General features: G+C 52.8%; 63 protein-coding genes, 1 tRNA gene and 6 pseudogenes (1 of these 70 running past the window's edge). 37 read left to right on the plus strand and 33 right to left on the minus strand.

Going from position 1 to position 53,903, the window contains the following annotated elements:
- Positions 1 to 97 precede the first annotated feature (97 nt).
- From QMX84_RS04160 to QMX84_RS04170, 3 genes are read right to left on the minus strand one after another with little or no spacing between them, the layout of a single operon-like run.
- Entirely contained in the window at positions 98 to 676 is a 579-nt protein-coding gene (locus tag QMX84_RS04160; protein WP_262126513.1) for a cob(I)yrinic acid a,c-diamide adenosyltransferase, read from the minus strand.
- A gap of 2 nt (positions 677 to 678) precedes the next feature.
- Entirely contained in the window at positions 679 to 2,715 is a 2,037-nt protein-coding gene (locus QMX84_RS04165) for an ATP-binding protein (RefSeq protein ID WP_282363246.1), read from the minus strand.
- Between the two features lie 47 nt (positions 2,716 to 2,762).
- On the minus strand, positions 2,763 to 3,644 hold the full coding sequence (locus tag QMX84_RS04170; protein ID WP_262126515.1) for a putative 2-dehydropantoate 2-reductase: 882 nt from the start codon (positions 3,642 to 3,644) through the stop codon (positions 2,763 to 2,765).
- A gap of 176 nt (positions 3,645 to 3,820) precedes the next feature.
- Here QMX84_RS04170 and QMX84_RS04175 point away from each other — a divergent pair, with 176 nt between their 5' ends.
- Together QMX84_RS04175 and QMX84_RS04180 are read left to right on the plus strand one after the other, a co-directional pair.
- The gene (locus QMX84_RS04175; RefSeq protein ID WP_123749920.1) at positions 3,821 to 4,306 is read left to right on the plus strand and encodes a YajQ family cyclic di-GMP-binding protein; all 486 of its coding nucleotides are present in this window, start codon (positions 3,821 to 3,823) and stop codon (positions 4,304 to 4,306) included.
- Between the two features lie 211 nt (positions 4,307 to 4,517).
- Positions 4,518 to 5,360 (plus strand): mechanosensitive ion channel family protein, encoded by an 843-nt coding sequence (locus QMX84_RS04180; protein WP_153338262.1) that lies wholly within the window; start codon positions 4,518 to 4,520, stop codon positions 5,358 to 5,360.
- 263 nt (positions 5,361 to 5,623) lie between these two features.
- Here QMX84_RS04180 and QMX84_RS04185 read toward each other — a convergent pair whose 3' ends face one another.
- Positions 5,624 to 6,904, minus strand: a complete 1,281-nt coding sequence (locus tag QMX84_RS04185; RefSeq protein ID WP_262126516.1) for an OprD family porin — start codon at positions 6,902 to 6,904, stop codon at positions 5,624 to 5,626.
- A 789-nt stretch (positions 6,905 to 7,693) separates the two neighbouring features.
- Between QMX84_RS04185 and QMX84_RS04190 the strand changes: the two genes are divergently transcribed.
- Together QMX84_RS04190 and QMX84_RS04195 are read left to right on the plus strand one after the other, a co-directional pair.
- A complete protein-coding gene (locus QMX84_RS04190) occupies positions 7,694 to 8,125 on the plus strand; it encodes an HIT domain-containing protein (RefSeq protein ID WP_262126517.1) in 432 nt (143 codons plus the stop codon).
- A complete protein-coding gene (locus tag QMX84_RS04195) occupies positions 8,122 to 8,328 on the plus strand; it encodes a SlyX family protein (RefSeq protein ID WP_048370570.1) in 207 nt (68 codons plus the stop codon). Before QMX84_RS04190 ends, QMX84_RS04195 begins: the two co-directional genes overlap by 4 nt.
- A 66-nt stretch (positions 8,329 to 8,394) precedes the next feature.
- Here QMX84_RS04195 and QMX84_RS04200 read toward each other — a convergent pair whose 3' ends face one another.
- Complete coding sequence (locus tag QMX84_RS04200) at positions 8,395 to 8,997, minus strand: cold-shock protein (protein ID WP_282363247.1); 603 nt, start codon at positions 8,995 to 8,997, stop codon at positions 8,395 to 8,397.
- An 822-nt stretch (positions 8,998 to 9,819) separates the two neighbouring features.
- Here QMX84_RS04200 and QMX84_RS04205 point away from each other — a divergent pair.
- From QMX84_RS04205 to QMX84_RS04285, 17 genes are all read left to right on the plus strand, one after another.
- The gene (locus QMX84_RS04205; protein WP_123749924.1) at positions 9,820 to 10,182 is read left to right on the plus strand and encodes a ribbon-helix-helix domain-containing protein; all 363 of its coding nucleotides are present in this window, start codon (positions 9,820 to 9,822) and stop codon (positions 10,180 to 10,182) included.
- A 178-nt stretch (positions 10,183 to 10,360) separates the two neighbouring features.
- The gene (locus QMX84_RS04210; protein ID WP_048370564.1) at positions 10,361 to 10,582 is read left to right on the plus strand and encodes a zinc ribbon domain-containing protein; all 222 of its coding nucleotides are present in this window, start codon (positions 10,361 to 10,363) and stop codon (positions 10,580 to 10,582) included.
- Positions 10,583 to 10,691: 109 nt separating this feature from the next.
- Positions 10,692 to 12,467 (plus strand): aspartate--tRNA ligase, encoded by a 1,776-nt coding sequence (gene aspS / locus QMX84_RS04215; protein ID WP_048370563.1) that lies wholly within the window; start codon positions 10,692 to 10,694, stop codon positions 12,465 to 12,467.
- Positions 12,468 to 12,586: 119 nt separating this feature from the next.
- Positions 12,587 to 13,333 carry a YebC/PmpR family DNA-binding transcriptional regulator gene (locus QMX84_RS04220; RefSeq protein WP_282363248.1) on the plus strand — a complete coding sequence of 249 codons (747 nt, stop codon included), beginning with the start codon at positions 12,587 to 12,589 and terminating at the stop codon, positions 13,331 to 13,333.
- A 128-nt stretch (positions 13,334 to 13,461) separates the two neighbouring features.
- The gene (gene ruvC, locus QMX84_RS04225) at positions 13,462 to 13,986 is read left to right on the plus strand and encodes a crossover junction endodeoxyribonuclease RuvC (protein ID WP_048390750.1); all 525 of its coding nucleotides are present in this window, start codon (positions 13,462 to 13,464) and stop codon (positions 13,984 to 13,986) included.
- A gap of 110 nt (positions 13,987 to 14,096) precedes the next feature.
- On the plus strand, positions 14,097 to 14,705 hold the full coding sequence (gene ruvA, locus QMX84_RS04230; RefSeq protein WP_048370816.1) for a Holliday junction branch migration protein RuvA: 609 nt from the start codon (positions 14,097 to 14,099) through the stop codon (positions 14,703 to 14,705).
- A complete protein-coding gene (ruvB, locus tag QMX84_RS04235) occupies positions 14,706 to 15,764 on the plus strand; it encodes a Holliday junction branch migration DNA helicase RuvB (protein WP_262126519.1) in 1,059 nt (352 codons plus the stop codon). It begins immediately after the preceding gene.
- A 138-nt stretch (positions 15,765 to 15,902) separates the two neighbouring features.
- Positions 15,903 to 16,370 (plus strand): tol-pal system-associated acyl-CoA thioesterase, encoded by a 468-nt coding sequence (gene ybgC / locus QMX84_RS04240; protein ID WP_123749928.1) that lies wholly within the window; start codon positions 15,903 to 15,905, stop codon positions 16,368 to 16,370.
- Entirely contained in the window at positions 16,360 to 17,055 is a 696-nt protein-coding gene (tolQ, locus tag QMX84_RS04245; RefSeq protein ID WP_048370552.1) for a protein TolQ, read from the plus strand. Before ybgC ends, tolQ begins: the two co-directional genes overlap by 11 nt.
- A gap of 23 nt (positions 17,056 to 17,078) precedes the next feature.
- A complete protein-coding gene (tolR, locus tag QMX84_RS04250) occupies positions 17,079 to 17,531 on the plus strand; it encodes a protein TolR (RefSeq protein WP_162207691.1) in 453 nt (150 codons plus the stop codon).
- A complete protein-coding gene (tolA, locus tag QMX84_RS04255; RefSeq protein WP_048390755.1) occupies positions 17,531 to 18,646 on the plus strand; it encodes a cell envelope integrity protein TolA in 1,116 nt (371 codons plus the stop codon). The genes tolR and tolA overlap by 1 nt, the downstream gene beginning before the upstream one ends.
- Before the next feature lie 38 nt (positions 18,647 to 18,684).
- On the plus strand, positions 18,685 to 19,944 hold the full coding sequence (gene tolB, locus QMX84_RS04260) for a Tol-Pal system beta propeller repeat protein TolB (RefSeq protein WP_194286902.1): 1,260 nt from the start codon (positions 18,685 to 18,687) through the stop codon (positions 19,942 to 19,944).
- A gap of 55 nt (positions 19,945 to 19,999) precedes the next feature.
- Positions 20,000 to 20,500 carry a peptidoglycan-associated lipoprotein Pal gene (gene pal / locus QMX84_RS04265; RefSeq protein WP_048370547.1) on the plus strand — a complete coding sequence of 167 codons (501 nt, stop codon included), beginning with the start codon at positions 20,000 to 20,002 and terminating at the stop codon, positions 20,498 to 20,500.
- A gap of 6 nt (positions 20,501 to 20,506) precedes the next feature.
- A complete protein-coding gene (gene ybgF / locus QMX84_RS04270) occupies positions 20,507 to 21,319 on the plus strand; it encodes a tol-pal system protein YbgF (RefSeq protein WP_282363249.1) in 813 nt (270 codons plus the stop codon).
- Positions 21,320 to 21,482: 163 nt separating this feature from the next.
- Entirely contained in the window at positions 21,483 to 22,130 is a 648-nt protein-coding gene (gene queE / locus QMX84_RS04275; protein WP_153334977.1) for a 7-carboxy-7-deazaguanine synthase QueE, read from the plus strand.
- Between the two features lies 1 nt (position 22,131).
- Positions 22,132 to 22,824: a 7-cyano-7-deazaguanine synthase QueC gene (queC, locus tag QMX84_RS04280; protein WP_262126521.1), complete on the plus strand. Its 693-nt coding sequence runs from the start codon at positions 22,132 to 22,134 to the stop codon at positions 22,822 to 22,824.
- A 74-nt stretch (positions 22,825 to 22,898) separates the two neighbouring features.
- Positions 22,899 to 22,974, plus strand: a tRNA-Lys gene (locus tag QMX84_RS04285).
- Between the two features lie 386 nt (positions 22,975 to 23,360).
- On the opposite strand, the pseudogene QMX84_RS04290 reads toward QMX84_RS04285, so the two are convergent.
- The 3 genes and pseudogenes from QMX84_RS04290 to QMX84_RS04300 form a co-directional block, all read right to left on the minus strand.
- Positions 23,361 to 23,609: pseudogene (locus QMX84_RS04290) on the minus strand (integrating conjugative element protein); the annotation flags it as partial.
- 34 nt (positions 23,610 to 23,643) lie between these two features.
- Positions 23,644 to 24,583, minus strand: a pseudogene (locus QMX84_RS04295) (TIGR03756 family integrating conjugative element protein).
- The gene (locus tag QMX84_RS04300; RefSeq protein WP_282363250.1) at positions 24,580 to 25,011 is read right to left on the minus strand and encodes a TIGR03757 family integrating conjugative element protein; all 432 of its coding nucleotides are present in this window, start codon (positions 25,009 to 25,011) and stop codon (positions 24,580 to 24,582) included. Before QMX84_RS04300 ends, QMX84_RS04295 begins: the two are co-directional and overlap by 4 nt.
- Positions 25,012 to 25,319: 308 nt before the next feature.
- Between QMX84_RS04300 and QMX84_RS04305 the strand changes: the two genes are divergently transcribed.
- From QMX84_RS04305 to QMX84_RS04335, 7 genes are all read left to right on the plus strand, one after another.
- Entirely contained in the window at positions 25,320 to 26,060 is a 741-nt protein-coding gene (locus QMX84_RS04305; protein ID WP_282363251.1) for an HNH endonuclease, read from the plus strand.
- Between the two features lie 256 nt (positions 26,061 to 26,316).
- Entirely contained in the window at positions 26,317 to 27,306 is a 990-nt protein-coding gene (locus QMX84_RS04310; protein ID WP_282363252.1) for a hypothetical protein, read from the plus strand.
- A gap of 535 nt (positions 27,307 to 27,841) precedes the next feature.
- On the plus strand, positions 27,842 to 28,558 hold the full coding sequence (locus QMX84_RS04315; protein WP_282363253.1) for an SLATT domain-containing protein: 717 nt from the start codon (positions 27,842 to 27,844) through the stop codon (positions 28,556 to 28,558).
- A 76-nt stretch (positions 28,559 to 28,634) separates the two neighbouring features.
- Positions 28,635 to 29,798, plus strand: coding sequence for a hypothetical protein (locus tag QMX84_RS04320; protein WP_282363254.1), 1,164 nt, complete (start codon positions 28,635 to 28,637; stop codon positions 29,796 to 29,798).
- A gap of 789 nt (positions 29,799 to 30,587) precedes the next feature.
- Positions 30,588 to 30,878, plus strand: a complete 291-nt coding sequence (locus QMX84_RS04325) for a DUF3892 domain-containing protein (protein WP_282363255.1) — start codon at positions 30,588 to 30,590, stop codon at positions 30,876 to 30,878.
- Positions 30,879 to 31,246: 368 nt separating this feature from the next.
- A complete protein-coding gene (locus QMX84_RS04330; RefSeq protein WP_282363256.1) occupies positions 31,247 to 31,930 on the plus strand; it encodes a hypothetical protein in 684 nt (227 codons plus the stop codon).
- Positions 31,905 to 32,882 carry a tyrosine-type recombinase/integrase gene (locus QMX84_RS04335; RefSeq protein WP_282363257.1) on the plus strand — a complete coding sequence of 326 codons (978 nt, stop codon included), beginning with the start codon at positions 31,905 to 31,907 and terminating at the stop codon, positions 32,880 to 32,882. The genes QMX84_RS04330 and QMX84_RS04335 overlap by 26 nt, the downstream gene beginning before the upstream one ends.
- A gap of 19 nt (positions 32,883 to 32,901) precedes the next feature.
- Here the strand turns inward: QMX84_RS04335 and QMX84_RS04340 are convergent, their stop codons facing one another.
- Positions 32,902 to 33,249 carry a hypothetical protein gene (locus QMX84_RS04340; RefSeq protein WP_282363258.1) on the minus strand — a complete coding sequence of 116 codons (348 nt, stop codon included), beginning with the start codon at positions 33,247 to 33,249 and terminating at the stop codon, positions 32,902 to 32,904.
- Positions 33,250 to 33,390: 141 nt separating this feature from the next.
- On the opposite strand from QMX84_RS04340, the gene QMX84_RS04345 reads away from it, so the two are divergent.
- Positions 33,391 to 33,993 (plus strand): hypothetical protein, encoded by a 603-nt coding sequence (locus QMX84_RS04345; protein ID WP_282363259.1) that lies wholly within the window; start codon positions 33,391 to 33,393, stop codon positions 33,991 to 33,993.
- A gap of 556 nt (positions 33,994 to 34,549) precedes the next feature.
- On the opposite strand, the gene QMX84_RS04350 is transcribed toward QMX84_RS04345, so the two are convergent.
- The 3 genes from QMX84_RS04350 to QMX84_RS04360 form a co-directional block, all read right to left on the minus strand.
- Positions 34,550 to 34,819: a hypothetical protein gene (locus QMX84_RS04350; RefSeq protein ID WP_282363260.1), complete on the minus strand. Its 270-nt coding sequence runs from the start codon at positions 34,817 to 34,819 to the stop codon at positions 34,550 to 34,552.
- Between the two features lie 338 nt (positions 34,820 to 35,157).
- Entirely contained in the window at positions 35,158 to 35,877 is a 720-nt protein-coding gene (locus QMX84_RS04355) for an HNH endonuclease signature motif containing protein (protein WP_282363261.1), read from the minus strand.
- Positions 35,878 to 35,893: 16 nt separating this feature from the next.
- Complete coding sequence (locus tag QMX84_RS04360; RefSeq protein ID WP_282363262.1) at positions 35,894 to 36,118, minus strand: hypothetical protein; 225 nt, start codon at positions 36,116 to 36,118, stop codon at positions 35,894 to 35,896.
- A 424-nt stretch (positions 36,119 to 36,542) separates the two neighbouring features.
- Between QMX84_RS04360 and QMX84_RS04365 the strand changes: the two genes are divergently transcribed.
- Entirely contained in the window at positions 36,543 to 36,827 is a 285-nt protein-coding gene (locus QMX84_RS04365) for a hypothetical protein (RefSeq protein ID WP_282363263.1), read from the plus strand.
- A 148-nt stretch (positions 36,828 to 36,975) separates the two neighbouring features.
- Here QMX84_RS04365 and QMX84_RS04370 read toward each other — a convergent pair whose 3' ends face one another.
- The 15 genes from QMX84_RS04370 to QMX84_RS04440 all read right to left on the minus strand — a co-directional run bounded on the left by QMX84_RS04370 (position 36,976) and on the right by QMX84_RS04440 (position 44,135).
- Positions 36,976 to 37,302: a DUF6388 family protein gene (locus QMX84_RS04370; RefSeq protein WP_282363264.1), complete on the minus strand. Its 327-nt coding sequence runs from the start codon at positions 37,300 to 37,302 to the stop codon at positions 36,976 to 36,978.
- A 59-nt stretch (positions 37,303 to 37,361) separates the two neighbouring features.
- Complete coding sequence (locus QMX84_RS04375; RefSeq protein ID WP_282363265.1) at positions 37,362 to 37,832, minus strand: hypothetical protein; 471 nt, start codon at positions 37,830 to 37,832, stop codon at positions 37,362 to 37,364.
- Between the two features lie 10 nt (positions 37,833 to 37,842).
- Positions 37,843 to 38,349, minus strand: a complete 507-nt coding sequence (locus QMX84_RS04380; RefSeq protein WP_282363266.1) for a hypothetical protein — start codon at positions 38,347 to 38,349, stop codon at positions 37,843 to 37,845.
- 102 nt (positions 38,350 to 38,451) lie between these two features.
- The gene (locus tag QMX84_RS04385) at positions 38,452 to 38,673 is read right to left on the minus strand and encodes a hypothetical protein (RefSeq protein ID WP_282363267.1); all 222 of its coding nucleotides are present in this window, start codon (positions 38,671 to 38,673) and stop codon (positions 38,452 to 38,454) included.
- Positions 38,674 to 38,882: 209 nt separating this feature from the next.
- Complete coding sequence (locus QMX84_RS04390; protein ID WP_282363268.1) at positions 38,883 to 39,077, minus strand: hypothetical protein; 195 nt, start codon at positions 39,075 to 39,077, stop codon at positions 38,883 to 38,885.
- 97 nt (positions 39,078 to 39,174) lie between these two features.
- A complete protein-coding gene (locus tag QMX84_RS04395) occupies positions 39,175 to 39,351 on the minus strand; it encodes a hypothetical protein (protein ID WP_282363269.1) in 177 nt (58 codons plus the stop codon).
- A gap of 184 nt (positions 39,352 to 39,535) precedes the next feature.
- Positions 39,536 to 39,844 carry a hypothetical protein gene (locus QMX84_RS04400; protein ID WP_282363270.1) on the minus strand — a complete coding sequence of 103 codons (309 nt, stop codon included), beginning with the start codon at positions 39,842 to 39,844 and terminating at the stop codon, positions 39,536 to 39,538.
- 125 nt (positions 39,845 to 39,969) lie between these two features.
- On the minus strand, positions 39,970 to 40,164 hold the full coding sequence (locus QMX84_RS04405) for a hypothetical protein (protein ID WP_282363272.1): 195 nt from the start codon (positions 40,162 to 40,164) through the stop codon (positions 39,970 to 39,972).
- 10 nt (positions 40,165 to 40,174) lie between these two features.
- On the minus strand, positions 40,175 to 40,363 hold the full coding sequence (locus QMX84_RS04410) for a hypothetical protein (protein ID WP_282363273.1): 189 nt from the start codon (positions 40,361 to 40,363) through the stop codon (positions 40,175 to 40,177).
- Positions 40,364 to 40,399: 36 nt separating this feature from the next.
- Positions 40,400 to 40,798: a hypothetical protein gene (locus QMX84_RS04415; protein WP_282363274.1), complete on the minus strand. Its 399-nt coding sequence runs from the start codon at positions 40,796 to 40,798 to the stop codon at positions 40,400 to 40,402.
- Between the two features lies 1 nt (position 40,799).
- Complete coding sequence (locus tag QMX84_RS04420) at positions 40,800 to 41,192, minus strand: hypothetical protein (RefSeq protein WP_282363275.1); 393 nt, start codon at positions 41,190 to 41,192, stop codon at positions 40,800 to 40,802.
- Positions 41,193 to 41,984: 792 nt separating this feature from the next.
- Complete coding sequence (locus QMX84_RS04425) at positions 41,985 to 42,206, minus strand: hypothetical protein (protein WP_282363276.1); 222 nt, start codon at positions 42,204 to 42,206, stop codon at positions 41,985 to 41,987.
- Between the two features lie 10 nt (positions 42,207 to 42,216).
- The gene (locus QMX84_RS04430; RefSeq protein WP_282363277.1) at positions 42,217 to 42,522 is read right to left on the minus strand and encodes a hypothetical protein; all 306 of its coding nucleotides are present in this window, start codon (positions 42,520 to 42,522) and stop codon (positions 42,217 to 42,219) included.
- 163 nt (positions 42,523 to 42,685) lie between these two features.
- Positions 42,686 to 43,348 (minus strand): hypothetical protein, encoded by a 663-nt coding sequence (locus QMX84_RS04435; RefSeq protein ID WP_282363278.1) that lies wholly within the window; start codon positions 43,346 to 43,348, stop codon positions 42,686 to 42,688.
- A gap of 115 nt (positions 43,349 to 43,463) precedes the next feature.
- Positions 43,464 to 44,135 carry a site-specific integrase gene (locus QMX84_RS04440; RefSeq protein WP_282363279.1) on the minus strand — a complete coding sequence of 224 codons (672 nt, stop codon included), beginning with the start codon at positions 44,133 to 44,135 and terminating at the stop codon, positions 43,464 to 43,466.
- Positions 44,136 to 44,424: 289 nt separating this feature from the next.
- Here QMX84_RS04440 and QMX84_RS04445 point away from each other — a divergent pair, with 289 nt between their 5' ends.
- On the plus strand, positions 44,425 to 44,880 hold the full coding sequence (locus QMX84_RS04445; protein ID WP_282363280.1) for a GNAT family N-acetyltransferase: 456 nt from the start codon (positions 44,425 to 44,427) through the stop codon (positions 44,878 to 44,880).
- On the opposite strand, the pseudogene QMX84_RS04450 reads toward QMX84_RS04445, so the two are convergent.
- Positions 44,832 to 45,821: pseudogene (locus QMX84_RS04450) on the minus strand (IS66 family transposase); the annotation flags it as partial. The gene QMX84_RS04445 and the pseudogene QMX84_RS04450 overlap by 49 nt on opposite strands.
- 15 nt (positions 45,822 to 45,836) lie before the next feature.
- Positions 45,837 to 46,475, minus strand: a pseudogene (locus QMX84_RS04455) (SOS response-associated peptidase family protein); the annotation flags it as partial.
- Between the two features lie 114 nt (positions 46,476 to 46,589).
- On the opposite strand from QMX84_RS04455, the pseudogene QMX84_RS04460 reads away from it, so the two are divergent.
- Positions 46,590 to 46,823, plus strand: a pseudogene (locus QMX84_RS04460) (S24 family peptidase); the annotation flags it as partial.
- Positions 46,816 to 47,546: pseudogene (locus tag QMX84_RS04465) on the plus strand (DUF4113 domain-containing protein). The pseudogenes QMX84_RS04460 and QMX84_RS04465, both read left to right, overlap by 8 nt.
- A 65-nt stretch (positions 47,547 to 47,611) precedes the next feature.
- Here QMX84_RS04465 and QMX84_RS04470 read toward each other — a convergent pair.
- From QMX84_RS04470 to QMX84_RS04480, 3 genes are all read right to left on the minus strand, one after another.
- A complete protein-coding gene (locus QMX84_RS04470) occupies positions 47,612 to 47,884 on the minus strand; it encodes a DUF3077 domain-containing protein (protein WP_282363281.1) in 273 nt (90 codons plus the stop codon).
- A gap of 468 nt (positions 47,885 to 48,352) precedes the next feature.
- Positions 48,353 to 49,009, minus strand: coding sequence for a DUF2931 family protein (locus QMX84_RS04475; RefSeq protein WP_282363282.1), 657 nt, complete (start codon positions 49,007 to 49,009; stop codon positions 48,353 to 48,355).
- 303 nt (positions 49,010 to 49,312) lie between these two features.
- On the minus strand, positions 49,313 to 49,519 hold the full coding sequence (locus tag QMX84_RS04480) for a hypothetical protein (protein ID WP_282363283.1): 207 nt from the start codon (positions 49,517 to 49,519) through the stop codon (positions 49,313 to 49,315).
- Here QMX84_RS04480 and QMX84_RS04485 point away from each other — a divergent pair.
- A complete protein-coding gene (locus tag QMX84_RS04485; RefSeq protein ID WP_282363284.1) occupies positions 49,518 to 50,159 on the plus strand; it encodes a polysaccharide lyase family 7 protein in 642 nt (213 codons plus the stop codon). The genes QMX84_RS04480 and QMX84_RS04485 overlap by 2 nt on opposite strands.
- A gap of 200 nt (positions 50,160 to 50,359) precedes the next feature.
- Here the strand turns inward: QMX84_RS04485 and QMX84_RS04490 are convergent, their stop codons facing one another.
- The gene (locus tag QMX84_RS04490; protein WP_282363285.1) at positions 50,360 to 50,971 is read right to left on the minus strand and encodes a LysE family transporter; all 612 of its coding nucleotides are present in this window, start codon (positions 50,969 to 50,971) and stop codon (positions 50,360 to 50,362) included.
- Positions 50,972 to 51,036: 65 nt separating this feature from the next.
- On the opposite strand from QMX84_RS04490, the gene QMX84_RS04495 reads away from it, so the two are divergent.
- From QMX84_RS04495 to QMX84_RS04505, 3 genes are all read left to right on the plus strand, one after another.
- Positions 51,037 to 51,954 carry a LysR family transcriptional regulator gene (locus QMX84_RS04495; protein WP_282363286.1) on the plus strand — a complete coding sequence of 306 codons (918 nt, stop codon included), beginning with the start codon at positions 51,037 to 51,039 and terminating at the stop codon, positions 51,952 to 51,954.
- 321 nt (positions 51,955 to 52,275) lie between these two features.
- Positions 52,276 to 52,611: a hypothetical protein gene (locus tag QMX84_RS04500; RefSeq protein WP_048370528.1), complete on the plus strand. Its 336-nt coding sequence runs from the start codon at positions 52,276 to 52,278 to the stop codon at positions 52,609 to 52,611.
- A 673-nt stretch (positions 52,612 to 53,284) separates the two neighbouring features.
- Positions 53,285 to 53,903 carry the 5' portion of a LuxR family transcriptional regulator gene (locus QMX84_RS04505; RefSeq protein ID WP_282363287.1) on the plus strand. The gene runs 83 nt beyond the window's last position, so 619 of the gene's 702 nt are visible here — the first part of the coding sequence; the start codon lies at positions 53,285 to 53,287; its stop codon lies beyond the right edge, outside the window.

The following is a 53,903-nucleotide window of genomic DNA, read 5'->3' on the forward strand; positions in this document are numbered from 1 at the left end:
GCCGAGGCACGAAGGCTGCGATCGGTTGCGAAGCAGCCGTAAAAAGCTCGCAGCCTTCGTACCTCGGCAGCGACTACACAATGAGGGCGCACGTGCCTCAGGATGGCTTGGCCGCCGCCTGCCACAAGATCTCGGCTATCCCCTGGCGTTTGGCAATCAAACGCGCGGCCACGAACAGCAGGTCTGACAGCCGGTTGATGTACGCCAGACCCACCCCCGCCAATGGCTCCAGTGCATTGAGTTGCTGGCAGCGGCGTTCGGCGCTGCGGGCCAGGCTGCGGCAGATGTGGGCCTGGGCGATCAAGGTGGAACCGCCGGGCAGAATGAAGTTTTCCAGCGGCCCCAACTCTTCATTCCAGCGGTCAATCGCCGCCTCTAAACGCTCGACTTCAGCGATGTTGAGCGCCTGATACACCGGCATGGCCAGTTCGCCACCCAAGTCGAACAGTCGGTGCTGACAAGGTTCAAGCACTTCTATCACCTCATTTAGCCCCGAACACTCGACGCTGTGGGTGCTGAGCCCGGCCAGCAGCAGGCCCAACTGACTGTTGAGCGTGTCGACTTCGCCGATGGCTTCTACCCGCGGGTGATCCTTGGGCACACGTCGACCGTCGCCAAGGCCTGTTTCGCCTTGGTCGCCGGTGCGGGTGTAGATTTTAGATAAGCGAAAACCCATGTTTACAGCTCCACGGTGGTTGATTCGTGAGAAGGCAGCAGGTTGCCCGCCAGTGGCAGGCGTAGGGTAAAGCAGGTGCCTTGGCCTAATGTGGAGTGCACTTCCATCTGTCCTTTGTGGTTGTTGGTGACAATAAAGTACGAAACGGACAGGCCCAGCCCGGTGCCTTGGCCGACTTCCTTGGTGGTGAAAAACGGCTCGAAGATGCGTTTACGCACCTGTTCGGGCATGCCGACGCCGTTGTCTTCCACCTGGATCTCCGCCCAGGGCGGGTTGAGTTTGGTGCGTAAAATGATGCGTCCGGGTTCGGTGTTGACGGGGCGCTGATGAATGGCCTGGGCTGCGTTTTTCAGCAGGTTGAGCAGCACTTGCTCCAGCTCGTTGGGGATGCCGGGCACGGGGCCCAGCTCAGGGTCGAACTGGCGAACAATGTCGTGGCCCCTGAAGTCGAAACCCAGGGCGAGGTCAAAGTCATTGCTGGCAATGTCCACCGCCTGATCAATCAACGCCGATAAATCGCACGGGCTCATTTGCCGGTTGCTGCGGCGGCTGAAGCTGAGCATGTGGGTGACGATTTTTGCCGCGCGGGCGCCAGCCTGCTGTATGCCGTCGAGCAACTGCGGCACTTCGCGGGCCTGCAAGTAGTGGCTGATTGCATCCAGGGTAATGCCGGTCTGTTCGGCGACTTCCAGGTTTTTCGGCAGGTCACTGGACAGGCGTCGGCGAATGTTTTGCACGTTGTGCAGAATCGCCCCCAAAGGGTTGTTGATTTCGTGGGCCATGCCGGCCGCGAGCCCGCCCACCGAGAGCATTTTTTCCGACTGCACCATCATGTCTTCGAGTGACAAGCGCTGGGTTATGTCGTCGATCCGGATCACCACACCGCGTCCGCTGTTGCCGGTCAGCGGGTAAAAGGTCAGGGCATAGTGGCGGACTTCGTCGTTTTGCTCCCAGGTCACCCGTTCGATCTTGGCTACGCGATGGGTTTCGATGGTGTCTTTAAGCTGCGGCAAAAAGGGTTTGAGCGGTTCGAAGGCAAGGTAGATCGGCTGGTTCATGGCCTCGTCCAGTTTAGTTCCGGACAGGGCGCTGGCTTCCTGGTTCCACTGGGTGACGTAGAGCTGGTCGTCCAGCGCAATCAGGGCTGAGGGCATCGAGTCGATGATGTTGTTGAGGTAGTTCTGGAAACCCGTCAGTTTTTTCTCGATTTTGCTACGAACCTGTACTTCGAGCTCCAGCTTGCGGTTGGTGTGGCGGGTTTCTTCGGCCAGGGTCTGGGCCTGGTCGTAGGCTGCTTGTGCCTCGTCGCGAGCGCGTTTGAGCTCTTGTTCGCGCGCTTCGATACGCGACAGCATGGTGTTGAACGCTTCAGCCAGGCTGCCGATTTCATCGTGATTGCCCGGTGCTGCGCGCAAGGCGTAGTTTTCTTCGCGGGTGACCTGGCGCGAGAGTTCTTCAAGGCGATGGATGGGGTGAGTGATCAGCCGTTTGATCTGCCGTGAAACCACCAGCCACAGCAATATGCTGAAGATCAAAATCCCCAGGCTCGCGGTGAGTGTACCGGTGTAAAACGCGGCGGGTAATTCGCTGCTGGCGATCAGCAACAAGTGCCCTGCGGGTTTGTCCCCGTTGTGCAAGCGCGTGATCAGGTGGCTGCGCAGCTCGGTCAGGCTCCAGGCTTCAAGCTGGCGGTAATGCTCGGGCAGTGACAGGTGCTCGCCATGTTGCAGTTGCGCCAGCAACTGCCCTGAGCTGTCGTAAATGGCCGCCGCGCGCAGGGGCGCGTAGCTGCCTATTTCATCGAGCAGCGCATCAGCCTGTTGCGCTGAGTCCAGAGACTCAAGGATCAGATTGGGGTTGGACGCCAGCCGACCCAGCGTTTGCAAGGCTTGCGGGGCGGTGCTTTCGTGTGAAATCCAGTACGCGGCGGTGATAAAGGTCAAGTTGGCCACCACCAGTACGGTCGCCAGCAGGACGAGGAGGGCGGCCAGCAACTTCTGGCCGACCGGAAGGTTTTCGAGGCGCTGGCGCAAGGGCATCGCAATGACCGCATAAAGAAGAACGAAGTCGCAGGGTAGCGCGGGCCTCAGTTGCAGGGCAATCCGCGCTGCTTCAGGTGGTCGATCAGTCGCTGATGCAGGGCGTGTAAATGCGGCACGGCAACCTGCCGCTGGCGTGCCGCTTCGCAGGCGTAACCCAGCAAGTAGCTGATTTCGGTGCGTCGAGCTTGGGCGACATCCTGGTGCATTGAAGAATAGTTGTTGGCCGTGGCCTGGATCACTCGATGCACCTCGGTATTCAAGTTGTCTGCCGCCTCGGTCTGGTCGCAGCGCTTAAGCAAGGCAGCCAACTCGTCACACAGGGTGTCGACCTCGGCGCGGTGCGCCTGCAGGCCGCCATTTCGGCAGTTGTACAGCACCGTCAGCGGGTTGATCGCACAGTTCAGCGCCAGCTTTCGCCACAAGCGGCTGAGAATCATCGGGCTCCATTCGTGGGCGATGTGGCTGCGTTGCAGATCTTCGAGCCAGTGCGGTGCTTCGCCCTGGCGGGTATCGCCCAGCCAGGTGTGGCCTGCTCCGGCAAACACCACGCGCCAGTCGCTCTCGCGAAATGCGCCTTCCGTGCTGGAGGCGAAAATGCAGCGTACATGAGGCACGCTGGCCGCCACCGCTTGTTGGCTACCCAGGCCATTTTGCAGCAGCACCACATCGGCTCCGGGTTTTAGCCGGTGGGCAATCTGCGCGATGGCGCGTTCGGCGTCATACGCCTTGCAGGTGAGCAGCAAACGCTCAATCGGCTCGTCTGCCTCAGGTAACTGAGCGGTGACGGGCAGCAGGTGGGTTTGCTCGCCTTCAACTAGAGTTAAGCCGTGGGCGGCTTCGTAGGCGTGCAGGCGCGCTGCGTTGCGCAAGATCAACGTAACCGGCAAACCCGCTCTCGCCAGCCGGGCGGCCCACAGTGTGCCCATGCTGCCAGCACCCAGAATGTGCCAGCGAGTAGGGGCTGATCCGCAGTTAAAAGGTGGCATGTGTGCTCGCAAGTGAATGACGTGGAAGAACCGCTATAATGCCCGCGCATTTTAACTGTCAGGTCAGGCGCGCTCCATCTGTGTTGTGCGCGCCCTTTAAAGAGTGGAGAAATTACATGCCGTCGTTCGACGTGGTATCCGAACTGGACAAACACGAAGTCACCAACGCAGTCGAGAACGCCGTCAAGGAGCTGGACCGTCGTTATGACCTCAAAGGTAAAGGCAGCTTTGAGTTCAAAGAAAAAGACCTCGCGGTGAATCTGACCGCTGAGGCGGATTTTCAGCTCGAAGCCATGATTGAGATCCTCAAGCTGGCATTGGTCAAGCGCAAAATCGACGTGCAGTGCCTTGAAGTCAAGGATGCCTACGCCTCGGGCAAGCTGATGAAGCAAGAAGCGGTGCTTAAGGAAGGCATTGATAAAGAGCTGGCGAAAAAGATCGTTGCTCACGTCAAAGAGGCCAAGTTGAAGGTGCAGGCAGCCATTCAGGGCGAGCAGGTTCGTATCACCGGCAAGAAGCGTGATGACCTGCAAGAAGCCATTGCTGCCCTGCGTGCGAAGACGTTTGACATGCCGCTGCAGTTCAATAACTTCCGCGACTGATCACTGCCAGGGAACCTGTGGCGATCATCGACGTCCGATTTTCCTGGGCGCGGCTTAAACGATTGAGCGTGAGCGTTCAATCGTTTGGGTCTGTACGACATGTCTTCAAGTGACGCGCAGGTGCGGCACCGGCCTGTGGCATCACTGAACATGGACACATTGGGTACAGAACCTGAATAACGTCACCGGAAATCGGTATTAGGAGAGATAAATGGATCTGAACGCTGAATTTGATCACTTGATCAAGACCTCGCAGGCCTGGATTCCAATGATCATGGAATACGGCAGCCGTGTGCTGCTGGCGCTGGTCACCCTGGCGATAGGGTGGTGGCTGATTAACCGCTTGACCGCCAAGCTGGGGCAGTTGCTGGCGTTGCGCAAAGCTGACCTGGCGCTGCAAGGCTTTATCAGCAGCCTGGTCAACATCATTCTCAAGGTGCTGCTGGTCGTTAGCGTTGCCTCGATGATTGGTATCCAGACAACCTCATTTGTGGCCGCTATCGGTGCCGCCGGTCTGGCCATTGGCCTGGCGCTGCAAGGCAGTCTCGCCAACTTTGCAGGCGGGGTACTGATTTTGCTGTTCCGCCCGTTCAAGATCGGTGACTGGATCGAAGCGCAAAGCGTGAGCGGGACCGTCGACAGCATTCAAATCTTCCACACAGTGCTGCGCACCAGTGACAACAAAACCGTTATCGTGCCCAACGGCAACCTGTCCAACGGTATCATCACCAACTACAACCGCCAGCCGACACGCAAGGTGGTGTTTGATGTGGGTGTCGATTACGAGGCAGATTTGCAGAAGGTGCGTGAGGTCTTGCTGGCCCTGGCTGATGACCCTCGGGTGCTGAAAGAGCCTGCGCCAGCCGTGGTTGTGACCGCTTTGGGTGACAGTGCAATCACAATGTCGCTGCGTGTATGGGTCGATACGCCCAACTACTGGGATGTCTTGTTCATGTTTAACGAACATGCCCGCGACCGCTTAAAAGCGCAGGGTGTTGATATTCCGTTTCCGCAACGTGTCGTTCGCGTTGTGCAGGAAGTGTCTGCGGGCTAATTGTTAAGTCGATAGCCAGCTATTTAATAGGCACAAAAATAATTAAAGGGACTTCGGTCCCTTTAATTGTTTGTGGAGTGTGTAAGACATATCTGATGGTGGACCCGGAAGTCAGTTTTGAGTGAGTGATAATTGCTTGCATTTATGCTTGTTAGTTAGCTTCCTATATATAAGCTTAATCCGCAGGCAATAAAAAACCCCGCACCTGAACAGGTGCGGGGTTTTACTGAACAATGCGGGTAATGACTGCCCGAAGGCGGTTATTACAAGATGTTCAGTGGGTATTCAACGATGATACGAACGTCGTTGTTGTCAGTGTTGCCGCTGTCTGCGTGGTAGTTACCGTTGTTGCGGTAAACAGCGCTACGCAGGCGGAAGGACAGGTCTTTGGCCGGGCCTTCTTGCATCACGTATTTGCTCTCGAAGTTGAACTCGTGTTCTTTACCTTCGCCAGTGTCGGTGCTGATGTTGTCACCGGTGATGTAACGAGCCATGAAGCTCAGGCCTGGTACGCCATAGGTGGCCATGTTCAGGTCGTAGCGAGCCTGCCACGAGCGCTCGTCTCTGCCGTTAAAGTCGGAGTATTGCACGGAGTTGGCGAGGAAAATGGTGCCGCCGCCGTCTACGCCGTAGTAGTAGCCGCTGTCACCGGTGGAGCGCTGGTGAGCCAGGGTGAACTTGTGAGCGCCGATGCTGTAGGCCGCTGCCAAGCTCCAGATTTTGTTGTCAACGTTGCCTGCCAGTTCCTTGCCTTGGCTCGATGTTCTGTAGCCGTTGAAGTCGAAGTTCAGGGCTTGAGAATCATCGATCGGGAACGTGTAGTTCAGGTTGATGTACTGCTTCTTGAAGTAGTCATCAACGTCCGACGCTGCCAGGCCGCCGACGAAATTGTCGGTGAACTGATAGGTTGCGCCGGCGATGTTGGCCGCTGGCAGGTGCAGGCTGTCATGGTACATGCCGGTCTGCGAGCTGATGGCGGTGAAGCGACCTGCGCTCAGTTCCAGGCCTTTGATTTCGTGGGAAGTAATCAAAGTACCGGTCGCCACTTCAGGCAGCAAACGGCTGTCATCGGTAGAGAAAACCGGGCTTGCAACGAACTGGTTGCCGTACTTCAGGACGGTGTCGGACAGGCGGAATTTGATAGCGCCGCCGGCCTTGGATTGAGTGTCTTCTGGCGAACCGTCGCTCTTGGAAGCGAACAGGCCGTTGCCTTGACGACCAGCACCGCCGTCCAGGCGCAAGGTGCCCATGGCGAATGCATCAACACCGACACCGATGGTGCCTTGGGTGAAGCCCGAGGAGTAGTTGAGCAGTTCGCTCAGGCCCCAATCTTCACGGTAACCGCTTTTGTAACCGCCACCTGGCTTGGCAATGTTGCCAGCGCCGTTTTTGAAGTCACGGTTCATGTACAACATGCGAGTTTTGGAAGTCAGCGTGCTGTCTTCAATAAAACCTTTGGAATCGTCCTGGGACGAAGCCATTGCGAACTGTGTAGTTCCGGCTGAAACAGCCAGGGCGATCATGCTCCACTTCATCACGCGCATCGTGATTTGCTCCTTTGGTTTTAGGAAGAGTACTGCCGTCCCACCTGAATTATTATCTGGGCGGCTCTTTCTTTTTGTGTCGGCGCAAACTTATATCACGCCGACCCTATTGGCTATACTTGCCTTCAAAAGCTTTCAGCTTCTTTACAGCTAAGTCACGAAATACACTCTACATGTCGCTCTTTGGCAGCTATGTGTCGTGCCTCGCAGGTTGCTCAAGCTGTTTTTCTGAACGAGACAGCCAAATAGCCTGCTGACCCTTATTCAAGCTCCCCTTTTTTGACGGCTCAACTTTTTTGTTATTTATCGTCGGGTCGCAGCTCCCCTGCCGCGCCCCAGTCGACCTGTACCGTGTATATGCAACAAGCATGCTCAAGTCAGGTTTTGAGCATGAAAAAAAATTATCTGGCATTTGGCGGGCTGACAGGCCCGGTTTAGCGAGGTTGAGCCGATCGCTGGCTCGCGTTGAAGGGCGCGTTGCATGCAGCCGGAGGCGGCGTTTGAGCCCCAAAGATGTGCAAAATGTTACCGCTTCACCCCGGTGTGGGTAGCAGGTGACGTTTAGGTGCACTAAAACCACTCGGTCTGTGCCGTTTTGGTGCATGAGAGTCTGGAGAATGCTTGGGTCAGGGACAGCGCCCGTCGGCCATCGGCTTGAGTCCCGGGACGAGGGCGGTGTGATGCTGAAGGCAATCAAGGGTATCCTGCACATCTGACGCTCGCAGGGCAGGCGGGTCTGGCCCGGCCTTGAGTGGAGCTTAATTTATTTGTTAAACAGGAGAGCACCCCGTGTTCATTTTGGATACACGCCTTCAAGAGGATACCTGGCTGATTGGGGATTTCCCTTTGTGCCGCTTGTTGCTTTCCAATGACTCAAATTACCCCTGGTTCATTTTGGTGCCGCGCCGCGAGGGTATCAGTGAGCTGTTTCAATTAGATGACGCTGATCAGCCATTGATGTGGGCTGAAACCACAGCGCTGGCTGGCGTGCTTAAAGAGCTTTTCACAGCTGACAAGATGAACGTGGCCACATTGGGCAACGTGGTCAGCCAGTTACACATGCATGTGATTGCCCGGTACGCGTCGGATGCGGCCTGGCCAGGTCCGGTATGGGGCAAGCACCCTGCCAAACCTTACAGTGAGGCTGATGTGCAGGTGATCAAGGGCAAGCTTAAAGCGGTCCTGGGTGCTGATTTCACGTTTGTGGAGGGTAAGCAGTGAGCCTTGAAGAGCGAGTGATGGATCTGGAGAGTCGCCTGGCTTTTCAGGACGACACCATTCAGGCATTGAATGATGTGCTGGTGTCGCAGCAAAACGCGGTTGATCGACTGCAACTGCAGATAGCCGCCTTGCTCAAGCGCCAGGAAGAAATGGGCGGGCAATTCGAGTCGTTTGAGGACGAGGCGCCGCCACCGCACTACTGAGTGCTCAGCAGGCATAAAAAAACCGCGAAGCAGCCAGGCTGCTCGCGGTTTTTTTTCAGGCTGAAATCAGCGGCGCGGTAACGCTGCGATCACATCTTCAGCTTGCAGGCCTTTGTCACGGTTCATCACCGAGAACTCAACACGTTGCCCTTCCACCAACACGCGGTGGCCTTCGCCACGGATGGCGCGGAAGTGGACAAAAATGTCATCGCCGGAATCTCGGGAAATAAAACCGAAACCCTTGGAGGTGTTGAACCACTTTACAGTGCCTGTATCGCGGTTGGTCATGTCGTAGGTTTGTGCATTGGACGAAGGTGACGATTTGTAGAAGCTCACGATCAGGTGCAGGGCTACAGCAATCACGGCAGGTACCAGGCTGATCAGGATCGCTGGTTGGTCGCCGATCGGCAGCAGCAGGCCGAACAGGGTGAGGGTTTGCAGGACAACAGAGAGCACCAATAAGGCGCTGACCAGGTTTTGCAGTTGATGGCGTGGGCCTTTATTCCAGTAAGGAATGACTGGCGCCAGTGCCAGGTTAAGCAGGCCAAGAAAAGCCAGGTAAAGAGCATCAGCGTGTTGGAGGTAAGGGACAGCGTCGGATTGCAGGCTAGGAATGAAGGACAGCAGCAAAGCAGCTGCGCCCGTTAGTAGGTGAACGATTTTCAACATTTCAATTAACTCACGTTAAGACGGATCGCAAGGAAGAGCTGATAGCGCGCGGTTCGCTTCTGAAAAAAATGGAGGCGCTGGACACGCACGTGATATCAGCCTATGCACCGTCGCCAGAGGCTTGGCGAAGGCGACACGCCGCCTATTTAACAGCAAAGCTTGGGCCTTCTCAAATTAAGCGTATTGAGATGTCGAGCGCAGTGTTCGAGCGAGAAGGCCCGAAAAATGCGTACTTATGGCGAAGGCCTTGTTCTAGAGCGCTGTAGTCCACTTCGTTGTGTCGTGTTGGAACGTGTCCAACTTAAAGTTGGAGGCAAATATCCGAGAGCCAATGACCGTTGGTCGTTTTTTTTTGTTGATCGATAAGTATTGAGTATGGCTTATGCCGTGTAGGTTATCTGTAATAAGTGTGTGCGTTGTTAATGGGTTGTTATTAATGAGTGGGTTAAGTTCCTATAAAAGATTACGTAGGGGTGTCTGGTTGCGTTTTTTAACTATCGGTGAGTCGAAGTGATAGTTGGCATGCATCGTCGTTGTGCTGTTCTTTTATGTCGTGAAGTCAAAGTGTCTGAACGTGTGGGTATGCAAGATTGCGAGGGTGCTGTGTGTGTTCGCTTGACTGGGGGGCTGCGGCGTAGAGGCTTGATTTTAGATGCGTTCAGTAAGGGTGGGGGCTGATTCAGGGTGGTTGCCGAGAGTGCTCCTACAGAGATGCGGGTTAAGTCTGCTGGATAAGAAGTTTTGCATAATGTTTTATGAAGGTGTGTTCATGTTGAATCGCTATTAATTATTTCTTAGGCGTTGTGATGGAGACTTTTATATATGGGGCGTTTAATACGGCAAGCAGGTGGTGGTGGGCGCTTATTGCAGAGAGCTAGAATTGATCCGGTGATTCTGGACTTTGGTATGGGCTCGGCTCAGCCACTGTCGAAGTCTGTCAGGTTAAATGGTTTTGCGACCTGCTTGCGACTAGAAGAGATTTACTGGGAAGTGCTGTCAGATATTTCTCAGTGTAACCATTGCTCAATCAATGCATTGCTGTCGTATATCGATAGAGAGATTCATTTGCGTCACGGTGGCGTGAAGAATTTCAGCGGCCTGATTCGAGTGGTTTGTGTGATGCACCTGATGAAGGGTGGTCGCTCTGCCCGGGGAGTGCTGCCAGAACAGATATGGGTAGGGTGATGTGCGGTGTTGGGCGTCATTAAGTGTTCAGTGGCTTGCAATCTTTCTATATTCAGGCTTTCTTTGAGGTGTTAAGGCTGCTCATGCGGCTGCATTGGCTCGATTTACCAGATATAATCTCGCGCTTTGCTGTGTGGCCCCTGACGGGTTGCCGCTAACGGATTGTCGAGACACGCCAATGCCCATGTACGATTACCAATGTGCTTCCTGTGGTCATCAGCTGGAAGCCATCCAAAAGATCAGTGACTCGCCACTGGTTGATTGTCCTGCCTGCCAGGCGCCTGAGCTGAAGAAACTGCTGTCCATGCCTGGCTTTCGCCTAAGCGGAACAGGCTGGTATGAAACAGACTTCAAGACGGGCGCGAAAAAGAATCTGGCAGGCGGCGACAAGTCCGACTGAGGTTGAGCGAAAGCCCTCTGAACACAAGCGGGATCTTGCAGTCACACCAGCACCGACGGTGCGCAAGACCTCCACCGAATGACGAATTACGAGAAGTGAAACCACTACCATGATGCGCAGCCATTATTGCGGCCAATTGAACGAAAGCCTGGAAGGCCAGGAAATTACCCTTTGCGGATGGGTTCATCGTCGCCGTGACCACGGTGGGGTGATTTTCCTCGATATCCGTGATCGTGATGGTCTGGCGCAGGTTGTGTTCGATCCGGATCGTGCTGAGACCTTCGCTGCTGCCGACCGCGTGCGCAGCGAGTACGTTGTCAAGGTGACCGGCAAGGTTCGCCTGCGTCCGGCCGGTGCTGTGAACGCCAACATGGCCTCGGGCATGATCGAAGTGCTGGGTTACGAGCTGGAAGTCCTGAACGAAGCTGAGACTCCGCCGTTCCCATTGAACGAATTCTCTGACGTTGGCGAGGAAACCCGCCTGCGTTATCGCTTTATCGACCTGCGTCGCCCAGAGATGCTCGACAAGCTGCGTCTGCGTTCGCGCATGACCACCAGCATTCGTCGCTACCTGGACGAAAACGGCTTCCTGGACGTTGAAACACCAATCCTGACCCGTGCCACCCCTGAAGGTGCGCGTGACTACCTGGTGCCAAGCCGTACCCACGCCGGTTCTTTCTTCGCCTTGCCGCAGTCGCCGCAACTGTTCAAACAGCTGCTGATGGTGGCCGGTTTCGACCGTTACTATCAGATCGCCAAGTGCTTCCGTGACGAAGACCTGCGTGCCGACCGTCAGCCTGAGTTCACTCAGATCGACATCGAGACCAGCTTCCTCGACGAAAAAGACATCATGGGCCTGACCGAAGGCATGATCCGCAACCTGTTCAAGGAAGTGCTGGATCTGGAGTTCGGTGAATTCCCGCACATGACCTTCGAAGAAGCCATGCGTCGCTACGGTTCCGACAAGCCAGACCTGCGTAACCCGCTGGAACTGGTTGACGTTGCCGACCAGCTCAAAGAAGTGGACTTCAAGGTGTTCAGCGGCCCGGCCAACGACCCTAAATGCCGTATTGCCGCCTTGCGTGTGCCGGGTGCTGCGAGCATGCCGCGCAAGCAGATCGACGACTACACCAAGTTCGTTGGCATCTACGGTGCCAAAGGCCTGGCGTACATCAAGGTCAACGAGCGCGCTAAAGGTGTTGAAGGTCTGCAATCGCCGATCGTTAAAAACATCCCTGAAGCTAACCTCAATGTGATCCTGGATCGCGTTGGCGCAGTCGATGGCGACATTGTGTTCTTCGGTGCCGACAAGGCCAAGATCGTCAGCGAAGCGCTGGGCGCACTGCGGATCAAGGTCGGTAACGACCTGAACCTGCTGACCTGCGAGTGGGCGCCAATGTGGGTTGTCGACTTCCCGATGTTCGAAGAGAACGACGACGGCAGCTTCAGCGCCTTGCACCACCCGTTTACCGCGCCAAAATGCTCGCCAGAAGAGCTGGAAGCCAACCCGGCTACCGCTCTGTCCCGCGCATACGACATGGTGTTGAACGGCACTGAGCTGGGTGGCGGTTCGATCCGTATCCATCGTAAAGAAATGCAGCAAGCGGTGTTCCGCCTGTTGGGCATTGATGAAGCAGAGCAAGAAGAGAAGTTCGGCTTCCTGCTCGACGCTCTGAAGTACGGCGCACCGCCGCACGGTGGCTTGGCATTCGGTCTTGACCGTCTGGTGATGCTGATGACTGGTGCTCAGTCGATTCGTGAAGTGATTGCCTTCCCGAAAACCCAGAGCGCTGCCTGTGTCATGACTCAGGCGCCAGGTCTGGTAGATGCCAAAGCGTTGCGCGAGCTGCACATTCGTTTGCGCGAACAGCCTAAGGCGGAGTAAGTCTGACCTTCAAAGGCGCATCTTCGGATGCGCCTTTGTCATTGGGTCGAGCATTTTTATTGCGGGGCCATGGCATGTGCTGAGGCCGGCAAGGTTTCATCAAGGATTCGGAGTGGGTTATGGCAGGTCATTCTAAGTGGGCGAACATCAAGCACCGCAAAGAGCGTCAGGATGCCAAAAAAGGCAAGATTTTCACCAAGTGGATTCGTGAACTGACCGTTGCTGCCCGTCAGGGCGGTGGCGATCCTGCTACGAACCCGCGTCTGCGACTGGCGCTGGACAAGGCGCTGGGCGCGAACATGAGCCGCGACATCATTGATCGGGCGATTGCGCGGGGGGCTGGCGCAGCTGACACCGACGATATGGTCGAGCTGAGCTACGAAGGCTACGGCCCGGGTGGCGTGGCGGTGATGGTCGAATGCATGACCGACAACCGTAACCGTACCGCGGCAGCGGTGCGTCATGCGTTCAGCAAGTGCGGTGGCAACTTGGGCACGGATGGCTCGGTGGCCTATCTGTTTGAGCGCAAGGGGCAGATTTCCTTTGCGGCGGGCGTTGATGAAGATGCCTTGATGGAAGCTGCGATGGAGGCCGATGCCGATGATGTGGTGACCAACAGCGATGGCTCCATCGATGTCTTCACCTCGTTTTCGGGCTTTTATGCGGTTCGCAACGCCCTTGAGGCGGCGGGTTTTGCCCCGGCTGACGCAGAAATCGTGATGCTGCCTACCACCAGTGCCGAGCTGGATCTGGAAGGCGCTGAAAAAGTGCTTAAGCTGATCGACATGCTCGAAGACCTGGATGACGTGCAAAACGTCTACTCCAACGCTGAAATCCCGGATGCGGTGCTGGAACAGCTCGCCTGACCTGAACCCGTCTAACAGAGGCCGGAGGTGCAACGTCGCGATGATCGCGGCGCTGTGCACCTCCGGCTTCTGCCTTTAAGCTGTCCGGGTATGTGCCGGTGGGCGTCACTTCACAAGCTGCAGGCGTTATGACTCTTATTCTTGGTATTGACCCGGGTTCGCGAATCACCGGCTACGGCGTAGTGCAAGACACTGGGCGTGGCTGTGTGTACGTGGCCTCGGGGTGTATTCGTACGGGCGGCGGCGAACTGCATGAACGTTTGCAGATCGTCTATCGCGGGGTGCGTGAGGTTATTCAGACCTACGGCCCGGTCACCATGGGCATTGAAAAAGTCTTTATGGCCCGCAATGCCGACTCGGCCTTGAAGCTGGGCCAGGCCAGAGGGGCTGCAATTGTCGCGGGCGCCGAAGAAAGCCTGGAGATTGCCGAATATTCTGCAACACAAATCAAGCAGGCCGTAGCGGGGACGGGCGGGGCGAATAAAGAGCAGGTGATGATGATGGTCATGCACTTGCTCAAGCTCACCACCAAGCCACAGATCGATGCTTCTGATGCGCTGGCGATTGCTTTGTGCCATGCGCATACCCGTTCCAGCCTGTTGCCTCATGGTTTGGGGGCGGCGCGCCGCCGTGGCGGGCGTTTGCGTCTCTGAAAAGGGCCTTTTAGCCTGATTAAACTTGCTAACAGGGCTGCACCTGCAATGATGCGGCTCTGTTGTTCTACTTGTCAGCCATTGATCTGGCCAGAGAAAAGGATCTGAACGTGATTGGACGCTTGCGTGGCACTCTGGCTGAAAAACAGCCGCCGCACTTGATTCTCGATGTAAACGGCTTGGGCTATGAGGTCGAAGTACCCATGACCACGCTGTATCGTTTGCCTTCTATTGGTGAGCCGCTGACCCTGCACACGCACTTGGTGGTTCGCGAAGACGCGCAGTTGCTCTATGGTTTCAGTGGTAAGCGTGAGCGTGACTTCTTTCGTGAGCTGATCCGCCTGAATGGCGTCGGTCCCAAGCTCGCGCTGGCCTTGATGTCCAGTTTGGAAGTTGATGAGCTGGTGCGTTGCGTGCAGGCTCAGGACACCTCGGCCTTGACCAAGGTGCCGGGGGTCGGCAAAAAAACAGCCGAACGGTTACTGGTTGAACTCAAGGATCGCTTTAAGGCCTGGGAGCAAGTGCCGAGCATGTTTGCGTTGGTGCCTAACCAGCCGGATGCACCAGTACCGGTGGCCAGTGCCGAGAGTGATGCGGTCAGCGCTTTGATCTCGCTGGGGTATAAACCTCAGGAGGCGAGCAAGGCGGTGTCAGCCATCAAAGACAAAACGTTGAGCAGTGAAGACATGATTCGCCGTGCCCTTAAGGGAATGATTTAAGTGATTGAAGCTGATCGTTTGATAACCGCCTCGAGTGGGCGCGACCGGGAAGACGTGCAGGATCGTGCGATCCGCCCTTTGAGCCTGGGGGATTACATTGGTCAGCCAGCTGTGCGTGAGCAGATGGAGCTGTTTATTCAAGCGGCTCGCGGGCGCGCAGAATCGCTGGACCACACGCTGATCTTTGGCCCGCCCGGTTTGGGCAAAACCACGTTGGCCAACATCATTGCCCAGGAAATGGGCGTGTCGATCAAGAGCACCTCGGGCCCTGTACTTGAACGGCCCGGTGATCTTGCGGCATTGCTGACCAATCTTGAGCCCCACGACGTGCTGTTTATCGATGAAATTCATCGACTGTCGCCGATTGTGGAAGAGGTCTTGTACCCGGCCATGGAAGACTTCCAGCTCGACATCATGATCGGTGAAGGGCCGGCTGCGCGCTCGATCAAACTGGATTTGCCGCCCTTTACCCTGGTGGGCGCGACGACCCGTGCCGGGATGCTGACCAACCCATTGCGCGATCGTTTCGGGATTGTTCAGCGGCTAGAGTTCTATAGTACGGATGACCTGGCAACGATCGTCAGCCGTTCGGCCAGCATTTTTGGTTTGCCGCTTGATCCGGAAGGCGCCTATGAAATCGCTCGTCGGGCGCGGGGTACGCCGCGTATCGCCAATCGTCTGCTGCGCCGGGTGCGTGATTTTGCCGAAGTGCGCGCCAAGGGGCACATCACCAAGGCGGTAGCAGATCTGGCGCTAAACCTGCTGGACGTGGATGAACATGGTTTCGATCATCAGGACCGGCGTTTGCTGCTGACCATGATCGAGAAGTTCGATGGAGGGCCGGTGGGTATCGATAACCTTGCCGCCGCCATCAGCGAGGAGCGTCACACCATTGAGGATGTGCTGGAGCCGTACCTGATTCAGCAGGGCTACATCATGCGTACGCCTCGGGGTCGAGTGGTGACGCGACATGCTTATTTACACTTTGGCTTGAACATTCCGTCACGACTGGGTGAAACCCCCGCTGTGGATGGTTTTTTGAGCGCTGTGGATGATTAATCAAGCGATCTGCAACTGATTTTTTTGCGCTTTTTGCTGTCTCAAGGGCTGGCGCTAAAAAACTTGGGTATTAAAGTCTAAGAAGCGTAAAAAACAGTGGTTTGGCGGATTGGCAACCTGAGGAGTAAGCACTAGAGTATGCGCGCGCAAAACAGGCTTGAGCCGTTCGCACATCGCTGTCGCGTTTATTACGAAGACACCGATGCGGGTGGCGTCGTGTATTACGTAAATTATCTTAAGTTTATGGAGCGGGCTCGAACCGAAAGGCTGCGGGAGCTGGGCTTTGCCCAATCCGAGCTGGCAGGCGAGAACCTGTTATTTGTCGTGCATTCCAGCGAGGCGCGTTACCACGCACCGGCGCGACTGGACGACGAACTGTTGATAAGCGCTCAAGTAACAGAACTCAACCGTGCCAGCCTGCGTTTCAAGCAGCAGGTCTGGCGGGCTGCGGATACAACCTTGCTCTGTGAAGGGCAGTTTTTGGTGGCCTGTGTGCGCGCCGATAGTTTTAAACCCCGGGCCATTCCCGAAGCTTTACGTACGGCCTTTGCCGACGTAAGCGGCGCGGGTAAACATTTAGAGCAGGAGATAAAGCGTGGAAGCTAACGTCGTCGACCATTCCTCCATGTGGAGTTTGGTCAGCAATGCCAGCATTGTGGTGCAGTTGGTAATGTTGACCTTGCTGGCTGCATCGGTTACCTCGTGGATTATGATTTTTCAGCGCAGCACCATGCTGCGTGCCGGTCGACGTGCCCTGGACAGCTTTGAGGAGCGTTTCTGGTCGGGCATCGATTTGTCAAAACTGTATCGTCAGGCGGGCAGCAACCCGGACCCTGATTCTGGCGTTGAACAAATCTTCCGCGCCGGTTTCAAAGAGTTCTCGCGTTTGCGTCAACAGCCGGGCGTTGACCCGGAAGCCGTCATGGAAGGCGTTGCGCGTGCCATGCGTGTAGCGATTTCGCGCGAAGAAGAAAAGCTGGAGCAAAGCCTGCCATTTCTGGCAACCGTTGGTTCGGTCAGCCCGTACATCGGTCTGTTCGGTACCGTGTGGGGCATCATGAACTCCTTCCGCGGTCTGGCGACTGCCCAGCAAGCGACCCTGGCGACCGTTGCACCGGGTATTGCTGAAGCATTGGTTGCAACCGCGATTGGTCTGTTTGCTGCCATCCCGGCTGTTATTGCTTACAACCGCTTTGCTGCACGTAGCGAAACGCTGATCAGCCGCTACTACACCTTCGCCGATGAATTCCAGGCGATCCTGCACCGTAAAGTGCACACCAGCGAAGAATAAGCAGGTAATTCCCAATGGCTTTAATCGCTCGAGCTCGCAAGAAGCGCAAGCCGGTTGCCGAAATGAACGTAGTGCCATACATCGACGTGATGCTGGTGCTGCTGGTGATTTTCATGGTGACCGCACCGATGCTCAACCAGGGTGTGAAAGTTGATTTGCCCAAGGTCTCCAGTGAGGCCTTGCCGCAAGACAACAACACTCAGGTTCTGACAATTTCGATCAAGGCTGACAAGACCTATTACTGGAACCTTGGCAGTGAAGTTGACACCGATAAACAAATGGACAAGGCGATGACCTTGCCTCAGATGACTGACGCGGTGACCAAGATCATTCGCGCGGGCAACGAGGGCGGCAAGCAGACCCAAGTCTTTATTCGCGGTGACAAAACCGTGGATTACGGCGCTGTAATGGGTGCCATGGGTGGCCTGCAAAAAGCTGGGGTCGGTAACGTTGGCTTGATTACCGAGGCTCCCTGATGCGCGACCAGCGGGAGCCGTCCGCCTCTGAAAATTATTTTTGGCCTACCGTCTGGGCTGTAGGGCTGCACGTCCTGATTTTCGGCATGCTGTTCGCCAGCTTTGCCATGACGCCAGAATTGCCGCCCGCAAAACCCATTGTTCAAGCTACTTTGTATCAACTGAAGTCAAAAAGTCAGGCGACGACTCAAACCAATCAGAAGATTGCGGGTGAGGCAAAAAAATCGGCTGCGCGTCAGACTGAAGTCGAGCAGATGGAACAGAAGAAGGTTGAGCAGGAAGCTGTAAAAGCCGCGGAACAAAAGAAACAAGAGGTTGCCGAGAAGGCAGCTGAAGCGAAGAAAGCAGACGAAGCCAAAAAAGCGGATGAGGCCAAGAAGGCGGACGAGGCTAAAAAAGCCGACGAAGCCAAGAAAGCCGATGACGCGAAGAAAGCCGACGATGCCAAAAAGGCAGCGGACGCTAAAAAGGCTGAAGAGAAAAAGCTGGCTGATATCGCTAAAAAGAAAGCAGACGACGAGGCTAAAAAAGCCGCTGAAGAAGAGGCCAAGAAACAGGCCGCTGAAGACGCGAAGAAGAAAGCCGCTGAGGATGCCAAGAAAAAAGCGGCTGAGGACGCCAAGAAAAAGGCTGCCGCAGACGATGCCAAGAAGAAAGCTGCTGAAGATGCCAAGAAGAAAGCCACTGCTGAAGCTGCCAAGAAAAAGGCTGTAGAAGCAGCGCGTAAATCTGCCGAAGAGAAAAAGGCCCAGGCCTTGGCGGATTTGCTTTCTGATACGCCGCAACGCCAGCAAGCGTTGGCAGACGAGCAGGGTGATGAGGTCGCCGGTAACTTTGATGACCTGATTCGCTCTCGCGCTGCAGAAGGTTGGGCGCGTCCACCTTCGGCCCGTAAGAACATGAAGGTTGTGCTGCAAATTGGCATGTTGCCAGATGGCACGGTGACGTCAGTGACGGTTGCCAAGTCCAGTGGTGATGGTCCGTTTGACAGTTCGGCTGTGGCAGCGGTCAAAAACATTGGCCGTTTAACGGAAATGCAAGGCTTGAAGCCTAGCGATTTTAATCCTTACCGATCATTCAAGATGACATTCACACCTGAGGATCTAGCCTTGTGATTAAATTTTTTCGAGGACTGCTCGTCATCGTCTGCTGCATGGCAGGGATGGCTGTAGCTGAAGAAAAGAACATCCTGGTTACCAGCGGTAGCGACCGGGCAACACCTATTGCAGTTGTGCCATTCGGCTGGCAGGGCGGTACCGTCCTGCCTGACGACATCGCTGAAATTGTGGGTAACGACCTGCGTAACTCGGGTTACTACTCACCGATTCCAAAGCAGAACATGATCAGCCAGCCGACCCAGGCCAGCGAAGTCATCTTCCGTGACTGGAAGGCGCTGGGCGCACAGTACGTGATGGTCGGCAATATCGTGCCAGCGGGCGGTCGCCTGCAGGTGCAATATGCCTTGTTCAACGTGTCGACCGAGCAGCCGGTGTTGACCGGCAGCGTGTCGGGCACCACTGAGCAACTGCGCGACATGGCGCACTATATTTCTGACCAGTCGTTTGAAAAACTGACCGGCATCAGAGGTGCATTTTCAACCCGTCTGCTCTACGTGACGGCCGAGCGTGCCAGTGTCAACAACACTCGCTACACCCTGCAGCGCTCCGACTACGATGGCGCGCGTGCGGTGACCCTGCTGCAATCGCGCGAGCCGATCCTGTCGCCACGCTTTGCACCGGATGGCAAGCGCATCGCTTATGTATCTTTCGAGCAGAAACGTCCGCGCATCTTCGTTCAGAACATCGATACCGGCCACCGTGAGCAAGTCACCAACTTTGAAGGCCTGAACGGTGCGCCAGCCTGGTCGCCAGATGGTTCGAAGCTGGCGTTTGTACTGTCTAAAGACGGCAACCCGGACATCTACGTGATGAACATGGCCTCGCGCCAGATCACCCGCGTGACCAACGGTCCTGGCATCAACACCGAGCCGTTCTGGGGCAAAGATGGTTCGACCATCTACTTCACGTCTGACCGTGGCGGCAAGCCACAAGTCTACAAAACCACGATCGGTAGTGGTGCAGCGCAGCGCGTGACCTTTATCGGTAACTACAACGCCAACCCTAAGCTGTCGGCGGATGAAAAGACCTTGGTCATGATTCACCGTCAGGACGGATTTACCAATTTCCGTGTTGCGGCTCAAGATTTGGAAAGAGGAAGTGTAAAAATCCTCACAGATACTAACCTTGATGAGTCAGCTACTGTTGCGCCCAACGGCACCATGGTAATCTACGCCACCCGCCAGCAGGGCCGGGGAGTCTTGATGCTCGTGTCCATCAATGGACGCGTAAGGCTCCCTCTTCCTACCGCTCAAGGCGAAGTCAGAGAACCTTCCTGGTCCCCTTACCTGAACTGACGTGGTGATAGATTCAAGTTGCACATAACACTTGGGGTTCATTAGGAGTTTTACGATGGAAATGCTGAAGTTTGGTAAATTCGCTGCGCTGGCACTGGCCATGGCTGTAGCTGTAGGTTGCTCGTCCAAAGGCGGCGACAATGCCGGTGAAGGCGCTGCTGTTGATCCAAACGCTGGTTACGGCGCAAACACAGGCGCTGTTGATGGCTCCCTGAGCGAAGAAGCTGCTCTGCGTGCCATTACTGTTTTCTACTTCGAATATGATTCTTCGGACCTGAAACCAGAAGCAATGCGCGCTCTGGACGTTCACGCTAAAGACCTGAAAGCTAGCGGCGCTCGCGTCGTTCTGGAAGGTAACACTGACGCCCGTGGTACTCGTGAGTACAACATGGCACTGGGCGAGCGTCGTGCGAAAGCCGTTCAACGCTACCTGGTACTGCAAGGTGTTTCTCCAGCACAACTGGAGCTGGTGTCCTACGGTAAAGAGCGTCCAGTTGCTACTGGCAACGACGAACAGTCGTGGGCTCAGAACCGTCGCGTCGAACTGCGTAAGTAATTCGTCATGCGAACGTGCCGCCGTGCTGTAACTATTCTGACTCTCAGCCTCATGCCGCTAGCGGCATGGGCTGCGGTTCCTGTGGTCGATGACAACTCTGGCAATAGCGGGGGGAGTTATCCATCACCGGGTTATGGTGCGAGCGGCGCCTATGCCGGGGGAGGGGTTTCGACCCCTGTCTCGGCACAGGGCGAGCTGTTCAACCAGTTGCAACAAATGCAGGATCAGATCTCACGCCAACAGGGTGTGATCGAAGTTTTGCAAAATGATATTTCACGCATGAAGCAAGAAAGCCTGGAGCGATACCAGGAACTTGATCGGCGTATTGGTACGGGCGCTCCTGCAGCTGCCGCACCTGATAATTCTGCTGCCGGTGGTGCTGCCGCCGCCGGTAATACCGCAGCGCCTGCACTTCAGGCTGCTGCCAGCTCGGAACCGGGTGATCCAGCGAAAGAAAAGCTCTACTACGATGCTGCTTTCGACTTGATCAAAGCCAAGGATTTCGACAAAGCCAGTCAGGCCTTTGCGGCCTTTCTGCGCAAATACCCAAACAGCCAATACGCGGGCAATGCTCAGTACTGGTTGGGTGAAGTGAGCTTGGCCAAAGGCGACCTGCAAGGTGCTGGTCAGGCCTTCGCCAAAGTGAGCCAGCTATATCCCAAGCACGCCAAAGTGCCGGATTCGCTCTACAAGCTGGCTGACGTAGAGCGCCGTCTGGGCCATACCGACAAAGTAAAAGGCATCTTGCAACAGGTTGTTGCACAGTATCCTGGCACGTCGGCGGCACAGTTGGCCCAGCGCGATTTGCAGCGCATGTAAGCCATACGAAGCTTTCATCGAGAAACCCGCGCTTGTCGCGGGTTTTTTCGTTAGAATCCACGCCCTTTTATGAAATACGCTCTTCTGAGTCCTGCGAGTGCAGATTCTTTAGAGTGCCTGACGGAGGCGGACAGCCTGTTTAGCTGTTACGCCCGTGGCGGATATGCAAGACACATTGAGAATTACCGAAGTTTTTTACTCTTTGCAGGGTGAAACGCGAACGGCTGGCCTGCCCACCGTTTTTGTACGTCTAACGGGCTGCCCATTGCGCTGCCAGTATTGCGACAGTGCCTACGCCTTCAGTGGCGGCACCGTGCGCTCCCTCGACAGCATTCTTGAGCAAGTGGCCGATTTTCGTCCGCGCTACGTGTGCGTGACGGGTGGCGAGCCCTTGGCGCAGCCTAATGCCATTCCATTGCTTAAACAGCTTTGCGACGCGGGTTACGACGTCTCTATCGAGACCAGTGGTGCGCTGGATATTTCGGCTGTCGACCCACGCGTCAGTCGTGTGCTCGATCTGAAAACGCCAGGCTCTAAAGAGTCCCATCGCAACCTCTACGAAAACATCGCGTTGTTGACGCCGCATGACCAGGTCAAGTTCGTGATCTGCTCGCGCGAGGACTACGACTGGGCAGTGTCCAAGCTGATTGAATACGGCTTGGAGCGACGCGCCGGTGAAGTGCTGTTTTCGCCGAGTCATCACGACCTGCCGGCCCGAGATCTGGCCGACTGGATTGTCGCGGACAACTTGCCTGTGCGTTTGCAAATGCAACTGCATAAATATCTTTGGAATGACGAGCCGGGGCGCTGAAATGACTGAACACACTGCTGTCACTGAAAAAAGAGCGGTAATTTTGCTGTCCGGCGGCCTCGACTCGGCCACCGTCGTGGCCATGGCGCGCGCTGAAGGTTACCGCTGCTACACCATGAGCTTTGATTACGGCCAGCGCCATCGTGCCGAGCTCGACGCCGCAGCACGTGTTGCCCGCGACCTGGGCGCGGTTGAGCACAAAGTCATTGGCTTGAACCTGGACGGTATTGGCGGCTCAGCCCTGACCGACAGCTCTATTGATGTACCCGAAGCACCCAGTGAAGGTATCCCGGTAACCTACGTGCCGGCTCGTAACACCGTATTCCTGTCACTGGCCTTGGGCTGGGCAGAAGTGCTGCAGGCGCGGGACATCTTCATTGGCGTCAATGCCGTGGACTATTCCGGCTACCCGGACTGCCGTCCGGAGTTCGTAGAAGCCTTTGAAGTCATGGCCAACCTGGCGACAAAGGCCGGTGTAGAGGGGCAGGGCTTTCGCATCAAAGCGCCACTGCAAAACATGAGCAAGGCGCAGATCGTCCAGGCGGGAATCAAACTGGGCGTGGATTATTCACTCACCGTATCCTGCTACCAGGCCGACGCCCAAGGCCAAGCCTGCGGCAAATGCGACAGCTGCCGCCTGCGTGCAGAAGGCTTTCAAGCGGCCGGTGTTTCGGACCCAACACGTTACTTTTAATTTATTTCACATTTATTTTTAACAAGGTGTTGAATTCTCGTTAAAAATCAGTATTATACGCACCACAACGAAGCGGGTCGTTAGCTCAGTTGGTAGAGCAGTTGGCTTTTAACCAATTGGTCGTAGGTTCGAATCCCACACGACCCACCATATGCAACATCAAAACAGCCGGTACGCACCTCAGGGTCTACCGGCTTTTTTGTGCCTGCGATTTGGCTAGAAGCGCCTTAACATCAGTAAAACCTAATCCTATCTTGGTAGACATGCAGCCGTCTTAAGGCGAAAAGTAGTTTCGCGCCGGGGGGATGTCAATCTGCAGCAGCCCACTGGCGGTGCCATTTGATCAAAATACGAAGTGTCTGTCGGATGTCGTTCCTTTTTAAGTAGGAATGTTCGTATATCAATAGATGCTGCGGTTCGTTGAGCGTGTTTTGAGCCGAGCCCCTACTGGCCATGACTTTGCCTCAACCCCAATCATAATTTTTTATACAGCCGCGCGTGATCATGAGGGCGAAGAGGGGTGAGGCCCCGTTCTACTGGTTTTCGAGGGTGTTGATCATGCTCATGTTTCCGCAGACCAGATTGTTGTTCCAGCCGCCACCCACCTGAATGCTCTGCATGTTGCCAGCACTGCCCATAGCGACCCCGCTGCCGCCTCCGATGCTGTATAGCACCTCATCCCCGAACACGCTGCCAGAGGACGAAGCGTTGATAGGGTTAGCACACCAGGCTGTCGCGCTGCAGAGGCTGTAAAGGGTTCTGATCAGCCAGGGAGTGATTTTCATGACATGCTCCGATCGCTGTTGGTCTGGATGTTCATTAAAAGTCCGTGCTCCCCAGGAAGGTCTGGCCACGACGTTGACAGCAGGCGTATGGACGCCACGGCGCCCAGGCGTAACCACCGTCCTCGGCCTGAACCTGTGGTGTTGAATGCGGGAATACGGCACACGATTGACTGAGCGTCGGCGTCAGTTCCTGCCACTTGCCGGTAGAGACATCGCCCTCGATAAGCTCACCTGCAGGCCAATAGCCGTCGCACGCAGAAGCTTGCATTGGCAGATAGACATGGACTTGCCCGGTACGCGTAGTGATGTCACCGGCGCGCTGTGCGATGACTGCCCCGGTCTTGTAATCATTGGTTTGCTGCAGAAACCCACTGCGGGGGTAAACGTTGCCCTACAGATCCGCGGCGACCATGGTGCCGATTTCACGTCGACCGGGTATCAGCGCTTCTGGATAAACCGCCTCCGGGATCCCGTACCGCCAGGCAATAGGATCAAGCGTGCTCAAGAAATACGGCATCCACGGCGCCGTCGCGTCTTGGCAGGCATACCCCGACGCACTGGCGAACTCACTGAGCACAGCACCGCCCGGGTGCCCGATTACATCTGCCTCTTTGAACTTGAGCGCCGCGTTCTCGGCAACATGATTGGTCGTAGCGTCATTGCCCGCCTGAGACAACGGAGTCGGCGTTCCCAAAGGCGACATCTCAACCCACGGGTTAGCCCCGGTATTGGAATACGCCGACACCACCGCATCCGGCACGTAATGCCGCACTTTGGTCGACGTCTTCACCTTGCAGCCCATCGCCGTGCACAGCAGCCAATAGCAAATGCCAACCACCAACCACCTTGTACTCAAGGCACTGAGGCGACAACGACGAGGTAATGATCGTTGCTGAAGTGATCGATGCAGAGGCGCTGAAGGGCAGGCTACAGATCAGAGCTAGCGATAGCGGGCGGAGCAGGCAGCGGTTCATTGTGGTTGGCCTTTGGCGTTGTTGATGAGGACCAAAGCTTTGGCGACATCCGGCTCGCCGTAGACGACGTAGCGGCGGTCAACAACGACGGCAGGGATCTTGGTGATGCCTAGGCTCCAGGCATCGGTTAGATCTTGCTGGGCTTTGGCGAGATCGGTTTGTAAGCGTTTGCCGGAGGCAGTGTTGAGGCGGCTTTGGATGATCGCGGCGGCTTGGTGTGGGTCTGAGGGGAGGGCGCGGGACAGCTTGGACTCGAGGTGTTGTTGCTGGTCTAAAAGAATGATTCGGGCTGGGCCGGGGGAGGTGATGGGGTGTGATTGGTCGGTGATTACCCAGGTTTGGGCTTGGGTGAATGTGGTTATGGATATAAAGGCGAGTGGCAGCACCACATTAAGCGGTATGCGGATGAGGGCTTGGCGGGTGGGCATGGTGCTTTACCTGAGATGGGCTCAGGTGCATGGGACTAGAAACAGCGGGTATGTGCAGTAGGAAAACGGTTTTTGGTTGGGGATAGTTTTTTGGTCGAGGGGGGAGGGGGGGCGATTTTTATGTGTGTTGCAATTTTTGGTTGGAAACAGCTCTTGCGTGTTAAGGGCTGCTTCCGGCCAATAGCAGTCGATGGACAGACTAGTGGCAAATTGGTAGCTTTAATTCGCGCGTCAAATCTTGTTGCCGACTTCCATATGAACGCCGCGGTTGTGCCACCAAATGTCCCGTTCCATCTTGAGAGCGAATTATGGCTGTTGTGACGTCTATAGCTGAAATCGAAGAAAACTTACAGCTTTTCGAAGACTACCTTTGTGAAGGCAGCGATGAAGAGCAGTTATTCTGTTCAGAATTGATTCGAAAGGGCAGTTGCTTTATCGCATACGAGATTGATAATGAGCATCGATTTTCTCCAAGTCGCTATATCGGCTATAAAAAAAATACAATTCACGCTCACATTCAGCGGAAGAAAGACGGAAAAGAAACGAATCCAGCCATCACTAAAGTACTTGGACAGTTAACTCAGAGCGACAGGCTAGAAAACAAATATCTTAAATATTGCAGTAATTTAGGCGTATCACCATTCAATAAAAAAAGAAAATTTTGGAGCCTATCCCTAGAGGGCGCAGATTTCAAAAACAATAAAATTTCCCAAGAAGGTTTTCCTGAGGGGAAATTAGTTGAAAGGAAACATACAGCTCGCGAACGGAATGCAGCTCTAGTCAAGTTAGCGAAGGAGGCTTATAAGAAATCAAATAAGCGCCTTGCCTGCGAGGCTTGTAACTTTGACTTTGAAAAGGTCTATGGTAAAAGAGGTAGTGATTACATCGAAGCTCACCATATAGTACCTGTCAGCGAGATGCAGGCCTCACAAAAAACCAAAATCACTGATATTGCAATGGTGTGCTCTAATTGCCATAGAATACTCCATCGCTCAAGGCCTTGGCTAACAGTTATCCAACTTAAAGTCCTTATCACCAAAAACGCCTAATAATTCCAATGATGCATCCACAAAATGGCAGGCGCGGCTCGTTGTCAGCCTTCCGTGAAAAGCAGCAATCAGCTAGAGGTTCAATGGACATCGCTACTGGCGAAACGATAGCCTGCTATTATGATTGCTCGGCAATAGTTTTTGTGCATATTTCGATTCCTAGGGCATGTCATGCTTGTTCGTTTAAAGACATGTCTTGGCCTGCTCATTTAAGAACTGACTCAGTTCGGATCAATCACCTACAGGGAGCTCTTTGATGCATTTTTTAGGATATGTAGCGGCGGAAATTAACAAAAAGTCAAAATTATATGGGGTTGGCAAGCTACAGAATATTCGAAAAAAAATAAACAACCTTTCGAGGCTTTCATCTAATCAACTGTTCGATCAAAGGACTGTATTTGAAGAGTGGGGATGGCATTATGGAGGCAGGAAAGAACTTCAATTTAACCTCGGTGTTGAGGGAAACTTCCTCAGATACGGGGTCGCGTTCTCCCTAGAGTGCAGCCAGTCCCTTCCGAGCATAGAGATACTGCCCCCCAAAATAGCGTTATTCAATGAGTATCTTAACGAATATTGCGAGGATTTTTCAGACTTGCGAATGTGGCACTACGAAGGTGATGGCCGAAGCACTGAGTATATGCCTTCGTCTATTCCTCAAGAGCGAGTAAGAGAAGGTGTTTTTATATTTCTTGGAGGGAGATTGGAGAAAAACAAAATTGATTATGACCTGATATTGGAAACCTTTGATCGGCTGCTCCCCATCTATTTGTTCACGGAGGGCGTTAACCCCCGTGCAGCTATCAAAGAGAAGTTGTTCGATTTTAGGTTCAGTGCGGGCTGCACAAAAAAGCTATCAGTAACTTCAGGACTGCTAACTCAAAAAGAGCTGGATATTCGACTAAGGCATAACGATTATCAGATCAATTTGTATCGCGAGCTTTCAAATATATATGGAGAGGAAAACGTCGGCACCGAAATATATGCAAACGGGCTCAGCATAGACCTTGTAGTTAAACAAGGAGAGAACTATTGGTTTTATGAAATAAAGACCGCATCCACTGCAAGGGCTTGTATTCGACAGGCATTGGGTCAAGTATTGGAGTATTCATACTGGCCTGGTCATCAGCGTGCCGCGAAATTAGTTGTAGTAGGCTCAACCGTGGCAAGCGCAGAGGAGATCAAATACATCGAGTATTTGCGCGAGACATTTGGACTGCCTCTCGAATACCAGGCGATCACCCATTAGCCTTCAACTAATGTTAAAACTATATTTTTCATCGAGGATGAATGTTTTGAATCGACTTCAGCACCTCCCGACAGACAGCAATCGCCCCCTAGCTGCCCTTATTGATAGGCAGAAATCGACCAGATGCCGCCCTCTCAATCCATCAATCGACTAAATGTCCTTCGCTGGAGTAGACAGGATGATGGCAAAGAAAAAGCCTCATCAATTCAAAATCAGAACACAAAGAACCGTATGTTCACAATCACTCGTGATGCAGATCCTGTAAATGTAAACCGCCTACCCCGGCTCTATTCCGACCTCGGTTTCCCCTTTTAAAAACCGCTTAGATCTAAGGTTTGCGCGGTTTTTATTCCTTCAAGAAAGCGAAGGCGAAGTTCCGCAACTCGGTAATTCTTGCATTAAAGGCAGCGCTAGTAGCTTTTTGATATTGATCGCAAGTGTGGCTGTGTTATATTTGCTTTAGACGGGAAGGAGCGTTTCACGCATAAGCGTAACTAATAACTCACAATCGATTAATCCAATAAAGAAGATTTTCATGTGTTTAAAAAGCGTTAAAAGTGCGAGTGCTGCTATTCTCTCATGGGTCTTTAGCTTGGGCCCTATTGAAAAAAATATAGATGATCCCGCAGAGAAACTTTTGAACAGCATGCGCGTGACTGCTAGATGCAGATTCAATGCTTCTGTGCGCTTGAAAAGGCAGAGTAATTTTTCGTTCTTCACCACGACCATGCTGTCGTTAGGTTTGATTTTTATACCCTTGGTGCAGAATTCGGAAGTGACTATTGCATTCAGCTCGAAGGTTTTAAACATGCTGCAGATTTTTCTCGCAGTTGCAGTTCTGGTTTATTCGGTCATAAATTCTACTGCTAGATATGAGGTCCGCTCTCAAACGTTAAATGAGTGTGGAGACAAGATAAAAGAATTGATTAGGGAGCTCAGGACAGAAATAAAGCAGTCAAAGTCGAGCGGTATAAGCATTCCGCTCGAAAAATTTCATGATCGATATAATCTCATATCTACTGACTCTGAAAATCATACACGGGTTGATTTTTCGCTAGCCTCACTTGAAATGAAGGATGACTATCATATAACTGGCATCTCTAGAGTGTACCAACGAATTCGCGCGGTTACTATTTATGCTATACCATATGTAGTTCCAGTCTCATTCATTGCATTTCAAATTTTGTTTATTTTGGATATGCTGGCGGTTACATGTGTTTTGACTCCTTATCTTAAACCATTAGCTTCTTGAATACACTATGATGCTTAAGTTGGAGCCGTCGATAGCCCGATGATAAATTTTGCAGATTTTTCAGACTATAAAAAATATGAAAAAATATGAAAAAATTGTGCTTCCCTACTTACTAGGAGCAGTGCGTAGTTTTTTTGGCTGTGTAGTCAGATTCGACTCGCGCCCGATTGTTGGCGTCAAAATGCACCATGGCATAGACATTCTCGATAATGTCAATCGCGGTGTTTATGTTGTAGATGACGGGAAGACTGTAATACTGTTGGGTCGTATTCTCCACGAGAAAGAGGTTAGAGCTGCGTTCTCGTTGATTTTGACCGGCGCATATTTTTCAGGTTTAGAAAAGCTGCTTAATAACTTTGAAGCTGCTCTAGCATTAACCTTGAGCAGTGCAACAATAAAGAAATTAATTGTGAAGCCGCAACAGTTTGGTGATGACTTGATTGAGCTTACTATTGCGAAACATTTTAGCAAGGGTAGTTTTGATCATAGATATATTCAATACCTCATCAGGTTATTTGGTCAATTATCAACAACGCAGTTTGAAGGTAGAGGTTTTACTACGGGGTTAGTGCTCACAAGGTCCTTGCATGCATTTTCGAAGAAGAGTGATCAAGAACGTCAGGGTGACCTTTATCCATTGGCAGGTGGAAGCACTTTATCTCCAATTAATCAACTCGACAAAAGATTTTGGTATCTGGCTGACGGGCAGACCTCTTTTTTTGTTGCCAATCAACAGTTGAAAATTTCAAATTTATTTGTGGTTGATTCTTCTCGTCAATCACTTGGCTCCTTTGTTGATGATTACACTCTTAGTAAAACTATTAAAGGCAGTGATGTTTTGTTCAGGGTTACAAGCCAGTCAGAGTTTTCGATTGTCGGATCCGAAGGCGTGGAGTTTAACTACAAAGAAAATGGGTGGCGTGTCCGCGACTTGAATAAAATTGCAGAAGTAGTTCGAGCCTCCCTGGGAGTGGATGAGCCATTTGTTCAAAGTCTTTTGTACTATATTCTTTATCTTTCTCGGCGACGCCTGAGCTCAATTATTTGGATTCCTATTAATATGGATGCTGTTGGTTTGTTGTTGTTATCTGATAATAGCTTTACGAGAAAGCCGTTGTCTATAATGAATGAAAAACACACTCAGACTTTGTTGCGCATACTTTCCAGTGACGGTGCTACTGTTTTTACAAGGCAGGGCGATCTTGTTTCATATGGTTCCCATATTGATATTTCAAAATAACCCGTAAAAGGCGTCAAAGGTACTGGGGAAACCGTGGCCGCTTTATTAGCAGAAAATGGCTTGGCTATAAAAATTTCTCAAGATGGAAGAATAAAAATGTTTAGTGATAGCATGACAGGCTCGCTAATTATATGATTACGGCTTGTTGTTTCTAATCATTAAGCGAACCGCCAACAAAGCATTTGCGCGTGACGCTTCGCATTCAAGCAGCCTGACGTCAGAGCTAATACTTACTGAATCGCCTTCGTCCTTGAGACGTTTCTGAGCATCCGTTATTGGCCGGTGCTGACCGGCAGATAATGGCCGGGAACTGCCCTTCGCCACAGGCAGATATCGGCCAAATGCAGACCTTCGAATGAGCCCAGGAAACTAGGGGCAATTCAGCCATCGTAATTCATGATTCTTTTCCTACTTACTTCGCCGTGTAGGGAGAGTGCTTCCTACCATGCTCTCGCGCAGCTTTTATCAAATCAGTTGTCGACATCTTCTGGCTTTCGGCACTGTTTTGTTTCGCAAACATTACGATGCGATCCTTCCAGCGCCCTGATGTTGCTTGTGGCGCAATTAAATCAACGAGTTAGAGCGCACGAGACATCTTGAAACCGCTCTAAATCGTGCTGATTGGTATCATCCCCGCCCTTCGAACTGAACCCATCAGCAACGAAAAAAAGCTCCGCAGCCGTTGTAGGCTCAGGGGCTTTATAATTTCTTCCAATGCACCCACTTGCAAAACTCAAGTCAGCTCCCCACTTCATCAAAGGCACTTTGCCATGACAGCGAGGATTGACCATGACTGACTTTTGCATCACTGCAGTTCGATACAACGCCGACAAAAAACATATTGACTACGTCCTGGTAAGCGAAAATCTCCCAAAGGCTTTCGGCACTAAACGCGCCGTGCCAAGGGGGTTTGTTGCCGATCTGATCCGTTTGAAAAAAGCAACGTTCTCTACGTGGGTTAGCAATGGAAAAGGGGAGTCGGAGAAAGGGGCCGATGTGCATGTGGTGGAAGAGATTTACCTTTCCACTGACGCAAACAGCAAGAAGCGGGACAACCTCGAAAACCTGCCAACGTTTTGATCGGGGCTAATTGTGTATGTCAGGGCGAACAGCTCTGACATACGCCGATTGTGCTGCAGTATTTCGATCGTTAAGCCCCAACCCCATGTGTTTATTGAGGCTCAACGCATATCACTACTGCATGCACAAACGCATGATTGGCATTGAATGGCATTGAATGGCATGGATTGGCGTACGGTTTGCCCATTTTTGCCCCACCCTCGCCAGCTCCTCCTCCTGGGCTCACGTTCTCGCCAGTAATCCTAACGATGGGTAAACCAGTCCTCTGACAGGCGGCATTCGGCCAAAAGCGAACCTGAACTTAGCCATGGCTAAAGCACCATCTATTAGCGATAAAATACGTTATCACCACTTTTGGAATTTTCAGGATGAGTATCAAGGAACCGTTTGAAATCCGCGATGGCTACGTCATTGTGGATTCCATGGTGGAAACCTACGCGGAAATCGCCGAGGAGGCCTTTGGCCAATTTTTGTTTGAGAAGGTTAATCCTGTGCCTCGTCCGCAATGGCCTAGCGACGCCACGGCGTACGACGAACAAGAGTCCAGAAAAACGGTGTCCGGTCTAAAGACCATTGTGTTCTCTGCGATGGCCATTGAAGCAGCGGCGTATGAATTTGCGACCATCCAGCTCGGAGAACACCTTGCAAAATCGTATCTCGACAAGCTGGATTTGGTAGGTAAGTGGCTCATTATCCCTAGGCTCGTTTGTGGTCGATCAGTTCGAGAGGACGGCCCAGCCATCAATGGACTTAAAGGCCTTGTCAAAGCACGCAACGCTTTAGTTCACCACAAGTCGACTGAATGGGACCGTGCGGGAAAGGCTGAAGAGGCGATGAAGCGGCGCTGGGCGTCATTCGACCAAGTCCAGGTCCCTAACGCCTTCAAAACGTTGATTCTGCTTTCGCTGGAGGTGAATGCTGTGCTCGAGATCGACGGTCCGCTTCCCCCCTTTGAAAAGGGTTGGGTTTTTGCTAAGCGACGGAATGCGCTCGTAGACGAAGCTGTTATTCGCTGCCGTGAAATTCATGGCGATTACTGGCAGAGGGTTTGAGGTGTTGGGTCTTGTCATTCAAGAGAACCGCCGGCTGACGGCCGCCGAATTCCAGCACCTGGCCGCGATGCCGGCCGCGGCGGAGTGGTTCGCTAATATCGACAACCCGCGCACCCGCCGCGCCTATCAAAACGACCTGGAAGACTTCTGCAGCTTTGTGGGGCTCACTGCGGCGGATGAGTTTCGCGCCGTAACGCGCTCGCATGTCCTGGCGTGGCGTGCCCAACTCGAAACCCGGGGACTTGCCGGGGCGACGATCCGGCGCAAACTGGCGGCGCTGGCCAGCTTGTTTGATCACCTCTTGGAGAACAACGCAGTCGCCGGAGGCAACCCGGTGCACGGTGTGAAGCGGCCCAGGATAGAAACCAACGAAGGCAAGACGCCCGCACTCGGTGATGACCAGGCCAAATTGTTGCTGACGGCGCCGGACAGCTGGACGTTGAAAGGCTTGCGGGACCGCGCCATTTTGGCCGTATTGCTCTACCACGGGCTACGTCGGGAAGAAGCCGCGCAGTTGATGACCGGCGACCTGCAGGAACGCCGTGGCATCAAGCACCTGCAGGTGAAAGGGAAGGGCGGCAAGACCCGTTATTTAAAGCTGCACCCCGTGGCGGCCGAGCGGATCCATACCTACCTGGAGCGAGACACCCAACGCGAGCCCGGGAATGCCCCGCTGTTTCGTTCGATCCGCGGCCGCACCACCGGCGCCGGTGTCAGCGCGAACGGGATTTACACGGTAGTGGCACAGTGGGCCAAAGCGGCGGGTATCCACGTCGATGGTCTGGGCGTGCACGGTCTTCGTGCGACAGCCGCGACCAATGCCCTGGAACATGACGCCGACATCGCCAAGGTCCAGGTTTGGTTGGGGCACGCCAACATTAGCACCACCCGGCTCTATGATAGGCGTGGACAGCGGCCGGAAGACTCTCCGACCTACAAGGTAAAATATTGATAGATAGTTTTCCTAATAGTCAGGGCTGCTCAAAGCTATTGAAAAGCTCCAGAGCTTCATCATCAGATAGCCCACGCGTGAACTGGTCAAAGCTCTTCACTTCATCGGCGGTCGGAACCATGAATTCAGGAATTGCCCGGATTTCATCAGTAATGGCCCTGCGCGAGATATTGCCCTGAATCATCATGCCGCTGTTCATTTGGTATTCCAGCGAACCACATTCACAGTTCATATACGCCACAGTACTACCTACCATCAGGGCATTTGGACGCTTCCTGACTTCGTGTTTGGCAAGAGTGACACTTAGAGTTTCCAAGCGGATAAAAAGGAAATAGACACGCGCCAGATCGTCCTCCAGCATTTTCACAAGCGCGGGATCATCAATCAGAGCTTGAGTCTCTCTTTAAATTCCGTTTTCTGATACGTCCCCAAGTAAGGAGCTGTTTCTGTTGATGCCAATGTGGTGTAGTTACTGGCTGAAATAGTGAATATTTGATTGGAGCTAGTTGTGGGAAAGTTGATCGGCAATAAAATCGGAATTTATACCATATGGGCGCTATGGCTTTTGATAATTTCGAATTTCATGCTTTGGTCTATGGTCGGTGTTTTTGCACACTTTGGTGTGCTTGATAAAGACAGTCCTGGCTGGGTGCAAGCGGTTGGCTCGATTGCTGCCATTTTTGTAGCAGTGTTGATTTCACAATGGCAAGGTGAACAGCAGGCTCTGGAGCGCCGTAAAAAGGATCGTGTTGTTTCCAATTTAATTGTGGGGGTTGCTACGCGGGCAGCTGCAGTTAGCAGCTTATTGTTTCAAAGCTTCAATGATTTGCAGCAGCAGGTTAAGGAGACAAACGAGGAAATCCTTAGCACAGTCGAGGCCCAGGTTCTTACCCTGCGTGGGATCAACCCAATGGACCTTCCTAGTCCTGAGATGGTCGAGCCATTCCTCAGAATTAGAGCAATTATGGAGCAAAGCTATGTAATGGCTGGTTTGTTGGCGAACGGCCGAAAGGAAAACGTTGACCCGCTTCGCTGTGCAACCGTTTTTGCGCACAACTCTCAGGCTGCTCGTATCGCTGCAGATGAGTTACAAAAAGCGGCTCTAATGTGATGTACCAACCAGAATACCTTAATCTGGTTGGTACATGTAGTTTGAAAAGTTATAGGTCTTTGGACTCGGACTGACCTGAAAGGCTTTTCAGATAATCTTGATACTGTGCCTCTAGCTCGTTTTCGCGATCCCGATCTACATCGCATTCACTGGAAGTAATTTCGAACTCATTGTCTTCATCGAATGACCAACTATCGAAACGACGCATCAGATAGAATTTGGCCTATATGAAGGATTTCGAACCGTGATACATCCGATCCGGATCTTGCTCACCGGCGTAAGTAAATGACCCTATAAGGGTTGTGGACGCCGAAGCGGCTTCTTCTACGTCCACGGTCCCGGTTTCTTAGGCCAGGCCGTGGGGAGTAGCTGAGCGTTTTCCTACTTCGTCAGATCATAAAGTAGGTTTGTCTTGGCATGAATTTGAACTGAGTCTCCATCAATTCGATGCGCGCCACGTTCGAGCATGCTGCGATAGAACGCCGGAACCATATCGACTAGCAGAAGGTGGTAATTGTGCTTTGCACAAGCCTCATACATAGCTTTAATCACGCTCTTAAGGGTTTGGCTTGAAGCCCCGAATGACCCACATTAGAAGACGAAGGGCGAGAATTGGCCCTATCAAACAGGCAATCGCAGCTGCTGCGAATGCCGGTGCAAGATCCCCTCCAAAGATGAAAGCCATCGCTGAAAAAGCAATGAACACGGCGGTTGAACCCAGTCGAAATACCTGAATCAATCGCCAAAAACCTTCATGAAGAAACCACTGAGGCCTCATAAGCAGAAAACCAAGTTTTGGTTTCCGGTCAGAACATTGCGCAGTCATAAACTATCCTTCGTTTTCACGGGGGCGAACCCTCGATCGCCGCCCTACAGCACGCATCGTAGGTGAACGTTAGTGTGGTTTTCCCTCAACTCGCGGCTTGGGCCGCTTTGGCCTGATCTTTCAACTGCTTTGCGAGCGTTTCACCTGCATCTGTCAGGTCAAAGTCACCGTGGGAAGATTTCACCAACCCTTGCTTAGCAAGCGCTTCACAGGTGCGTAACCAAAGGCCCGGTGATACCGAAATCATCCCATCCCCAGCCATCCCACAGCTTCATCAGCACGTTCCGCATTGGCTCGCTGATCTTGATGGTCATCGCTACGTTTCCATTAACAGTAAGTTACCCATAGTGGGAGGCCCTGTGACAGTTGGGGCACAACGCAATAGCGTTATCCAAGGTATCAAGGCCACCATCGGCCAGACGAATTTTGTGGTGGACCTCTAGGTAGGGCTTACCGTTTGATCTTCGAGTAAAAGGCGCGGGCTTGACGCATGCTTCGCAAACTCCTGCAGCACGATTGAGTGTTTCGGCAACCACATCAGGGTTACGAATAAACATCGTTGACGTGATGACAACTTTCTCTGGTCGCAGATGAGCCTTAGACGCTAACCGAGCTTTACGCGCATCTGAACTGTCCTTCAAGGCAGCCTCTACTTGCACCTCAAATTCAGCCAAGTGCGACACAACCGATTCGGCTAGCAGACTCTCAAGTCCCGCCACGACTCTTCGCTTGCGGTGCAGCGTGAGTTTTTGAAGTTTTTCGTAATAATCCATGTGTTGACGTGTAGCGTTGAGGGCAAGCGAAAGATCCTCTGCCCCACCGTCCTTGAAGAGCTGCCGCAGGAAGTAATCTGTCGCTTCGACATTAATAGTGCGGTGGTAACAGCGGCCCGTTCGCATGTACCTATAAACGTTAATGAGATCCTGGGCATAGGTCGCCCCGACACCTTCAGTGACGAGTTGAGCAACGCCTTGTTTTACCGAGAGGCCTTCGTCCATAACTTGGCGGGCGATACGGTAAGCACTCTCAATATGGTCGGTGGTAAGTACATTTGCCATTCGTTTCTCGGTTGATTCAGTTGTGTTTGCCAAGGCCGGTGAGATTCATGCCAGGTTGCTGGCTCATCAACTGGAGTGGCTGCTTATCAACGTCGTTGAGTTCTGAACAGTCCAGTGCCTGGAAACCAGCATGCCTAAGCATCTTGACCGCAATGTTGGGATCGCCCAACCGGGCAGCAAGCGCTGCGGCGGTGACAAAACCATGTTCAAAATCACTGAGCGCTTTGAGAGTGGTACTCATCGTCGTTTTACTCCTTGATTGCTCAGGGCACCGATGGGGAGTCCTCTACGGCCTTGGCCCAGCATATGGCTGAGCGTGGGGTCTGGGCGGCGTTTTCCGTGGATTCAGTTGTGTTCTTTATGCCTGATCAAGGCGTCCAAATTTGGCGTGACGTTCTCGTCGAGGTGATTCCGCATTCGCTGGCTCAGATGCTGCTCGTTGAGATTATCCATGCCCACTTGACTCGCCCATGCTCGTAAAACGCCCAGAAATACCATGCTGACGATGTGAGCATCTTCTATGTACTGGAGCAGGAAAGCCTTTAGCCTCTCCCGCCACCTAAGCCGCATATATTGTTAAGCGAGGCATTGAAAAACATCACTTTACCCTCCACAAATACTGGTTAGGCTTTCATTCTGAGACCTAATTACCTGAGGGCTGCAAAATGAGTAACCCGTTTGAAACGCAACAAACCCGTGCGAGAAAAGAGTTCAAAGCTCTTGGTCGCGCCGAAAAGAACGACATTTCTGAAGCTGAGATTGTGCATGAAATGACGAAGGACATGGCAAATCCACACTCTGCACAATCAATCTTGCAGGCAGCAGCTTCGGTCATGTACATGACCGCTGTGAAGGGCGGTGAAACCCCAATCACCGACGCTGTTAATCGTTGCCTCGATAAAAAGCGCGAAGAAAAGGCGAGCACAGGTTTGGTCCCTAATCCAGCGTAAACTTGCTCCTGCTGACCCTTACTGTGACAAAAAAAGTAAGGGTTTTAACCTGTACACGAATCTTTCAGTTGGTTACGGACTCAGCCCGCGAGTGCCTTTACGGGCTTAGCCCCATTCAAGTGGCTGTGGTGGACCTGGGCGACATTTCCTATCCAGCGATACGGTTTAGCTGCTTGTACTCATCCCAATCGATACCAAGCGCTGCTGCGATCTTGCGGTGTTGATCCAAGCGCCATTCATTAGCTTGTTCCGGTGATTCAGCTACCAAGCGAATCACGAACTCATCAATCTCAAGCCCACGGCTTCGGGCAGCTTCAGCGAAAATCACGAGGCGTTGCTGTTCACGGTACTCATCAACGGTCATGCCGCATGCCTCGATAACGGCTGGTTTGACAGACTCAATCTGAGTGAGAGCACGAGGATTTTCAGCGAAGAATTTTTCGCGGGCAGCTGTGTAGCGGTTTTCAATGTTCATTGATTCAATTTTCCTGCTTGATCCTAGGACGCGAATAACTTCTCTCTCCTAACGCATCATCACTGCTTCGTGGCTGATACGGTATAAATGTACTCGGCACCGTTATCCAAATCCTTGTATTCGCGCTTCTCTCCGCTAGCGAGTATGTCCGTAGCGGCATGCTTGAAGCCTCCGGTCCTAGGCTGATCGATGGTGAAGTTCCCGACCTTCACCGTTTCCATTTTCTCCAGCTCAACGTAATCCACATTGAATCTCAGACTGATACGACCATCACTGGTGATGTGCGGTGTGATGGATGCCTTGGTACCCAAAGCCAAGTCCGCCATGTTGGTCTTACCCTTGGTGACTGAATCTCTATACTTGATGAGACTGATATTGCTGTGTGGTTGGGTGTGTCCATCAGTGGTAGAACCGGCAAAATTATCGACAACCACACCGTTACGAGTCAGCTCAGTGCTTACGAAGATTGAATCGGCAGCCGAGGCGCTGGCTGCAAAGGTGGTCACTATTGCGAACAGAATTGCTTTCATGTGTTTTCCTCTAACTCTCTTCTGAGCATCGTTTTCGAATGGACGGAGCTACCAGTTCGCGTGCAGCTTGCCCTTCAAAAACCTTTGTAGCGCCACTCATAAAGGTGATTCTGACAAGCCTAACCTCAACACACTGTATGTCCGGGTTGTACCAAACGTTTTTGAAACCGACCGCACCGCCATTAAATGTAACGGAGAAGTCATCAGTGCTGGTTCCAGGCTCATATGGACCTGTGTATTTAACAACTGCAAGTGATTCACGAGTAATTGTCGAGGTTACAATGTCCCCTACGGCATTAAATGGAACAAGACCGAACTCGGCATATTTGATCGACTGTCCAGAAGTGTTGGTGAAATCCATCAAGACGCTGACACCACCGGCATAATTTGTTGCGCTAGGCATAAGAGTTGTTACTGCCAGAGGCTGACGACGCTCAGTAGCTTCTTTTACAAAACCACCTGTACCAGCACAGCCACTAAGTCCCGCTAGCACTATCAACGCTGCAACTATCTTCATAGAAATCCCTCTCTATCACCCATGCTGAATGCGAACACCGCATCCTTTACTAACCTAGCCCCGCACAGTGGCGAGGCCTGAGGTGCTACGGGTAAAGGCTGGTCAACCCTGATCCCCCACGCCCATCTCAGTCAGCCGTCGAGCACGGCGCGTCTGTGCGTCATCTCGATAGCACTGGACTGCCGGTACCGCAACCAGCTTGGCGTGGTACAGCGCATCGATATAACCAATCGCATACGCCGTGGCAAAGCGCACATCTAAGGGATGTTCGGCGGTGTCGATCAAGCCCAACGCGTGGGCAATTTTGCTGTCCGGGGTACTCATGGTGTTTTCCTTTAGCCCGCGAGTGGCAGGCGGTTGTTCAGCTCGATCAGCTTTTGGTCGTACTGCTCGACAAGTGCGCTGTATTCTTTCGACTGCTAGCTTCCATGCCACCGACAGACATGACGCTCAGGCAGTAGCTTTTCTGACCATGCACAGAGAGGATTTCGTCTGCGATCAGTTGTTGGTAGTGGTTCATCGCGTTTTCCCTCTTACTCGGCTGCTTTGCGTTGAGCTGCTTTCGTGGCCTTGGTCGGCCTGACAATCAGCCAAAAAATCAATGGCGGAGTAACCAGCACAATCGCTAGATTCAACAGGTCACGCGGGGTGCTCCCCCAGAAAGCGACAGAGCCAAACACCAGCAGGACCAGCGCGGTTGCGGCCAGAGCCATGCGAGCTTTCAACATGGTTCGTTCCTTCACTGCGCACCGGCCTATCCGGTGTGCTTCTACTGACTCAGCCCCGGCGTAGGCCGAGGCTTGGGGTACAGCTGAGCGTTTTCCCTCAACTCGCGGCTTGGGCCGCTTTGGCCTGATCTTTCAACTGCTTTGCGAGCGTTTCACAGGTGCGTAATCGAGCTACATAGCTCAAAGGCCCGGTGATACCGAAATCATCCCATCCCCAGCCATCCCCCAGCTTCATCAGCACGTTCCGCATTGGCTCGCTGAGCTTGATGGTCATCGCTACCTTTCCTACCTATTCGGGCTTGATGTCTGTTTCTATTTTCTTGGACTTCCGAGGCCAGAGCGTCACCACAAAAAAAGGAAAGCCAATCCCATCCCCATGAAAAGAAATATTCCCAGCGAAGTTAACTGAGAAAGCTTGTTCCATAACTCAACCCAAACATCCATATAACTCAATTCCCTTAATTGAACGCCTGCCAAAACTCGTCCAATACAACGAGCTTTCGCCCTGGTTTCTTGCCTTTGAAAAAACGGCCACGGGGAAGTCGATCACCACGGTTCAGCTTTTGCCTCCACTCTTCAAAAGCGGCAGTCTTGCGACGATATGCTTCGAAGCGCTCCATATCGGGCAGCGTCTGTGTAATCGTGACAAACCGTGTGCCGTACTTCGGCGTGACGTCTGGCAGGAAGCGTTTGCCTTTGCTGCCGGTACCGGCGTTTTCGGCCAAAACCAATTGGGTTTCATCGCCGGTCGAACTGGTGACTTTCATCGCGATTTCCCCTCAAAAGCAGCCACTACTCTTTCAATCTTGCATCGGTAATCAACAGACGCCGATGCGTTCGCGGTCCCAATCAGTGCAACCAATGCTGCTGTGCACGACTTCATCTGATTTTCCTACTCTTCACCGAGCCATGCCCAGTAAGCCAATCCTAGCTCTATTGTCGCGGCTTCTCCGCCCGGAACACCACGCGCTTTCAGCTTAGATACCTCTTCTTCGATCCAACTCATCAGTGCAGCTCGACCGTGCGGGCAATCGCCGTAACCTTCTTCTAAGGTTGCAGCAATACATTGAAGCTGATCGCTATTCATAACTTTTTTCCTACCGATTGGCTTCGTACTCAGCTTGCTTGATCCAGTCGGCCTTTGCAGCTGACGCCGAGCGGCCTTTGCCAGTGAATGAACGATTCCGAAACGTACCTTGAACCTGAAATGAAGATCCGCTTTTACGAACCCACAAGTCGATGATTTCCCCATCCACCTGGGCTGAATCTGGCTTGTCTGCATTCATCGCGATTTCCGTGTTGCAGGGACGGAAGCTGTAAGCTCACTCGGGAAGAGAAGCCCACTCATCCACGAATTTGTCGATCGACTGTGCAAAAGTCGTCAGAGTGTCCTGAAGATTGCCTGCGAGAATCCCTGTCGACATGAGAGTTTCGTGCTTCATGGCATAGCCATTGGTTAGCGGAATCACTGTGCCCATGAAGTTATACACGTTCCAGTTGTTGGAAAACGTAACGTCGCCCGGATGATGCGTCGTGCGCAGCATATACATCAGCTTAAGGCACTGATTGTGCAGGGTTGCCATAAATAGCGTCCGGCCGATCGTAACGGTCAGTACCGGCACCCCTTTCTCGACACCCTCGATGCTATGGTGCCCCAGTTTCCGGATCGTCTTGTCCAGTGAGCGCAAGTCTGGAACTTGGATGAAATCGGTCAATTCCATGTCAGATCGACCTCAGCGCGTTCGCATCGATCATGCTGACCACCTTTGCCAATGCATCCTCCGAGTAGGTCAATAGCGAAATGAGCGCCTGCGGTTCGATACCATAGCGCGCGGAAATGTGCGCCTTCAAAATGCCTGTGGGTGGTTCGTCGTGCGGCGTGAGGTTAAAGAGTTGTGTCTCTGTGTTGAATCTGACGATCTCTTCCCCGGTTAACATGCGAGTAAGCCCGAATATTTTTACGACATGGAAGTAGCCGCCGCCAAAGCCTACAGCGGACGCGATACCTGATTTATTCGTCACAGCGCGCTCCAGCGAAATTCCAAATATTTCGATGGGCTTCCGGTCCTCGAATGCCCAGCCCGCGGCCAATAGATGGGGCCTAAGCTGATTCATATCCTTCACAAGCTCCGGATTTGGCGTAGGGCTGCTTTTACCAAATAATGATCTAAAAATTTTCCTTCTCCTGTAGTTACCACCGATCCTGATGCCTCACTTGGCCGCGACAATACGTAGATCTGGCGTCCCATTGCACTTTCCTGTTCTATCCTGTGCGCGAAGTCACACTCAGGGACTAGGCTTGTGGTCTACATGGGCGGCAGATCCGCCGCGTTTTCCTATGTGCCTGGACTCTGTAGCTGGGCCCTGGACAACACCTCACGAAGGACATCACTTTCGTCGCCGTAATGATTACTATCTAAGCGAGTTCCGATGCGTCGCGATGACTCACCTAGTGACCGATACCAATCATCTTTGGCACCAACGAATACCGCTGGCCTGCCTTCGAACTGATCGCTAGTGATATCGATCACAACGCCTTCGCACTCTAGCCAAGCATGGCCAGTCCCACAGACGTATTCAGCCCGAACCCCTGAGGCGTTTAAGTAATCACCTAGCAGCTCTGAGGTAACGCCACAGCAACACGAAGGAAAATTTTGCATATGAAACGGTAGCGTGCCATCGCGCTTTTGCGCATCAAGCGCCTCGCGGAAGGAACGGGCGACATTCAATAAATCCATGTACGTTTTCCCTCAACCTTTGAAGTCAGGGTCGATGACCCAAGTTTTCCCTTTGCTGGCCACGGCCACAGGCCGTTCGCGAAGGGCATAAACCGCGTGCTCGGTCGTGAGCTTTCCAGTCAGGTAGTGGCGGGCAACGCTAAGCACGTATCTCATGGTTTTCCAATGGTCAGTCGTTATCGGACAGGAAGGTCATATTGCCCACATCGGCAGCGATGCCTTCAACCCAAGCGACCTGTTGTTGCCACAACTCACGGGCGCTTAGTTCACCCGATTCAAAATCTTCAAGGCCGATTGGCGACTGGCCGGTGAGGTTTTCAAACTTGGCCAGAACGGCGTTCTGGTGCGCTGTCAGCTTCTTGCTGTACACGGTTGGCTTTCGAATGGACATGGCGTTTTCCTCAGACCTGTGTAGGCCGGCTACAGTCTTGATCCTCGATCAGCATGAAACCAAACCCGCTGACCAGTTGGCTGACTACGCGCCCGGCGATCACCTTCCCGTCAGATAACTGAAGGCGGGCCGAGGTCGGCCCTTTGGCGAGGTCCAACCGAAGTTCTGAACCAATGCTGACCTTAACCACTTGACCCAATCCAGGGTGGTTAACCTCTAGCTCGACTCCAGGCCGTTCGGCAATGCGAGTCAGACCTGGCACTTCGCCGTAGCGCAGCATCAGATCAACCGGCCCGTGATACGAATACTCATTCATGCAGTCAGTCCTTTGTGGATTGGGCGCCAGAGCGGCATCCCTCTACTACCGCTGCCCAGCTCGATGGCTGGGTTTGTGCATTAGCTGAACCGTTCCATGGTCATGGCCTGAATCTGTTGGCACCTTGGCACGCGGTAAAACCGTAGTCGGTCAAGTATCACACTTACACCTTGATCGGACCGTACATCCCTGTGTAGATCAAGGCGTTCCATATTTTCTTTATCGCCTGGCCGGCTTCTTGGTTTACAAACAAAGATGACCTTGCTCCATGGGGGCTGCCCAGAAAGTACGGGCGCATTGTTTCCCATGTCTCAGCCACTTCAGCCCGCCGCCACCCTGGGACCTCTTTTTCCAGGATCAAGGCCATTGCCATTGACAGAGGAATTGTGCCATCCAGCAGGAGCGGTTTATCCCAGGTGCACTTTACTAACACCGGCGCGGCTTGGGGGGTATAGAACTGTACATCGAGCCGTTCTGCCGTAACCGTGGCGACGGGGTGATCGGGGAGTGCATTCACCGAATCGATGACGTCCTGGCCATCACCGAAGGGACAGGTAATGAACCCGTTGGCAAAAAAACGAGTGTGATCAATTCCCTTGTACCCACACCCGTTACCGGGAACGATCACTGGGTGCCGGTCATCGTGATGACACACCAAAGGGTGCCACGAAGGGTAGCTATCGATGACCGGCCCGAGGTCGTACGTAATTTCCCGCAAGGCCTCACGGCTGCGGTTGCGCTCTGAATCGTCAATGCTGCGTGATACCAGGTAGGCCTCTACGGACTCATAGCCGGTTCTCGCTGCTTCATCAGCCCTAAATGCCATGCCCACACTCCACTTGGTCAACTCACAGGAAACACAATATATATCATCAGTGCATGAAACTAGCATTTTACGCAAAGAAAAATGATTTCATGCAAAACTGGTGAAGGTTGGCAGCTTACAGCGCGACCTCAAAAGCCCGTCGGATGACGACCTGATCAACGTTCAGATAGGGTTTGCTGTGGTCAAGACAGGCGTGCCCGAGGATCGTCTGTACTGTCTCTACGTCGCCGGTCGCGGCCAAGACTTTTGCAGCAAGCGATCGCCTGCCACTGTGGGACGAACCCTGTTTGATACCGGCCTGCCGGTAGAGCTTGCTGATCGTCTGTTGCAGCGCATCGCAGGCCCGGTACACCTCAGGGCCACTGTCCAACTGGCGATGTTTGAACGCGAGTTCAAAGGCTTGCCCTTTGTGCGTCATGACAAGTTTTGAACCAGGGCGCAGCCCTCGGTACTCATCTGTACCGGAAAGCCCCCAGCGGCGATGGGACCGCACGACCAACCACGCATCGAGCGCTGCAAGGCATCGTGCATGCGTGAGGTATACGTTTCTTGGTCGGCATCCCTTCGTAATTTCTCCGCGCAAATACACCTCGGGCTTGATTGCGCCACTCGGATAAAGCACGTCGGCCACCTCAAGCAAGGCCAGCTCAGTCACGCGGATGCCAGTTGTATGGGTTAGCCAAAGCAACATGACATCACGCTCGGGCAGACGCCCTGTGACGGATGCAACGCGAATCAAGTGTTTGAATTGTCCAAGGCGTAACGAAGTGGAACGGCGAGGAGTCATACAGGCTCTCTGTCAGGATTGAATGGTGATCGTGATCGATCCTGAGAGAGTAGGCAGCGGGCCTCCTGAACAGCTTACAGGCCCGCGTGCCGTGGTGTTCACGGAAAAAAGTTCGTGCGCTACTCGTCGCTATGTTTGTGGTTGGGTCTAGAGGCAGGCTGTGTATGCGTGTGCACATATCCGCTCTGACGTAGTTTTTTCACAAGGTCCTGAATTTGTTCAGTAAGCGTCCGGCGAAGGCCCATTGAGATGGGCTACGCTGTGATCGTTAAAGATTGAGGTTCCCAACATGGAATGTCAGGTTCGCCCCGCAACAGGCGGAGATACAGCAGCAATTAGCCGTGTAGTGATCGCCGCTCTGCGTGAGTCAAATTCACAGGATTACTCACCTGACGTTATCGCTCAGGTGGAGGGGAGCTTTGCTCCTGAAGCCGTCAGCGCCCTGCTCGATAAGCGCAAGGTTCTCGTAGCCTTGCTAGGCGAAATTATTATCGGCACTGCAAGCCTCGACGGTGATGTTGTTAGAAGCGTTTTCGTGGATCCTGCATACCAAGGTGGCGGTATCGGTCGGCAGTTGATGGATGTCATTCATGCTACTGCTGCCAGCGCTGGTGTTGGAGCTTTGCGGGTGCCGTCGTCGATTACGGCGGAGAAGTTTTACGCTACGTTGGGTTATCAGAAAATTCGCGACGAGTTTCATGGCGCTGAGCGCACCATCGTTATGGAAAAACGGCTTGAGGGGTAGTCCCGGCTTTTCACCCACTTATGCGGCAGCAATTCATTGATTTCACTCGCCCGCTGCGTCGGCACGCGCGTGAGAACATCCTTCAGATAGGCGTACGGATCATGCCCATTCAGCCGCGCAGACTGGATCAAGCTCATGATCGCCGCAGCCCGTTTTCCGCTACGTAGCGACCCGGCGAAGAGCCAGTTCTTGCGTCCAAGCGCCCATGGTCGGATCTGGTTCTCGGCCCAGTTGTTGTCAATGGGGACGGCACCGTCATCGAGGTAACGCGACAGCGCTGCCCAGCGTTTCAAGCTGTAATCGAGTGCCCTGCTGATAGCCGAACCTTCGGGCACAAGGTCGCGCTGGGCGATCATCCAGGCATGCAGCCTCTCCATCACCGGCACGGCTTTTTCTTGCCGTATTCGGCACCGTAAATCCGGCTCCAGGTCGTGCACTTCGCTTTCGATTTCGTACAACAACTGGATGTAGCGCAGCGCCTGCTCGGCGATTTGGCTCTTATTAGTTGCGTGCAATTCGAAGAACTTGCGCCGGGCATGGGCCATGCAGCCGATTTCGATCACGCCGAGTTCGAAACTCGCCTTGTAACCGCCAAAATCGTCGCAGACCAGTTTGCCTTTCCAGCCGTGCAGGAAGTTACGAGCATGCTCTCCGGCGCGGCTGGGGCTGAAGTCATAAACAACTGCTGCCACGTCCGAGAACTGACTGGTGGCGTAGGCCCATACATAGGAATGGTGGGTTTTCTTTGTGCCCGGAGCGAGCATTTGTACGGGCGTTTCGTCCGCGTGCACGACCTGTTGTCCTGTCACCACGTCACGCAGGGCATCGACCAGGGGCTGCAACTGCACGCCCGTCATACCAACCCACTGGGCCAACGTCGAACGTGGAATCGCCAAGCCAGCTCGCCCGAAAATCGATTCCTGACGGTAAAGCGGAAGATTCCTAACATTCCCCACCTCTTTCCCAACCCGAAACCACTCAAACTCCTCAGTAGCCTGGCACCCGCCCAAAGCCAATTCCTCAGCTCTCTCAGCATCCAAATCACCCTCAACCCATTCCCGCGCATACTCCGGCGCAAACACCAGCGGGCGTCGATCATGAATATTCATCATCCCTTGGTCACTGGCTGCGGTGATGATCACAAAGCCATCCCCATCATGAGGCTCTAACCCCGGATGCACTTGTGCAAGCGCAGCAAAGAACATCGGCGCCTTGCTTTTCAAGCGTATGAAGTAGGGCTGTTTCTTTTTCGGGTCGTCCGGATCTTTGACCCACTCGTACCATCCATCTGCCATGACCAAAGCACGGCCATTGGGCCACAGTTGTTTGAAGAATTTGCCGGTGGTGACGGTTTATACGCGGGCGTTGATGGGATCCGGCCGTTTGCCTTTTGCCCAGAAGGGCGCCCAGCCCCAGTGCACGGGATCTATCCGTAACCCGTCTTCCACGCCATGAATAATGTTGACGCGGGTGCTGGGGGCGATGTTGTAGCTGCCAATGGGGTGGTTGTCGTAGCTGCTGACGATCTTTCTGTCGCTGGCCAATACGTCCAGGTAATCAGCGATGCCTCGGTACTGCACAAATCGTCCGCACATGGCGAGGGCCTCGTTGGCTGTAGCGACTGCAGGGAGCGTAGACGCATTAAACGGGATGTTCCTCTCGTCTAAATCTCATGCAGACGTATTGCTCAGATCTGTCCTGCGCGCGTCATGAGCTTCACTCTTTTAGGTCCTCTCGTGGAGGGCGGAATTCCTATACCGCTGTGTTTGTTCAAGATTCCGGCCGGGTTTCAGTCACCGGCGGCGGATCATATCGAGCAGGCGATTTCTTTGGATGAAGTGCTCAATGTGCGTGCGCCGCATGTTCATCTGGCGTCTATCGATGGCGACAGCATGCAGGGGATCGGGATTTTTTCAGGGGATTTGGCGGTGATCGATCGCTCCGGTTTTCGCGCTGATCGACTGCAACAGTTTCTATGCCAGTTGCGAGCGGGTGTTCAGGCCGGATTTGGCCAAAGTCCCCATCGTGGTGCTCAGCAATAACGATGGCTGTGTGATCGCCCGCAGTTATGACGCCAAGCCGTTTGTGAAAATGGGCGAGCCGTATTTTCAGATCAAGCAGCGGTTGGAGCAGCACGGCATTATTGCGTTCTCTTCGAACTATGCGCTGTATGGCGACATGAGCGAGCGGGTCATGAGTCTGATTGAGTCGATGGTGCCAGCGGCAGAGGTCTACAGCATTGATGAGTCGTTCGCCGACTTTACGGGCCTTCCGGACGCCACTGCGATGGGGCGGGCGTTGCGCGCCAGGATCCTGAAGTGCACGGGTATTCCTGTCGGGGTGGTGATCGGCCCCTCTTGACCAAGGCGGCGGTCGAAGCGCTCACCCATGTTTTTCAGCCCGGGTTCAAATACAGCAAGGCTGAGGCGTTGCTCATGGATCTACGGCAACCGGACGAGTTCTAGGGTGATCTGTTTGCGGTCAATCAGCCCGCAGAGGCGACCAGGGTGATGGCCGTTCTGGATCAAATTAACGCGCGCTGGGGCTGGGGCACGCTACGGGCTGCCTGTGTGCCCAGCAAACCGGATTGGGGCATGCGCAGGGAGATGATGAGTCAAAGCTATACGACCCGGCTGGATCAGTTGTGGCGACTGTCGTGTCATTAGCAGCAGGACATAACCCCACCCGGTAGCGATGGGGCTGCCCATGGGCTGACGCTAAACCCATACCGTTACGGTACGTCTTGCAGCCCCAAGGTCACGTCGTCAATGATCGCTTTCGCCATTTCGCTGAGGTAGTGCGACGCCCAGCGCATGGTTTCATGGCCATCATCCATGGCGCCCAGGTAAGAGAGCGTGTTGACGCAGTTCAACAGCAAAGAGGCATGTTGCAGAGCTTCTTCACCTGAGACACCGGCAATGACGCAGAACAGGCGCTGGTTCTCTGCGTTGCAGGTGCCAAAGGTGGCGCCGCCAACGGTTTTGATCAACGGTGAGACGTTCATAGGGCACCTCGTTTTGCATCGAGGAGTTGAACGTTGGGCAGGGCGACAGTTCGCGTCGGGCATTTTTTGAACGGATTGAGAGCGTGCATCTGGCATTACTCCTATTGTTGAGGAACTGCCACGAACCGCCGTCAAACGATTTAGGGTGGCAGCTGTGCGCAGGTTGACGGACCGGGACAATAGGAAACCCGGCAGACCCGAAGATCTCCCACGCACAGCCGCCATAACGAAGATGCGGACGCAAAAAAAGCGCCTGCAATCGTAATGGGGGCGCCTGTGCGCCTATTGTTAATCGGGCCGTCAAACCCGTTCGCTGATGTGCAGCGACGTCGGAAGGGTAACGCTGGGGTCCTTAAAGTGCAACCGCGAGCCTGTTTCTCACTCAAGTTAAACCGGCCTCAAACCGAAGCATCGCAGCGCGCGCCCACCAATCCATGTCTGCTCAGCGCTTCAGCGCCTAAAGAGGCATTACCAACTGCCATAGGGGATGCCATAGCGTTCGACATAACGTTTCGAAGGTTCTTCTTGCGGACTGTATTTTCCATCTGATTTACCTTGGAACGGGCCCAACGGCTCAATCTCTGCTTGGGCGCTGGAGACCAAGACCCTGCCCAAGCAGTTGTCCTTCACCCAAGCCTTGATAACGCCTCCTGGTGCCACGCCAATTATTGCCAATGCCGAGTAGTTCGCTGCATCATTTGGCCAGTCAGGGCAACGACGCGCAGTGGAGCCGCGCATGATGCTTCGGGCGTTTTCAGTAATTTCGATCCAGCCTTTATAGGTTTTCTGCTCAACGACGGATTGCCAACGCACGAAGATACGTTTGGGCAAATCAGCACCCGTAATAGGGTAAAAGTTACCTCCTATAGTGCCCCAACCCCGGGCGTATTCTTTGCCCAGCCCTGGGTCGCCAGACCCAAGCGCCCCTCCAGGCCCTCTGAACCATCGACCTTTCATATCCTCGACAGTGATCTGCTCAACCCAGCCAGACATATAGGAAGGGCCAATGTAATCAAGATTCCAAGAGTCGTCCTTGGGGTCGTTTGCACCAGACAGTGGGTCGTTTTTACAGGCTGAGAGCATCAAAATGCACAGCAGCATAAAAGCTGTTTTGAACCGTTTCATAACACAGCCTCTGTCCGCACATGGCGCCAGATTTTATTGGGTACGTCTTCATTCGCCATCTGAGTACTTTCGCTTCTTGAAAAGCGTGAACTGTAGGGTGGCTGAGGCGAACATGGATGTAGGAGGGAGCACGTAGATACCGAAGGAAAAAACCGTTATTTGCGTAGGTGCTGAAGGGTGCGGTCTTGTGAAAAACTGTTGTGTCATCGATGGCTGTTTTTATCCGAGTGGTTTTATAAATTAAGTTTTATTTATATGCCAAGAAAGCGCTTTGATCAGATTGATTTCCCATGTGCGGATCGATTATTTTTGTTTTTTGAAAGCATAAGCTAAGGCGGTGAGGGTGATGGCTTGCAAACTGAGCGGAGTAAAATTTACAACGAAATATATTTTGGTCATAAGTGTGGTGGTGGGGTGTTCTAATGCTTTCGCGCTAGACGCCGGTAAGGCACCGGGTTTCAATTTTCCAGGTTTAACTTCTTCGTATCTTCTCCAGGATTTTAATGGCATGAATCTCCCGGAAGAGGTGGCTTTGACTAAGGACTACCAGAGTTCTTATTTTTACTCAAACTGTTACAGTCCAAATAATTGCTATCGAAGTGTGCCTGAAGGCTCAATGGTGTTTTTTGCTCCTTCCGGCTTCAGGTCTACACCCAATAGTAGCTACCCGCGAGTCGAGTTACGAGCAAAGAGAACATTCAGTGTGGGGCAAGAGATTGATGTTGAACAATCGGGTTCTGTTTATATAGTGCAAAACCCAAAGACGAAATCTATTATCTTTGCTCAGATTCATGGGGATAAATCGGGAGGGTCTGAGCTGTTAAAGCTTCGCTGGAAAGACGGCGCTATTGTTGCAGGGATAAAGAGTCGTTTTGGCGATAGCGAGAGCCAGTCAATATTGTTGGCGGGTGTAAAGCTCAATGAAAAAATTGATTATAAGATTGAAGCTAAGGGTGGGGATGGCGAAATGAGACTGTCCATCAAGGTTTCCGTAAATGGCAAAAATTCTATCAAGGAGTTCTCGTTTCAGAAGACTGGGTGGGAAGGTGTGGGTTTGTATTTTAAGGCCGGGAACTATAATCAAACTTCTGATCCTGACGGGGCAGCCGCTATAGTCGCCTACAGCGCCATAAATATTGAATACAGGTAGGCATAGATGAAAGTTGAAAAAAGCATGGTGGGTATGTCTTCAATAAATTTATTGCAAGGCAGCGATAAGAGTAAGTCTTTGCAGGCTTGAGTGGCGTTAGCAACTGGCCGAATCCACTCACCCGCTACCTCTGTAGGCGAGTGAGCACATTCTTTGATGACATACCGCTGTTCCCGAGCAAAGGCCAATTCAACTTAGCTTTAACGCTGAGCGATTGTCAGTAGTACTCCAAAACTCACGAGCAGGCCGCCAAATATCCGGTCAATCCAATGTCGTGCAGCCACCAATTTCTCGCGCACCCTCCCGGCTGAGAAGCACAGTGCTATTAGGCTGAACCATAGGATGTGCGCCCCCGCGATGAACAACCCATAGGCCATTTGTACTGTTATAGCTGTGTCCGGTCGCACTACCCCCATGAACAGACTTACGATGAAAATCGCTGTTTTAGGATTCAACGCGTTTGTGAGAAACCCCGTACGCAGGGCTGCAAGGTCTGACATGACGGGTGGCGGTGCGTCTAAACGCTCAATAGCCGGTTTGGAACGAAGCATTTTGACGCCCAGGTAGACGAGATATGCCGCCCCTGCGAGCTTAAGAGCACTGAACAACCAAAGCGTTTGTTGAAGCACCAACCCTAGTCCAAGCAGTGTGTAGCACACGTGGACAAGCACGCCCATACCAATTCCCACGGCTGTAAGGACGCCAGCGCGTCGAGACAGTAGCAATCCGTTGCGAGAAACCAAGGCGAAATCAGGCCCTGGACTGATGCATGCAAGTGTTGTAATGGTGATTACTGCTATCCATTCGTTCATGGTTTACCTTGAAATAACTTTTCATAGGCAGCCATGTTTTCAGATTACGAGTCCTGGTAATAACGATGATTTCTAAAAGAAATGGTGATTTTAAATCACTAATTTCTGACGGCCGCATGCCATCTTTGCTCGCATTGCGTTGCTTCGAATCAGCTGGACGGCTCGAAAGCTTTGCCCGCGCGGCTGACGAACTGCATCTGACGCCAGGTGCTATCAGCCGAGCAGTGCGCTTGCTTGAAGATGATTTGGGCATCGACCTGTTCGAGCGGCGAAATCGCAGGGTTTTCTTAACAAATACCGGAAAACGTCTCGCTAAAGCGGTTAGCGAAGGGTTTGGGTTGATGAGCAACGCAGTTCGCGAGATACGCAGCGACTCCCGCCGTGCTCGTCAGCTTGTCCTGTCCTGTGAGCCAACGTTGTTAATGCGCTGGTTGATACCACGCTGGAGCGACTTCCAAGCACTTCATCCAGGGTTAGACATTCACTTGGTGGCTGGCGGCGGCACGTTTTCATTCGACCAGGGCATAGACTTGGCTATCCGGCGGGACGATTTTCCCTGCCCTCCCGATTACCATTCTGAGACGCTATTCCAAGAGAAGGTTGGCCCTGTGTGCCGGCCAGAAAAGGTGGATGTGTGGTTCGGCAAAAGCAGGCGTGTTTTGCGTTCATCTGCTCCGCTGCTTCAGACGATAAGCCGACCTACGGCTTGGCAGGAGTGGGCGACTGCAAAAGGATTACCTGCTCCTGATGTGGAGATGCAAGCATTTGAGCACTTTTATTTCAGCATTCAGGCGGCTGTCGCAGGTCTCGGGGTTGCTATTGGTCCGTGGCATTTAGTGCGCGACGATATCCAGAGCGGCGTGTTGACGGCGCCTTTAGGATTCGTTGAAGACGGCTCACGCTATTGCCTGTTGTCTCCAGTTGCGCCGAAACCAGGCAGCTTGGAAATGGATTTACTTATCTGGTTGCAGGCCTTGGGCTGAGGCTATCCACCTACGCCAAGAGCCGGTCGCGACATTTGCCACGCGTAATCAAACTTCGGCGACGCGCTTTCTTGCCAACGAGGACGAGAACGTCCAGAAGGTTCTCTGACCTTCCTGCTGCTGTTGGGCTTTCTCGGCGATGTCAGCCATGGTTTAACGCCCTCAGGCTTGGTCGCTGGGTTTTGCGTGGATGATGTGCCGAAAGTCTATATAGCTATCAGCGATAAAAATGAGTAGCAAAGCTGTCAAAAGCTTCAGCCCTTAGGGTAGAGTGCCGCCGCCCGATAATTGGATTCGGGTTCTATTGAATGGAGTAACACCGTGAAGATCGTTAGTAAAACCCTCGCTTCTGCTGTATGTGTTTTGGCTCTTGCAGGTTGTACCGGTACGGCTATGAAGACTCATCAGTACGATAGCAACCAGTACACCGTCGTAGGCCACAGTGAAGCGAGCGCTACGGGTGTGATGCTTTTCGGTCTGATTCCTATTGGTCAGAACAGTCGTTTTGTCCGTGCGCAGACATCTGCAATCCAGGCCAAGGGCGGCGATGCGCTGATTAATACACAAGTCCAGGAAAAATGGTTTTGGGCCTGGGTTCTGAACGGCTACACCACCACCGTTTCTGGCGATGTGATTAAGCTGAAAACTGCTGAGTAAGTAGCTTTTGGTTTAAGAAAGCCCGGTTTCCGGGCTTTCTTGTTTTCAGCGTTTGGAGACTCTGTGAGTTGAGTTAATCACGATGATGTTCCTGCATAGCCATTTTGTTATGACATCGGTCAGACCGTTGTCATGGCACAGATACTTTCTCCAGCACCAGGCTGCGTGAGCTGCAGGGCAGGGTCATCGTCCATGACGCCCAGGTTCGAAAGCGTGGTGACACCGTCAGACAGTTAAGAGGCATGACGCCTGCTGGTATTGGGCAGTCTGTGTCCACATCACCTATGAGCGGATTTATCCATGGCCTGAGTATTTCAATGTTTACTGTGGTTGGCCAATTCTAAACTCTGGATATATAGATTAAACACAGTGGCTGCGTTGTTTCGGTCATTGCTATAGCGCCTTTTGATTAAGGCCATCCAAAAAGAGATGTAAGACTGTATTTTTCACCGTCTTGTATATTCAAATGGAGGCTATTTAATAGGCGACCGGGGAATAATTACGGATCGTTTTAAAAATTAAAAGAGTTAATGTGCTTGGTTGTGTTGAGCAGAGGGGTAAACGTATTAAACGCGATATTCTTATTATAAAAACTCCTTGCTGAATATTTCATTTTCATTAAAAATGAATTCGTAATGTGTGGTGCTACCTGATGAGATAAGGAGTTCTGTTGATGGGTGAGTTGAATAACTATTTTAGAAGTGAGGAATATTCACAGGAGACTGCGTATTTATACAGCTATGCCGAGCGTGCTGTTTTGAATATGGGCTTTGATTATTTTATCTTTCGCATGATCATACCTACCTATCTGAGTAGTACTGGCGGTGCAGTGCTGACTAATATCCCGCCAGAAATAATGAAGCCGTATGAAGATAAGAATCAAGTAGAAGACAACCCTATTATTCGTCATTGCCGTACCAGTTTATTGCCCATTATTTGGGGCGCTGAATCTTGTCCAAAACTTAAGGATCTGATTCAAAAAGAAACAGGCAGCTATGCATGGTCTCAAGCACTGCATGATCATACGTGTGTCTCAAGTCTGATAACGGTTATCAGGGCTCATAACACTATCTCGGATCAAGATATTGTTGAAAAAGGCGGCAGCGTGATGTTGCTGTGTTCAAAGCTTCATACGTACTTTATGGATGCTTACCTCTCTGATTCAGATCGTTATAATAGGTTGCTCAAAATCACTGCAAGAGAACGTGAGATATTGAATTATTACGGGCAAGGGAAAACAGCTTCGGAAATCGGAATGGTGTTATCTATTTCGTCCAGGACCGTAAATTTTC

It is taken from the genome of Pseudomonas sp. PS01297, assembly GCF_029959305.1.
GTDB classification, from domain to species: domain Bacteria; phylum Pseudomonadota; class Gammaproteobacteria; order Pseudomonadales; family Pseudomonadaceae; genus Aquipseudomonas; species Aquipseudomonas helleri.

Excerpts from the sequence above, each read along its gene's own strand:
- QMX84_RS04415 (WP_282363274.1), bottom strand. The coding sequence starts at position 40,798 with ATGGAATTGACCGATTTCATCCAAGTTCCAGACTTGCGCTCACTGGAC.
- QMX84_RS04425 (WP_282363276.1), bottom strand. The coding sequence starts at position 42,206 with ATGTCCATTCGAAAGCCAACCGTGTACAGCAAGAAGCTGACAGCGCAC.
- QMX84_RS04470 (WP_282363281.1), bottom strand. The coding sequence starts at position 47,884 with ATGAACGTCTCACCGTTGATCAAAACCGTTGGCGGCGCCACCTTTGGC.
- QMX84_RS04395 (WP_282363269.1), bottom strand. The coding sequence starts at position 39,351 with ATGACCATCAAGCTCAGCGAGCCAATGCGGAACGTGCTGATGAAGCTG.
- tolA (WP_048390755.1), top strand. The coding sequence starts at position 17,531 with ATGCGCGACCAGCGGGAGCCGTCCGCCTCTGAAAATTATTTTTGGCCT.
- QMX84_RS04355 (WP_282363261.1), bottom strand. The coding sequence starts at position 35,877 with ATGGCAAATGTACTTACCACCGACCATATTGAGAGTGCTTACCGTATC.
- QMX84_RS04400 (WP_282363270.1), bottom strand. The coding sequence starts at position 39,844 with ATGAAAGTCACCAGTTCGACCGGCGATGAAACCCAATTGGTTTTGGCC.
- QMX84_RS04220 (WP_282363248.1), top strand. The coding sequence starts at position 12,587 with ATGGCAGGTCATTCTAAGTGGGCGAACATCAAGCACCGCAAAGAGCGT.
- aspS (WP_048370563.1), top strand. The coding sequence starts at position 10,692 with ATGATGCGCAGCCATTATTGCGGCCAATTGAACGAAAGCCTGGAAGGC.
- QMX84_RS04495 (WP_282363286.1), top strand. The coding sequence starts at position 51,037 with ATGATTTCTAAAAGAAATGGTGATTTTAAATCACTAATTTCTGACGGC.
- QMX84_RS04320 (WP_282363254.1), top strand. The coding sequence starts at position 28,635 with ATGAAAAAATATGAAAAAATTGTGCTTCCCTACTTACTAGGAGCAGTG.
- QMX84_RS04170 (WP_262126515.1), bottom strand. The coding sequence starts at position 3,644 with ATGGGCACACTGTGGGCCGCCCGGCTGGCGAGAGCGGGTTTGCCGGTT.
- QMX84_RS04365 (WP_282363263.1), top strand. The coding sequence starts at position 36,543 with ATGAGTAACCCGTTTGAAACGCAACAAACCCGTGCGAGAAAAGAGTTC.
- QMX84_RS04360 (WP_282363262.1), bottom strand. The coding sequence starts at position 36,118 with ATGAGTACCACTCTCAAAGCGCTCAGTGATTTTGAACATGGTTTTGTC.
- QMX84_RS04200 (WP_282363247.1), bottom strand. The coding sequence starts at position 8,997 with ATGTTGAAAATCGTTCACCTACTAACGGGCGCAGCTGCTTTGCTGCTG.
- QMX84_RS04445 (WP_282363280.1), top strand. The coding sequence starts at position 44,425 with ATGGAATGTCAGGTTCGCCCCGCAACAGGCGGAGATACAGCAGCAATT.
- QMX84_RS04380 (WP_282363266.1), bottom strand. The coding sequence starts at position 38,349 with ATGAAGATAGTTGCAGCGTTGATAGTGCTAGCGGGACTTAGTGGCTGT.
- QMX84_RS04385 (WP_282363267.1), bottom strand. The coding sequence starts at position 38,673 with ATGAGTACCCCGGACAGCAAAATTGCCCACGCGTTGGGCTTGATCGAC.
- QMX84_RS04210 (WP_048370564.1), top strand. The coding sequence starts at position 10,361 with ATGCCCATGTACGATTACCAATGTGCTTCCTGTGGTCATCAGCTGGAA.
- QMX84_RS04390 (WP_282363268.1), bottom strand. The coding sequence starts at position 39,077 with ATGTTGAAAGCTCGCATGGCTCTGGCCGCAACCGCGCTGGTCCTGCTG.
- QMX84_RS04310 (WP_282363252.1), top strand. The coding sequence starts at position 26,317 with ATGCATTTTTTAGGATATGTAGCGGCGGAAATTAACAAAAAGTCAAAA.
- QMX84_RS04315 (WP_282363253.1), top strand. The coding sequence starts at position 27,842 with ATGTGTTTAAAAAGCGTTAAAAGTGCGAGTGCTGCTATTCTCTCATGG.
- QMX84_RS04435 (WP_282363278.1), bottom strand. The coding sequence starts at position 43,348 with ATGGCATTTAGGGCTGATGAAGCAGCGAGAACCGGCTATGAGTCCGTA.
- QMX84_RS04175 (WP_123749920.1), top strand. The coding sequence starts at position 3,821 with ATGCCGTCGTTCGACGTGGTATCCGAACTGGACAAACACGAAGTCACC.
- QMX84_RS04165 (WP_282363246.1), bottom strand. The coding sequence starts at position 2,715 with ATGCCCTTGCGCCAGCGCCTCGAAAACCTTCCGGTCGGCCAGAAGTTG.
- QMX84_RS04160 (WP_262126513.1), bottom strand. The coding sequence starts at position 676 with ATGGGTTTTCGCTTATCTAAAATCTACACCCGCACCGGCGACCAAGGC.
- QMX84_RS04325 (WP_282363255.1), top strand. The coding sequence starts at position 30,588 with ATGACTGACTTTTGCATCACTGCAGTTCGATACAACGCCGACAAAAAA.
- ybgF (WP_282363249.1), top strand. The coding sequence starts at position 20,507 with ATGCGAACGTGCCGCCGTGCTGTAACTATTCTGACTCTCAGCCTCATG.
- QMX84_RS04305 (WP_282363251.1), top strand. The coding sequence starts at position 25,320 with ATGGCTGTTGTGACGTCTATAGCTGAAATCGAAGAAAACTTACAGCTT.
- QMX84_RS04375 (WP_282363265.1), bottom strand. The coding sequence starts at position 37,832 with ATGAAAGCAATTCTGTTCGCAATAGTGACCACCTTTGCAGCCAGCGCC.
- QMX84_RS04300 (WP_282363250.1), bottom strand. The coding sequence starts at position 25,011 with ATGCCCACCCGCCAAGCCCTCATCCGCATACCGCTTAATGTGGTGCTG.
- QMX84_RS04420 (WP_282363275.1), bottom strand. The coding sequence starts at position 41,192 with ATGAATCAGCTTAGGCCCCATCTATTGGCCGCGGGCTGGGCATTCGAG.
- QMX84_RS04475 (WP_282363282.1), bottom strand. The coding sequence starts at position 49,009 with ATGAAACGGTTCAAAACAGCTTTTATGCTGCTGTGCATTTTGATGCTC.
- ruvC (WP_048390750.1), top strand. The coding sequence starts at position 13,462 with ATGACTCTTATTCTTGGTATTGACCCGGGTTCGCGAATCACCGGCTAC.
- QMX84_RS04205 (WP_123749924.1), top strand. The coding sequence starts at position 9,820 with ATGGGGCGTTTAATACGGCAAGCAGGTGGTGGTGGGCGCTTATTGCAG.
- QMX84_RS04350 (WP_282363260.1), bottom strand. The coding sequence starts at position 34,819 with ATGACTGCGCAATGTTCTGACCGGAAACCAAAACTTGGTTTTCTGCTT.
- QMX84_RS04440 (WP_282363279.1), bottom strand. The coding sequence starts at position 44,135 with ATGACTCCTCGCCGTTCCACTTCGTTACGCCTTGGACAATTCAAACAC.
- QMX84_RS04430 (WP_282363277.1), bottom strand. The coding sequence starts at position 42,522 with ATGAATGAGTATTCGTATCACGGGCCGGTTGATCTGATGCTGCGCTAC.
- QMX84_RS04180 (WP_153338262.1), top strand. The coding sequence starts at position 4,518 with ATGGATCTGAACGCTGAATTTGATCACTTGATCAAGACCTCGCAGGCC.
- tolB (WP_194286902.1), top strand. The coding sequence starts at position 18,685 with ATGGCAGGGATGGCTGTAGCTGAAGAAAAGAACATCCTGGTTACCAGC.
- QMX84_RS04480 (WP_282363283.1), bottom strand. The coding sequence starts at position 49,519 with ATGCCATTAAAATCCTGGAGAAGATACGAAGAAGTTAAACCTGGAAAA.
- QMX84_RS04490 (WP_282363285.1), bottom strand. The coding sequence starts at position 50,971 with ATGAACGAATGGATAGCAGTAATCACCATTACAACACTTGCATGCATC.
- QMX84_RS04410 (WP_282363273.1), bottom strand. The coding sequence starts at position 40,363 with ATGAATGCAGACAAGCCAGATTCAGCCCAGGTGGATGGGGAAATCATC.
- QMX84_RS04185 (WP_262126516.1), bottom strand. The coding sequence starts at position 6,904 with ATGCGCGTGATGAAGTGGAGCATGATCGCCCTGGCTGTTTCAGCCGGA.
- QMX84_RS04405 (WP_282363272.1), bottom strand. The coding sequence starts at position 40,164 with ATGAATAGCGATCAGCTTCAATGTATTGCTGCAACCTTAGAAGAAGGT.
- pal (WP_048370547.1), top strand. The coding sequence starts at position 20,000 with ATGGAAATGCTGAAGTTTGGTAAATTCGCTGCGCTGGCACTGGCCATG.
- QMX84_RS04330 (WP_282363256.1), top strand. The coding sequence starts at position 31,247 with ATGAGTATCAAGGAACCGTTTGAAATCCGCGATGGCTACGTCATTGTG.
- QMX84_RS04485 (WP_282363284.1), top strand. The coding sequence starts at position 49,518 with ATGAATCTCCCGGAAGAGGTGGCTTTGACTAAGGACTACCAGAGTTCT.
- queE (WP_153334977.1), top strand. The coding sequence starts at position 21,483 with ATGCAAGACACATTGAGAATTACCGAAGTTTTTTACTCTTTGCAGGGT.
- QMX84_RS04370 (WP_282363264.1), bottom strand. The coding sequence starts at position 37,302 with ATGAACATTGAAAACCGCTACACAGCTGCCCGCGAAAAATTCTTCGCT.
- ybgC (WP_123749928.1), top strand. The coding sequence starts at position 15,903 with ATGCGCGCGCAAAACAGGCTTGAGCCGTTCGCACATCGCTGTCGCGTT.
- QMX84_RS04335 (WP_282363257.1), top strand. The coding sequence starts at position 31,905 with ATGGCGATTACTGGCAGAGGGTTTGAGGTGTTGGGTCTTGTCATTCAA.
- queC (WP_262126521.1), top strand. The coding sequence starts at position 22,132 with ATGACTGAACACACTGCTGTCACTGAAAAAAGAGCGGTAATTTTGCTG.